At 71.9% G+C, this 57,671-nt stretch carries 45 protein-coding genes and 1 riboswitch (1 of these 46 only partly in view); of the genes, 14 read left to right on the plus strand and 31 right to left on the minus strand.

Annotated features, from left to right (window positions below):
• Positions 1-2: 2 nt before the first annotated feature.
• On the minus strand, positions 3-1,595 hold the full coding sequence (locus PT931_RS14530; RefSeq protein ID WP_456246264.1) for a serine/threonine-protein kinase: 1,593 nt from the start codon (positions 1,593-1,595) through the stop codon (positions 3-5).
• Positions 1,596-1,683: 88 nt separating this feature from the next.
• On the minus strand, positions 1,684-2,424 hold the full coding sequence (locus PT931_RS14535) for a hypothetical protein (RefSeq protein ID WP_456246265.1): 741 nt from the start codon (positions 2,422-2,424) through the stop codon (positions 1,684-1,686).
• A gap of 115 nt (positions 2,425-2,539) precedes the next feature.
• On the opposite strand from PT931_RS14535, the gene PT931_RS14540 reads away from it, so the two are divergent.
• Both PT931_RS14540 and PT931_RS14545 read left to right on the plus strand, forming a co-directional pair.
• Complete coding sequence (locus tag PT931_RS14540) at positions 2,540-5,254, plus strand: LuxR C-terminal-related transcriptional regulator (protein WP_456246266.1); 2,715 nt, start codon at positions 2,540-2,542, stop codon at positions 5,252-5,254.
• A gap of 190 nt (positions 5,255-5,444) precedes the next feature.
• Entirely contained in the window at positions 5,445-6,923 is a 1,479-nt protein-coding gene (locus tag PT931_RS14545; protein ID WP_456246267.1) for an ATP-dependent DNA ligase, read from the plus strand.
• Positions 6,924-7,042: 119 nt separating this feature from the next.
• Here the strand turns inward: PT931_RS14545 and PT931_RS14550 are convergent, their stop codons facing one another.
• Together PT931_RS14550 and PT931_RS14555 are read right to left on the minus strand one after the other, a co-directional pair.
• A complete protein-coding gene (locus PT931_RS14550; RefSeq protein WP_456246268.1) occupies positions 7,043-7,957 on the minus strand; it encodes a transporter substrate-binding domain-containing protein in 915 nt (304 codons plus the stop codon).
• Between the two features lie 37 nt (positions 7,958-7,994).
• Positions 7,995-8,615 carry a hypothetical protein gene (locus PT931_RS14555; RefSeq protein ID WP_456246269.1) on the minus strand — a complete coding sequence of 207 codons (621 nt, stop codon included), beginning with the start codon at positions 8,613-8,615 and terminating at the stop codon, positions 7,995-7,997.
• 245 nt (positions 8,616-8,860) lie between these two features.
• On the opposite strand from PT931_RS14555, the gene PT931_RS14560 reads away from it, so the two are divergent.
• Positions 8,861-9,079 carry a hypothetical protein gene (locus tag PT931_RS14560; RefSeq protein WP_456246270.1) on the plus strand — a complete coding sequence of 73 codons (219 nt, stop codon included), beginning with the start codon at positions 8,861-8,863 and terminating at the stop codon, positions 9,077-9,079.
• 111 nt (positions 9,080-9,190) lie between these two features.
• A complete protein-coding gene (locus tag PT931_RS14565; protein ID WP_456246271.1) occupies positions 9,191-9,571 on the plus strand; it encodes a DUF1304 domain-containing protein in 381 nt (126 codons plus the stop codon).
• Positions 9,572-9,692: 121 nt separating this feature from the next.
• Here PT931_RS14565 and PT931_RS14570 read toward each other — a convergent pair whose 3' ends face one another.
• Both PT931_RS14570 and PT931_RS14575 read right to left on the minus strand, forming a co-directional pair.
• Positions 9,693-9,881 carry a DUF397 domain-containing protein gene (locus PT931_RS14570; protein ID WP_456246272.1) on the minus strand — a complete coding sequence of 63 codons (189 nt, stop codon included), beginning with the start codon at positions 9,879-9,881 and terminating at the stop codon, positions 9,693-9,695.
• Between the two features lie 8 nt (positions 9,882-9,889).
• Complete coding sequence (locus PT931_RS14575; protein ID WP_456246273.1) at positions 9,890-10,783, minus strand: helix-turn-helix domain-containing protein; 894 nt, start codon at positions 10,781-10,783, stop codon at positions 9,890-9,892.
• Positions 10,784-10,958: 175 nt separating this feature from the next.
• Between PT931_RS14575 and PT931_RS14580 the strand changes: the two genes are divergently transcribed.
• The 3 genes from PT931_RS14580 to PT931_RS14590 all read left to right on the plus strand — a co-directional run bounded on the left by PT931_RS14580 (position 10,959) and on the right by PT931_RS14590 (position 11,780).
• A complete protein-coding gene (locus PT931_RS14580) occupies positions 10,959-11,159 on the plus strand; it encodes a hypothetical protein (RefSeq protein WP_456246274.1) in 201 nt (66 codons plus the stop codon).
• 59 nt (positions 11,160-11,218) lie between these two features.
• Positions 11,219-11,380 (plus strand): hypothetical protein, encoded by a 162-nt coding sequence (locus tag PT931_RS14585; RefSeq protein ID WP_363724032.1) that lies wholly within the window; start codon positions 11,219-11,221, stop codon positions 11,378-11,380.
• A gap of 196 nt (positions 11,381-11,576) precedes the next feature.
• On the plus strand, positions 11,577-11,780 hold the full coding sequence (locus PT931_RS14590; RefSeq protein WP_456246275.1) for a hypothetical protein: 204 nt from the start codon (positions 11,577-11,579) through the stop codon (positions 11,778-11,780).
• Between the two features lie 234 nt (positions 11,781-12,014).
• On the opposite strand, the gene PT931_RS14595 is transcribed toward PT931_RS14590, so the two are convergent.
• Together PT931_RS14595 and PT931_RS14600 are read right to left on the minus strand one after the other, a co-directional pair.
• Complete coding sequence (locus PT931_RS14595; protein WP_456246276.1) at positions 12,015-12,617, minus strand: hypothetical protein; 603 nt, start codon at positions 12,615-12,617, stop codon at positions 12,015-12,017.
• Positions 12,614-17,881 carry an RHS repeat-associated core domain-containing protein gene (locus PT931_RS14600; RefSeq protein WP_456246277.1) on the minus strand — a complete coding sequence of 1,756 codons (5,268 nt, stop codon included), beginning with the start codon at positions 17,879-17,881 and terminating at the stop codon, positions 12,614-12,616. Before PT931_RS14600 ends, PT931_RS14595 begins: the two co-directional genes overlap by 4 nt.
• 7 nt (positions 17,882-17,888) lie before the next feature.
• Here PT931_RS14600 and PT931_RS14605 point away from each other — a divergent pair, with 7 nt between their 5' ends.
• Positions 17,889-18,356 carry a hypothetical protein gene (locus PT931_RS14605; RefSeq protein ID WP_456246278.1) on the plus strand — a complete coding sequence of 156 codons (468 nt, stop codon included), beginning with the start codon at positions 17,889-17,891 and terminating at the stop codon, positions 18,354-18,356.
• Between the two features lie 683 nt (positions 18,357-19,039).
• On the opposite strand, the gene PT931_RS14610 is transcribed toward PT931_RS14605, so the two are convergent.
• The 3 genes from PT931_RS14610 to PT931_RS14620 all read right to left on the minus strand — a co-directional run bounded on the left by PT931_RS14610 (position 19,040) and on the right by PT931_RS14620 (position 20,894).
• Positions 19,040-19,468 carry a hypothetical protein gene (locus PT931_RS14610; protein ID WP_456246279.1) on the minus strand — a complete coding sequence of 143 codons (429 nt, stop codon included), beginning with the start codon at positions 19,466-19,468 and terminating at the stop codon, positions 19,040-19,042.
• A complete protein-coding gene (locus PT931_RS14615; protein ID WP_456246280.1) occupies positions 19,446-19,748 on the minus strand; it encodes a hypothetical protein in 303 nt (100 codons plus the stop codon). The genes PT931_RS14610 and PT931_RS14615 overlap by 23 nt, the downstream gene beginning before the upstream one ends.
• Positions 19,749-19,877: 129 nt before the next feature.
• On the minus strand, positions 19,878-20,894 hold the full coding sequence (locus PT931_RS14620; protein WP_456246281.1) for a MarR family transcriptional regulator: 1,017 nt from the start codon (positions 20,892-20,894) through the stop codon (positions 19,878-19,880).
• 135 nt (positions 20,895-21,029) lie between these two features.
• On the opposite strand from PT931_RS14620, the gene mraY reads away from it, so the two are divergent.
• Positions 21,030-22,142: a phospho-N-acetylmuramoyl-pentapeptide-transferase gene (gene mraY / locus PT931_RS14625; protein WP_456246282.1), complete on the plus strand. Its 1,113-nt coding sequence runs from the start codon at positions 21,030-21,032 to the stop codon at positions 22,140-22,142.
• A 201-nt stretch (positions 22,143-22,343) separates the two neighbouring features.
• Here mraY and PT931_RS14630 read toward each other — a convergent pair whose 3' ends face one another.
• Complete coding sequence (locus PT931_RS14630) at positions 22,344-22,874, minus strand: Lrp/AsnC family transcriptional regulator (protein WP_456246283.1); 531 nt, start codon at positions 22,872-22,874, stop codon at positions 22,344-22,346.
• A gap of 119 nt (positions 22,875-22,993) precedes the next feature.
• On the opposite strand from PT931_RS14630, the gene PT931_RS14635 reads away from it, so the two are divergent.
• Positions 22,994-24,127: an asparaginase gene (locus tag PT931_RS14635; protein WP_456246284.1), complete on the plus strand. Its 1,134-nt coding sequence runs from the start codon at positions 22,994-22,996 to the stop codon at positions 24,125-24,127.
• Positions 24,128-24,285: 158 nt separating this feature from the next.
• Positions 24,286-24,741: an HD domain-containing protein gene (locus PT931_RS14640; protein ID WP_456246285.1), complete on the plus strand. Its 456-nt coding sequence runs from the start codon at positions 24,286-24,288 to the stop codon at positions 24,739-24,741.
• A 37-nt stretch (positions 24,742-24,778) separates the two neighbouring features.
• On the opposite strand, the gene PT931_RS14645 is transcribed toward PT931_RS14640, so the two are convergent.
• The 18 genes from PT931_RS14645 to PT931_RS14730 all read right to left on the minus strand — a co-directional run bounded on the left by PT931_RS14645 (position 24,779) and on the right by PT931_RS14730 (position 49,523).
• Positions 24,779-25,036, minus strand: a complete 258-nt coding sequence (locus PT931_RS14645; protein WP_456246286.1) for a hypothetical protein — start codon at positions 25,034-25,036, stop codon at positions 24,779-24,781.
• Between the two features lie 242 nt (positions 25,037-25,278).
• Positions 25,279-26,247: a WxL protein peptidoglycan domain-containing protein gene (locus PT931_RS14650; protein ID WP_456246287.1), complete on the minus strand. Its 969-nt coding sequence runs from the start codon at positions 26,245-26,247 to the stop codon at positions 25,279-25,281.
• A 66-nt stretch (positions 26,248-26,313) separates the two neighbouring features.
• Positions 26,314-27,531, minus strand: coding sequence for an Ig-like domain repeat protein (locus PT931_RS14655; protein WP_456246288.1), 1,218 nt, complete (start codon positions 27,529-27,531; stop codon positions 26,314-26,316).
• Positions 27,532-27,663: 132 nt separating this feature from the next.
• The gene (locus PT931_RS14660; RefSeq protein ID WP_456246289.1) at positions 27,664-28,467 is read right to left on the minus strand and encodes a phosphate ABC transporter ATP-binding protein; all 804 of its coding nucleotides are present in this window, start codon (positions 28,465-28,467) and stop codon (positions 27,664-27,666) included.
• Positions 28,468-28,476: 9 nt separating this feature from the next.
• Positions 28,477-29,322 (minus strand): sortase, encoded by an 846-nt coding sequence (locus PT931_RS14665; RefSeq protein WP_456246290.1) that lies wholly within the window; start codon positions 29,320-29,322, stop codon positions 28,477-28,479.
• Positions 29,319-29,936, minus strand: a complete 618-nt coding sequence (locus PT931_RS14670; protein WP_456246291.1) for a hypothetical protein — start codon at positions 29,934-29,936, stop codon at positions 29,319-29,321. Before PT931_RS14670 ends, PT931_RS14665 begins: the two co-directional genes overlap by 4 nt.
• Positions 29,937-30,004: 68 nt before the next feature.
• A complete protein-coding gene (locus PT931_RS14675; RefSeq protein WP_456246292.1) occupies positions 30,005-31,090 on the minus strand; it encodes a hypothetical protein in 1,086 nt (361 codons plus the stop codon).
• A 91-nt stretch (positions 31,091-31,181) separates the two neighbouring features.
• A complete protein-coding gene (locus tag PT931_RS14680; protein ID WP_456246293.1) occupies positions 31,182-33,620 on the minus strand; it encodes a hypothetical protein in 2,439 nt (812 codons plus the stop codon).
• Positions 33,617-35,188 carry a phosphate ABC transporter substrate-binding protein PstS gene (locus PT931_RS14685; protein ID WP_456246294.1) on the minus strand — a complete coding sequence of 524 codons (1,572 nt, stop codon included), beginning with the start codon at positions 35,186-35,188 and terminating at the stop codon, positions 33,617-33,619. Before PT931_RS14685 ends, PT931_RS14680 begins: the two co-directional genes overlap by 4 nt.
• Positions 35,189-35,198: 10 nt before the next feature.
• On the minus strand, positions 35,199-36,377 hold the full coding sequence (gene pstA / locus PT931_RS14690) for a phosphate ABC transporter permease PstA (protein WP_456246295.1): 1,179 nt from the start codon (positions 36,375-36,377) through the stop codon (positions 35,199-35,201).
• On the minus strand, positions 36,367-37,380 hold the full coding sequence (gene pstC / locus PT931_RS14695; protein WP_456246296.1) for a phosphate ABC transporter permease subunit PstC: 1,014 nt from the start codon (positions 37,378-37,380) through the stop codon (positions 36,367-36,369). Before pstC ends, pstA begins: the two co-directional genes overlap by 11 nt.
• Positions 37,377-37,796, minus strand: a complete 420-nt coding sequence (locus tag PT931_RS14700; RefSeq protein ID WP_456246297.1) for a hypothetical protein — start codon at positions 37,794-37,796, stop codon at positions 37,377-37,379. The genes pstC and PT931_RS14700 overlap by 4 nt, the downstream gene beginning before the upstream one ends.
• A 266-nt stretch (positions 37,797-38,062) precedes the next feature.
• Entirely contained in the window at positions 38,063-41,302 is a 3,240-nt protein-coding gene (locus tag PT931_RS14705; RefSeq protein ID WP_456246329.1) for an error-prone DNA polymerase, read from the minus strand.
• A gap of 157 nt (positions 41,303-41,459) precedes the next feature.
• Entirely contained in the window at positions 41,460-42,986 is a 1,527-nt protein-coding gene (locus tag PT931_RS14710) for a DNA polymerase Y family protein (protein WP_456246298.1), read from the minus strand.
• Positions 42,987-42,995: 9 nt separating this feature from the next.
• Entirely contained in the window at positions 42,996-43,724 is a 729-nt protein-coding gene (locus PT931_RS14715) for a hypothetical protein (protein WP_456246299.1), read from the minus strand.
• 334 nt (positions 43,725-44,058) lie between these two features.
• Positions 44,059-45,750: a SulP family inorganic anion transporter gene (locus PT931_RS14720; protein WP_456246300.1), complete on the minus strand. Its 1,692-nt coding sequence runs from the start codon at positions 45,748-45,750 to the stop codon at positions 44,059-44,061.
• 287 nt (positions 45,751-46,037) lie between these two features.
• Entirely contained in the window at positions 46,038-47,195 is a 1,158-nt protein-coding gene (locus PT931_RS14725; RefSeq protein WP_456246301.1) for an alkaline phosphatase PhoX, read from the minus strand.
• A 180-nt stretch (positions 47,196-47,375) separates the two neighbouring features.
• A complete protein-coding gene (locus PT931_RS14730) occupies positions 47,376-49,523 on the minus strand; it encodes an alpha-L-fucosidase (RefSeq protein WP_456246302.1) in 2,148 nt (715 codons plus the stop codon).
• 383 nt (positions 49,524-49,906) lie between these two features.
• Positions 49,907-50,108: riboswitch (cobalamin riboswitch) on the plus strand.
• Positions 50,109-50,220: 112 nt separating this feature from the next.
• Between PT931_RS14730 and PT931_RS14735 the strand changes: the two genes are divergently transcribed.
• Together PT931_RS14735 and PT931_RS14740 are read left to right on the plus strand one after the other, a co-directional pair.
• A complete protein-coding gene (locus PT931_RS14735) occupies positions 50,221-52,488 on the plus strand; it encodes a ribonucleoside-diphosphate reductase subunit alpha (RefSeq protein ID WP_456246303.1) in 2,268 nt (755 codons plus the stop codon).
• 56 nt (positions 52,489-52,544) lie between these two features.
• On the plus strand, positions 52,545-53,540 hold the full coding sequence (locus PT931_RS14740) for a ribonucleotide-diphosphate reductase subunit beta (RefSeq protein ID WP_456246330.1): 996 nt from the start codon (positions 52,545-52,547) through the stop codon (positions 53,538-53,540).
• Positions 53,541-53,668: 128 nt separating this feature from the next.
• On the opposite strand, the gene PT931_RS14745 is transcribed toward PT931_RS14740, so the two are convergent.
• Entirely contained in the window at positions 53,669-54,583 is a 915-nt protein-coding gene (locus tag PT931_RS14745) for a terpene synthase family protein (RefSeq protein WP_456246304.1), read from the minus strand.
• Positions 54,584-54,775: 192 nt separating this feature from the next.
• Between PT931_RS14745 and PT931_RS14750 the strand changes: the two genes are divergently transcribed.
• Positions 54,776-57,671, plus strand: the 5' portion of a protein-coding gene (locus PT931_RS14750) for a BTAD domain-containing putative transcriptional regulator (protein ID WP_456246305.1). 170 nt of this gene lie beyond the right edge of the window; only the first 2,896 of its 3,066 coding nucleotides appear in the window; its start codon is at positions 54,776-54,778; its stop codon lies off the right edge, out of view.

Here is a 57,671-nt window from a genome sequence, read left to right on the forward strand (position 1 = left end):
GGTCAGCCGATGATGATCGTGCAGTCCTTGGTGAACGGTCCGGCGGTCGCCCCGGTGCTGGTGGAGACCAGGAGTCGCACGTTCGTCTGGGCGTTCGGCCACTTGAACGGCAGGCTCGGCACCCCGATGTCGTACTTGGTGCTGCCGCTGCGGTTCAACGTCGTGCTGCCGGTCGTGGTCCACGACCGACCGTTGAGGACCTGCACCGTGTAGGTGACCGACACCGGCCGGGGGTCCGAGGCCGCCATCGTGCCCCGGATGGTCACGCTCGCCCCGGAGCAGTTCCACACGACGGCCGACACGTTCGGGGTCGTCGTGGTGGGCGGCATGGTGGTCGGGGGCGCGGTCTTCGTCGGCGGCTTGGTCGTCGGGGGCTTGTTCGGGTTCCCGGTCAGGGTCGGCGGGTTCGGCTCGGCCGTCGGGGGCGCCGTCGGGTCGGGGGTCGCCCCGGGCGTGGCCGACACCGAGGGCGTGGCCGACGGGCTCGGGTCGGGGCTCGCGCTCGGGTCGCCCGGCGCGCTCGGCGACGCGCTCACGACGGTCTCGCTGGAGCCGAGCGGCAGGGTGGTGGTCTCCCCCGCCGACAGGGCGTACCCGGTCGCCCCGCCGCCGACCACGATCAGCAGCACGATGGCCCCGGCCGCGAACCAGGCCCGCTTGGGCCCGCCGACGATCGTCTTGCCGAGCACCGTGGTGCCGACGGCGCTGCTGTTGGCCTCGGGGCCGGCGAGCGGGAAGAGCAGGGCGAGCAGGGCCGCGCGTTCGGCGAGCTTGTTGCGCCCCTTCTCCTCCCAGCCGGGCCCGTACCCGGCGGTGGCGATCTGGTCGAGTTCGGCCACGAACGCGGCGGCGTCGGCGGGGCGCTCCAGGGGGTCCTTGGCCATGCCCCGGCGGATCAGTTCGCGGACGGGCTCGGGGGCGTCGTCGGCGGGGATCGGGGCCTGTTCGTGCTGGAGCTGCATGGCGGCCTGGATGTCGGCCACGTACGGCTTGCGGCCCACCACGCACTCGAAGAACGTCGCGGTCGCCGCGTAGATGTCGGTCCGCGGGCTGGCCGGCTTGCCCTTCCACTGCTCGGGGGCCATGTAGGACGGGGTGCCGGCGGCCTGCCCGGTGGTGCCGGTCCGCGCGGAGATGCCGAAGTCGGCGAGCTTGCTGTTGCCGTCGGCGTCGATGAGGACGTTCTCGGGCTTGTAGTCGCGGTGCACGACCCCGGCGGCGTGCGCGGCGGCGAGCCCGAGGAGCGATCCCTTCAGGACGTACAGCGCCGCCTCGGGGCCGGTCGCGCCGTGCTCCTTGAGCAGGGCGCGCAGGGCGATGCCGTCGACGAGCTCCATCACGATCGCGGCGGAGTGGTCGGTCTCGACGTACTCGAACAGCCGGACGACGTTGGGGGCCCGCAGTTCGGCGAGCAGCCGCGCCTCGCCCCGGAACCCGAGCAGGAAGTCCCGCTGCCGGCACAGCTCGGGGGCCAGGTACTTGATGGCCACCCGCACCCCGGACACGTCGTGGGTGGCGAGCACGACCCGGCCCGCCCCGCCGCGGCCCAGTTCACGCACCTCGGTGTACCCCTGCACCGTCCAGGTCTCGGTCATGGCTCGTACTCCGTCCACGGCGGTCGATGGGCAACGGTGGTCGATGGCGTCGGCGGGATTCTTCCTCGAAACCCGGCGGCGCGCAATTTCAGTCCTTCCGGGGCAGGCGGATCAGGCTGGCCGCCCCGCCGCCGATGACGCCGCCGGCCGCGACACCCGCGGCTCCGTACAGGATCCCGGTGGTCAGGCTGTCGTCCGCCGAGGCGGTGGGCAGCAGGCTCTGGGCGCCGCCGGAGACGCCGGCCGACGGTTCGACGGGGACGACCTCGTAGTCGGTGGGCGCGCCCGGGCCCGGCGTGACCACGTCGGCCTGTACCGGTACGTCCGGGTATGTCACGGTCGGCGGGTACGTCGGCGACGGGGTGCCGCCGGCGGCCGGCGGAACCGGCGGATCCACCGGCGGAACTCCGGGATCGGCCGCGAGCGGGAGGTTCGGGTCGACCGGCGGCACGGTCGGGGTCCCGAACGGCAGGTGCGGGTCCAGCGGCGGCGCGGTCGGCGTGCCGAACGGCAGGTGCGGATCGAGGTGCCCCACGGACGGCGGCGTGACCTTGACCAGCGGCTGGTGGACGGAACCCAGCTCGGCGCTCCAGTCCAGGCCGTGCGGGATGAGGGACACCGAGGCGCCGCCGAAGCCGGTCTTGGACAGCCGCGCGCCGAGGGCGGTCGGCCCGGCGTCGGTGCGGGCGTCCACCAGCTTGCGGAGCTTCTCGGTCTCATCCACGCCGAGTCGGTAGATCCGTGCGACCTCGTCAGGGTTCGTCCGGGCATGGACGGCGAATTCGTCGTCGATGGCCATGCGGGCGATCAGGTCCCGGTAGAGCGACATGTGCGGCCTCCTCCTTCTATGCTGAGCGAGCCTAGGGAGCGGACGCGTCCGCCGAACATCCGGTTGAGTACGGATCTTTCCGGGCGACCGCACATCCGTAGCCTGGGGAGGCGCCGTGGAACTCGTGGGTAGGGAGCAGGAGCTCGCCCTGCTGCGTGCCCGGGTCCAGACGGTCAAAGACGGACAATTTTCCTGCGTACTGGTGGGCGGCGACCCCGGCATCGGCAAGACCCGCCTGCTCGCGGAGCTGGACGACGGCATCCGGTACGTACGCGGCGTCTGCGTACCGAGCGCGGACGCCCCGCCGCTGTGGCCCTGGCGGTACGTGCTGACGGTCCTGGGCCGGCCGGTCCCGGAGGGCGAGGGCTTCGCCGTGCTGGTCCGCTACGCCGAGGAGCTCCTCGCGGCCGCCGACGAGCCGCTCCTCGTGGTGGTGGACGACCTCCAGCACGCCGACCCGGCGACGGTGAGCCTGTTCGGCTACCTCGCGGCCCTGTCCCCGGCCCGCCCCCTGGGCGTGATCGGCGCGTACCGGGGCGAGTCCAGCCCCGTGCCGGCGACCGGTCCGGCCGTGGCGCGGATCCGGCTGCGCGGGCTGGACGCGGCGGGCGTGGGCGCGTACCTGGAGAAGTTGCTGGACCGGCCGGTGCCCGCGCCGGTCGTGGCGGAGCTGCGCCGGCGCACCGAGGGCAACCCGCACCTGCTCGCCGAGATCGTGCCGCACCTGACCGCCGCCGAGCTCGACGGCCGGGGGGAACGGTTGCCGATCCGGTGGCCGGCGGAGGCCCGCGCGGCGGCGGCGGCCCGGATCGACGCGCTGGGTCCGGCGACCCGGGCGGTGCTGGCCACGGCGAGCGTGATCGGCCGGGAGTTCGACCTGGCCATCCTGGAACGCGTCGCCCTCGCCCGGGCCGCGCACGGACACCCCCGCCCGGACCGCGCGCCCGGCACGAGGCCAGATCCCGGCGCACCCCCCGGGCCCGGCACTCCCCACGGGGCTGGCGCGCCCACGCCCGACCCCGGCACGGTCCGCCGCCCCGACGCGGCCGGCCAGACGGGCGCGATCTGGGCCGAGCCCGGCACCGTCCGCCGCCCCGACGCCTCGGGCCGCACCGGCGCGATCTGGGCGGACCCCGCGCCACCGACCGGCGCCGCCGGCCCGCCCGACCTGCTCACCGGCCTCGACGAGGGCGTCACCGCCGGCCTGCTCACCGCGCTCCCCGGCCAGGTCTACGCCTTCGACCGCGCCGTCACCCGCGAGGTCCTGTACGAGTCGCTCCCCGCCCGGGACCGGGCCCGCCTGCACGAGGCGACCGCCGACGCCCTGACCGCGTTCAGCGCCGACGTGGGCGAGCGGGGCCCGACCGCGGCGGAGCTGGCCCACCACCTGGTCGCGGCGGCCGTGCTCGGCGGGGACGACCGGCTGGACCGGGCCATCTCGTACGCGGTGGCGGCCGGGACCGCCGAGGACGTCGGGCAGCACGAGGCGGCCGGGCACTTCGCGTCGGCGGTCCGGCTCGCGGTCCGCGCGGACTGGCCGGCCGCCGCGCTCGGCCGGCTGGTCGTGGCCCTGGGCCGGGCCCGGCTCGCGGTGGGCGACCTCGCGGACGGCCGGGCCGTGCTGGCCGCCGCCGCCCGGCACGCCCGCCGGGCCGGCGACCCGGAGCTGCTGGCCCGGATCGCGCTCAGCCACGGCCCGCGCGCCGGCCTGGGCGACACCGCTCCCCCGCCCGACCCGGCCCTGGTGGCGCTGCTCCGCGAGGCCCTCGCCGGCGGGGTGGCCGACCCGGAACCGTTGCGCGCCCGGCTGGCCGTCGAGCTGGTCGGCACCCCGGAGGCGGCCGGCCTGGCGGAGTCGGCCGGGGACGGCCCGGAGGCGCTGCTGGCGCTGTACGCGGTGGACCCGCGCCCCGGGTACGCGGCGGCGGCCCTGCGCGCGGCCGGAGACCCGTTGACGGAGTGCCGGGCCCGGCTGGCCGTGGCGCACCACCAGCTCGAGTTGGGCGCGGTCGCCCCGGCCCGCCGGGAACTGGACGAGGTGACCCGGCTGCGGCTGCGTACCCCGCTGGGTCTGTGGTGGGCGGCCCAGGCCGAGGCGCACGTCGCACTGTTGTCGGGGGACCTGGAGCGGGCGGAGCCGTTGATCGGCGCGGCCCTGGCCGTCGGCCGGGGCGCGGACCCGCACTCGGCCGCGCTGGGCCACCTGGCGCAGCTCACTACGCTGCGCACCCTCCAGGGCCGGCTGCCCGACCTGGCCCCCGCGCTGGCCGACCTGGACCATCCGGCGCCCCGCCCGCCGTGGCTGGCCGCCGCCTCCGCGCTGGTCGCCGCGCACCGGGGCGAGACCGCGATCGCCGAGGCCCTGCTGGAGGCGGCCCTGGGGGACGAACGCGGCAGCCTGTGGACGTCGGTGCTGCTGCTGGAGGTGGCCGCCCTCGTCGGGCACACCGCCGCCGCCGAGCGCCTGACGAGCGCCCTGAGCCCGCACGCGCACCGCTGGATCGTGATCGGCCCGGCGGTCAGTTCGGCCGGGCCGGTGGCCCTGGTGCTGGCCCGGGCGGGGGCGGATCCCCGGCGGACGGCCGGCTGGCTGGAGCTGGCGGGCACGATGGTCGACGGCACGCCGTGGAGGGTGCCGGAGGTGCGCACCCCGGGGCTGACCCGGCGCGAGCAGGAGGTCATGGAGCTGGCGGTGGCGGGCGCGTCGGCGAAGGACATCGCGGAGCGGCTGTTCATCGGGGAGCGCACGGTGGAGACGCACCTGGCGAACATCTACCGCAAACTGGGCGTCCGCTCGCGCATCGAACTCCTGGCCCTGCACAGAACCTGAGACCCTCTTTCCGGGTACCGGGACGCACGGAGCGCCCGCCCGCGCGAGGGCCCCAGTGTCCGCCCCGTCAGCGCGGACCTGCCGCTCCGTCGGCCGGGCCGGCTCCGCCCGGAGCGCGCGCCCCTCGGCGGGCTCCACGCGGACCGCGCAACCCGCTGTGCCGCCGGGAATCCGGTCGTAGGCTGGGCGGATGGAGTTCGCGCAGCTCGCGGGCACGTCCGCCGCCGTGGCCGTCACCGCCGCGCGCAAGCAGAAGATCGCCCTGCTCGCCGACGCGCTGCGCGCCCTGGGCCCGGCGGAGGTGGTGGCGGGGACGGCGTACCTGGCCGGGGAGCTGCGCCAACGCCAGATCGGGGTGGGCTGGGCGAGCCTGCGCGACCTGCCGCCGCCCGCCGAAGTGCCCACGCTGACCGTCGCGGAGGTCGACGCGGCGCTCCAGTCCATCGGTGAGCTGTCCGGCGCCGGTTCCCAAGCGGCGAAACGCGAGTCGCTCGGCGCGCTGTTCGCCCGGGCGACGGCCGACGAGCAGGCGTTCCTGCGCGGCCTGCTGACGGGCGAGGTCCGCCAGGGCGCGCTGACCGGGGTCCTCACCGACGCGCTGGCCCTGGCCGCCGGCCGGCCGGTCGCCGAGATCCGCCGCGCGCTGCTGCTGGCCGGGGACCTGCGCGCGGTGGCCGCCGAGGCCCTGCACGGCGACCTGGGCGCGATCCGGCTCGCGGTGGGCCGCCCGCTGGCCCCGATGCTGGCGAGCCCGGCCACGGACGTCACGGACGCGCTGACCAGGATCAGCCCGGCGGCCGTGGAGCCGAAACTCGACGGGATCCGGATCCAGGTGCACCGGGACGGCGACGAGATCGCGGTGTTCAGCCGGAGCCTGGACGACCTGACCGCCAAGGTGCCGGAGGTGGTGGCCGCCGCGCGCGCCCTGCCGACCCGCGCGGTGATCCTCGACGGCGAGGGCCTGGGGCTGGACGGGTCGGGCCGCCCGCTGCCGTTCCAGGACACGGTGCGCAAGGGCGGCGTGCTCCGGCCGTACTTCTTCGACGTGCTGCACCACGACGGTGCGGACCTGATCGACGAGCCGGCGGCGACCCGGTTCGCGGTACTCGACGCCCTGGTCCCCGCCGCGCACCGGGTCGGCCGCACCGTCGTGGACACCCCGGAGGGGGCGGCGGAGGCGTTCCGCGCGGCCCTCGACGCCGGCCAGGAGGGCGTCGTCGTCAAGGACCTGGCCGCGGGCTACGACGCGGGCCGGCGCGGCGCCTCCTGGCTGAAGGTCAAGCCCCGGCACACCCTCGACCTGGTCGTCCTGGCGGCCGAGTGGGGCCACGGCCGCCGCCAGGGCTGGCTGTCCAACCTGCACCTGGGCGCGCGCGACCCCGACGCGGGCGGTTTCGTGATGCTGGGCAAGACGTTCAAGGGCATGACCGACGAGGTACTGCGCTGGCAGACCGACCGGCTCCGCGCCCTCGCCACGGCCGAGGACGAGTGGGTGGTGCACGTCCGCCCGGAGCTGGTGGTGGAGATCGCGTTCGACGGGGTGCAGCGCAGCACCCGGTACCCGGGCGGCGTCGTCCTGCGGTTCGCCCGGGTCGTGCGCTACCGCGAGGACAAGACCCCGGCCGACGCGGACACGATCGCCACGGTCCAGGCCCTGTCCCCACCGTGACACCCGCACGGCCCCGGAAGCCCGCACCCCCGGCGGGCGAGGCACCCAGGTCTCCGGCACCGGGCCGCTCCCGATGCCGCGTCGGGCACCGTGCGCCCCGGGTACCCGTCGGAGGTCTGTCAGCGGCGTCGGCGGCGCGCCAACGTGGTCAGGGTCGCCACCTGGGTGGTCGCGGACGGCGCCGGCCCCTGGGCGACGGGCCGGGGCTGTTCGCACGGGTCGAGCCCCTGCGAGTTGGGTTTGCTCGCCAGCGGCGCGATCCCGGGCAGTGAGTCCTTGAACTTCTGGTCCCACGCCTCGTCCACGAACTCGGTGAGCTTCGCCTTGAGGAACGCGCAGAGCTTGGGCCGGTTGTTGGGCATCCCGATGCCGTAGCGCTCGGTGCCGACCTGCACCGGGGACACCCGCAGCCGCTTCGGGTCCCGGGCCGCGAACCCGTTCAGCACCGCGACGTCGGAGGTGACGGCCACGACGCTGCCGGCGTAGAGGGCGTCCATGCACTGTTTCAGGGTGCTCTGCGGCAGCGGCAGGACCTTGAAGCCGCCGATCCGGTCCTGGTTGGTCGACCCCGCGCTCACGCAGACCTCCCGGCCCTCGATCTCCCGGAGTTCGTTGACCGGCCTGCTACTCAGGGTCAGGAGCCCCTGGTACGTGGAGAAGTACGGCCCCGCGAAGTCGATCTCCTTGCGCCGGTCGTCGGTCATGGAGAAGTTGGAGATCACGAGCTTGATGGGCGGCGCGGTGACCCCGGGCGCGCTCGCCTCCCGTAGCTTGATCATGCGTTCGTTCGTGGTCATCGGCAGGAACTGCGGCGTGAACCCGACCTTGTGCCCGAGCCAGTTCGCCAACGAGATGTCGAACCCGGACCACACCCCGTTGACGTAGTCGCTCCACCCGGGCAGGTCGGAGTTGGCGCCGATCTGCACGGTGCCCGACAGGTACTTCGCCGGGTCCTCCTCCGGGTCCTTCTCCGTGGAACAGGCGGCCGACAGGAACACGGCGGCCACCGCGAGTACCGCCCACATACGACGCATCGTCGTCTCCCTCATCGAAGGGTCCAGCGTTCCGATTTCAGCGGCTCAGCGTGCCGTCGGTCAGGGTCGCGGTGACCTCGCAGCCCTGGTTGGCCGGGTCGAGATACTCCACGAAGACCTTCACCACCCGGGTACCTTCCGGGATGGGGATCGACACCCGCCCGCCGGTCCGCACGGTGCGCTCGTGGTCCACCAGCCACCGGGCGTCGGCGGACGCCGTGATCCGCAGCATCGCCGGCTGCACGCAGTCCCCGGTCTTGTTGTCGGACGTCATCAGCACCCCGAACTCCAGGTCACCCCGCCAGCGTTCCTCGTCGATGCGGGCGACGAGGGTACGCGTGGAGGTGGCACTGACCAGGAAGGGCCCGCCCAGGTCGACGTCGACGTCCGCCCACCGGTTGTAGCCCCACCAGACGCCGGCCACCAGCACGATGACGCCCAGGGCTCCCGCCGCGCACACGAGCCAGAACCTCAGCGGCGGGCCCTCCGTGTCCGGGTCCCGCCGGTTGAGGTGTTCCAGCAGGGCCACGACGAGTCCGAGGGCCGCGATCGCGAATCCGAGCGCGCCCACCAGGGACGCCGCGTTCTCCCCCAGCACCACGATGACCACGGTGGTGACCGCGATGAGCACCACGACCGGGGCCACCCACCAGCGCACTCTCCTGTTCCGCGAGACGTTCCCCGATTCCATGGACCTTCCCCGATGGCTGTGCGCGACGGCCGCGGTGAGAACCGGCCCCACATAAGGAATAGCCCACAAGTAGCCGGATCACTGTGTCGAGATCCCGACATCCGGGATCCCGCGTTCATTCACGCGGCACGGCCGTCCGGTGACGCGTTTCCACGTCATGAAAGCCGCCGTCCGACGTCACCCCCTCAACCACAAAAACTGAATCGAGAGGCATGACGATGCAGCAGACCCCGGGCGGCCCGGAGCAACGCGCCCTCTGGCTGGGACTGATCCTGTTGACCTCCGCGTTGGTCGGCGTGGCGGCCGGCTGGCTCACGTGGCTGGAACGCCCGAGCGTCCCCGGCGCGGTGCTCGCCGGCGGCGGCGCGCTGGCGGCCGCCATACTTCTCCTACTCTCGCTCCTGCATTTCATGACGCGGAGAGACGAGTAGTTTTCTCGTCGCCCACTCGGGAGCCGGAAGCCTCGCCCACGGGAGGCCGACCGCCGCTCCGGGCTCCCGGATCCGCCCGCGTCGAGGGTGTGGAAGTCGGATAATCAGGGCATGAACGTCGTGACCCAGGTCTTCGCCGTCATCGCCGTGCTGGTGCACATCTGGGCCGGCACCCTGGAGAGCTTCCTCTTCCACCGGCCCGAAGTGCGCAAACTGCTGACGGGGAGTACGAACAACCCGCCCGAGCTGCGGCTGTGGACCTTCTGCCAGGGCTTCTACAACTACGGTGTCGCGGCGGGCCCGGTCGCCGGCCTCCTCCTGTACCACTCGGGCCACGAGGCGGCCGGCAGCGCCATCACCTACTACGTGCTGATCTTCATGGCCATCTCCGGCGGCATCCTGTTCATCGCCGACCGCAGGCTGTGGCGGGGGTCGCTCGGGCAGAGTGTCCCGCCGCTGATCGCCCTGATCGCAGCCCTGTTCACGCTCTGACCGGTGAGCTCCCGACGAGTGCGTCCTTCGCGGACCTGCCGAGACGTGCTTTCGGTGACGGCTGCCAGCCCGGACTGCGGTGCGGGTGCGGATGCGGGTTGCCGGACGGCTGGGGGCTGCGCTACCGGGTGAAGGTGCCGGTCTTCGCGGCGGTGGTGAAGGTGTGCCAGTCGGTGGGGGTGACCAGGAGGGCCGGGCCGGTGGCGTCTTTGCTGTCCCGGACGCCGGTCACGCCGGGGACCTGGGCGACCTCGACACAGTTCCCATCTGGGTTACTCCGAGCGGCCTTGCGCCAAACCGCTTTCGTCATGCTGGTCGTCACAACTGATCGAACTCCTCCGCTACGTTGGCCAGGAACTTTCGTGTGTCCGCCTGGTTGAGGGTCACATTGCGAAGGTCATCGAATGCGATCGCAAAGTTCCTCACCGCCTCTGGCCCATCGAGATACAGCTCTCCGGCATAGTTGCCAACATAGACGGTCGTCGGCTCAGCTTCACTGTCGCCGGAACGTGGAAACTCCAGAATTGTGAAGTCCCGCGCAGGCATACCGAGGTGGTATCCAAATGCGAATGGCACCATCCGGATCGACACGTTGGGAAGGTGCGACAAGCCGTTGATGTGTCGAAGCTGGGCCGCCATCGTCGCGGGACCGCCCACCGGGCACCGCACCACAGCCTCGCTGAACACAATGTCCAACTGCGGCGCCTGAGGAACTGTCCGAGTCAGTACCTTCTGCCTCGCCATGCGCATCTCGACACGGCGCGCCGTCTCTTCCTTCGCCCTACCAGGTGTGGCGCTGATGATCGTCTCGGCATACTCCCGAGTCTGCAGAAGTCCGGGAACGAATGTCGGTTCATACCATTTGAAGTGGGATGCCGTTGCCTCCAGGTCGAAGTACAACCCAAAGCTGTCGCGGATCAAGTCACCGTATGGGTGCCACCAACCCTTGGCCTTCGTCTCTGCCGCCAGCTGCACGAACCCGACCGTGGTGCTCTCGTCCAGCCTGTAGACGCGGCAGAGGGCTTCGATGTGGGAGCGGCCGTACTTGACGCTCGGGTCGCCGTTCTCCATCCGCCACAGGGTCTGGCGGGAGACGTCGATGGTCTCGGCGACCTGGTCGGCGCGCAGCCCGGACTTCTCCCGCAGCGCGCGCAACCGCCTGCCGAGCTGCCTGCGCGGTACCGAACTGCCTGCTCCGTCGGACGTGTTCATCGGTCTGACCGGCTCCTCACTGGGGCTGGCGTCCGCGTTCCAATATAGGCGCGAATGTTGCGGACGACACCGGGCGGCGGGGTACGAAACGCCAGATCCGTACCCCTCGAAACAGTTCCGGATCCTACGCCCTGGAACGTTGAATTCCATGTCGGAGGGTTCTACTTTCGCCCATATGAGCCACTCCACGATCGAGGCGGAACTCGCCGGCTGGCAGCGCGAGGCGACCGCCCTGGCCAACCTCCTGCGCCGCCACCTGGGCGTCGACGGCCTGTGCCCCGTCTGCGTCCACCCCAGCGGCGAGCCCCTCCCCGACCCGTGCCCCACCACCACCGAGTCCCGCGCCGCCCTCCGCACCCTGTGCGGCGAACCGTGACCGCCGGGGACGGTGGCCAGCTCCCGGCCGAGCCGGCGTCACGGGGGCACGAGCCCGTCATGACCTCGCGGGAACACGCGGAGCGCACGCTCGACACACATGTGGAGAACCTGATCGGCTCGTGCGGCAGGTGCTACTCCGACACCGGCTGGGTGACCCCGGCCCCGTGCCCGTCCCGGCGCGCCGCCCGCCGCTACCTCGACACCCCGGACCCGTCATGACCATCCATCCACCACCGACGCGCGCCCCGGGCCGGCTCCTCCGAGAGGGCGTCGTGACCGTCTACTGCAACACGTCGGCGCGGCGCGGCCCCACTGACCCGGACCCACCGACCGACACCCTCGACGACCCGACCCTGATGTCCGACCCGCCGACGGCCTCATCCACGGCGCTGGCCGGCCGGGCCGAAAGGGCGTCATGACCGTCTACTACAGCGCGTGGGCACTACCCGGCCCACCGGAACGCTGCCGGTTCACCGGAATGGGCCTCGCGGTCCTCACCGACACCGAGGCCCTCCACGTACTCCGCCTCGCCGGCGGCCGCCACGGCCACCTGGTCGCGGTGCGCTGCGACCCGTGCCGGGGCTGGCACATCCGTCCCCGCACCGAACGCACCCGATGACCACGCCCCGCCCGCGCCCACCGGAACCCGCACCCGGCGGCCCGAGATGCGCCCACCCGGCGTGCTTCGACCGCGGCACGGAACGCACCCGCTTCACCCGCACCCAGATCGAGTCGTTCACACCGACCCAACTCTCCCGGGTACTCCCCTTCCCCTGCCCAACCTTCCCAGGCCTCTTCCACACCCGAGCCCGCCCAGGCTGGCGCATCTAGCAACGCCGGTCGATGCGTCTAGTCAGCCGAGATGGTCCAGAGCCGACTTCTCTACAAGCTCGACCAATGCGTTGAACTTTGATTCCGACAACGGCGCACTCTCGACGTTCGTGAGCGACAGGCGGAAAACATACTGACCGAGACGCCCAACATACATCCAGGCCCTGCAGTCATTCAATTCCCCCCATTTACACAGCACGATCGCGCTGTCCATTCTATTCATCCTGCTCACGCGAGACTCGCGAGGCTCGCGATTCTCGGAAGGCCGTTCGGGCTCCGACTGGTAGACCTCCCACTTCGCAGCCAGCGGACCACTGAATCGAGCCACACCAAGCCCTAGGAGATTTGCGTCCCGTTCCCAGCTACGGCTGACACTTTCCTCACCATGAAGAACATTGGGAACGTCAGGCATCTTGCTCACCCATGATGAACCCAGCTCTTTGTCGATATCTCCACTGGTCAGCAACAGAGTGGTCGTCGCAATCGTAGGCTTCCCGCCAGCGTTGACTAAGGCGAACCCGCCACCCAAGGTCAGGCACAGAACACAAATCAAAGCCACCACGGCCCAGATGACCCGAGGCTTGCGAGGCGATTGAGATAGCTTCACAGACTTGCCCGAATTCACCATTGGACCTTCCTTAGCACGGCAAACCGATCGGAGCCCTGCGACGCAGCCAGCATCTCCGGCAGACGCTTCTGGATTTCCTGATTCAAGATCTCCGGAGTAATTCCGTTAGGGTGGCTTTTATATAGGTCAATACCGATTTGTACAGTTATGTTATCAATAGGCTGTGAGGCCCCGGACAAGATTGGCACGCGTTGACCATTTTGGAGTTCGGCTTCCCCGAAACCTGCCGCAGCACCCACATACCCATAGTGAATGTTCGACCACATGTCCATGCGCACACTGTAGTCCGAGCCGTCGATATCAAACCAGATGTTCTTGCCATCCGCGAGATTGTACCTATTCCGCAGATAGTCTTTGTGGTCCCACACGGCACCAGGCCTCACGTGAACCGCCCATTCGTACAGCGCCGCCGCACAGGCTGACGGCGTCGCCACACACAGGGAGTTAAGCCATCTCATTTCGTCGGCTTCATCCGAGTTAGCGTTAGCGTTGATCTCATAGGAGAAGAAATCCAACATACGATGATAGGCTACCGAGTTTCCCCTAGCATTGCCGGCCTTGTCCGTCGACTTCGAAGGGGGCGGGGTCCAGCAGGGACCAACAAAGTTGTCCCAGTCACAAGGGTTGCTTGGGCCCTTCTTCGGATTGTTTTGCGGCGCACTTCCATTGGTTGAACCCGTCTTGTCCTTACGGGCATTCGGGCTGCTGATATCTTCCCCATCACCCGTTGTCATGACCAATCCCGTGGGGTCACTACCCGATAGGGGGGCATTGTTGGCGTAGGTGTAGCCGCTCCAACTCTGTGGATCGCTTTCATTGAACACTGGGTCAACCGAGACGAAGCGGGCTGTGGTGGGATTGTAGTCACGGGCGCCGATGTGAATGAGGCCAGTGTCGGGGTCCTTGACGCCGTTGACGAAGCCGCGTTGGGTGGGCCAGGCGACAGCTGTGCCTCGGGGGCCACCGAACGGGTCGGTGCGGCGGCGGGTGACGGTGAGGTCGGTGGCCTTGATGCTGGTCTGGCTGGTGCCGTGGTGGTCACCGAGCATCCAGACGAGTCCGCCGTCGGTGGTGCGTACCGCGCCCGGGTAGGTCCGGGTCACTGTTGGGGACGACACGGGCGTGTTGGCGTGCATCTCGGTGTTGCCGAGGTAGGTGGTGGTGCCGGTGGAGTCCTTGCGCAGGACGCGGTTGCCGTCGGCGTCGTAGACGAAGTCGGTGGTCGCGCCGCCGCTGATGGCGACCTTCGACAGTTTGCCGAGGACGTTCCACGTGTAGGTGGCGTTGTTGTGGGTGGTGGTGTTGCCGGTGCTGTCGTAGGTGAACGTGTCGGTCGTGGTGGCGGCAGCGGCCCCGACCTTGGTGTCGACCTTCGTCAGCGAGTGCGCCTTGGGCTGGCCCGCTCCCGGGGTGGTGTAGGTGCGCAGAGTGTCAGTGCCGAGACCGCCGCCGGGTGCGGCGTGTTTGAGCTCGGTGGTCCGGTTGCCGGCGGTGTCGAAACCGTAGGTGGTCCAGTACGGGTCGGCGCCGCCGAGTACCCCCGTTGAAGGGGTTGACTGGCAGGTGGTGGCCGCGGTGGTCCAGGACTGGGTCATGCGGCGCAGGCCGTCGTACCCGAAGCACTGGTTGGAGATCGTGGTGTTGGCTTTGGTCTCGTTGATGCCCAGGACGTTGCCGGCCAGGTCGTAGGCGTACTTCTCGGTGTACTGCTCTTCCCATCCGCCCGGCGCGGACACCTTCTCGGTGTCGACCTGGGATTCGGCCATGCGTCCGGTCGCGACCTGGCGCGGAGTCGACACCTTGACCCGCTTGTCACCCTTGCCGTGGACGGACTGCAGGACGGCACCGTCGTAGTCGTAGGTGACCTCGGCGAGGTACGTGTCGAGTGGGCTCGTGATCGAGGTCTGCTGGCCCGCCGAGTTGTAGGCGTAGGTCAGCGTCTCCGCCGCCATCGTCCCGGCCGCCGGGTAGGTCATCGTGGCCGGGGCGCCGTTGTCCTTGTAGGTGAAGGTCGTCGTGTAGACGCCCTTCAGCGTGGTGCCCACTGAATCGGGGATCGTGATCGAGGTGCCCAGCGGGCGGTAGCCGCTGTCGTAGGCGGTCACCGCCGTCGTGTACAACTCGGAGCCGACGTGCCGCGAGGAGGAGGTCAGCTGTCCCTTCTCCACGGTGTCGTAGACCCAGGACGCCAGCTGCGTTCCGCCGATGGTGTCCACGTAGATCCCGGTCTTGCGACCCATCCCGTCGTACTTCATCGCGACCTTGCGTGACTCCGCGTCGACGGTGTGTTCGAGCTGCCCGTCCTCGTAGTACTTCATGGTCGTGATGCCGTTGTCCGGGTCGATCTTCCGCTTCACCTGGCCGCGGATGTCGTAATCGGTGGTCCAGGTGCTACCAGCGGTGGTGGCGGTGGTCTGGCGGCCGAGGAGGTCGTACTCGAAAGTCGTGTCCTGGAACGGACCTGACGGGGCGGAGCCCAGGAACTGGCGCTGGATGCTGGGCTTGCCCTTGGCGTTGGTGAACGTGGTCGTGGCCGTGCCGCCCGCCGGCGGGGTCACCGTGACACTGTCGCCGTCGTAGGCCGTCGCGGTCTGCGAGTGCTTGACGCCCGCGCCCCACAACTCGTCCACGGTCTGGCGGCCCAGGTCGTCGTAGGTGAAACGGTGCTGGGTGGCCGCGGTCGTGTCGCTGACCGCCTGGAGCGTCGCCGACGGTGCGCCGGTGACCCCGAGGGACGAGGTCTTGATGACACGTCCGGCGGTGTCGTAGGCCGTGTCGATGACATGGCGGTCGCCGGTCTGGGTGGCCGTCTGGGTCTGGCGGGGGCGGAATCGGGAGTCGAGGATCTCGTAGGACACGATCCGGTCGTTGTCCGGGCCCAGTGCGGATGTCGTGATGACCGGCAGCGCTGTCTTGGAGATGGAGTAGCTGTAGGTGACGCTCGCGGTGTTGATGCCCCTGACCCGGCCTGGTCCCCACACCGAGACAACCCGACCCAGGGAATCGTAGTAGGCCTCTGTCGTCTTCCCGTTCGGGTCCGTCTGTCTGACCGGCAGACCGGTGTGCGGGTTGATCTTCGTCGTGGTCGCGAACCCCACACCGGTGCCCGAGGGCGGCGGAGTGGTCGCCACGACCTGCGTCGGCGCTCCGGCACCGGCCGGCGTGTAGGCGGAGGTCGCCGACCGGCCCACCGCGTCCGTCACCTTCACGACCCGGCCGAGGGTGTCGTACTCGGTCAGGCCGACCGTGGCGTATCCGGGCGCGTTCGCCGACAGGGACTTCGCCCGGGTCGGCTGCCCCTTGGTCGGGGCCGTGGCCAGGCCGGTCACGTCGGCGGCGCCGTCGTAGTAGGTCTGAGAACCACTGAGCGGCTGTGCCCCGTTGGGGATGGTGCCGCCGGGGCAGGCGAACGACTCGGTCTGGGAGATGGTGGACAGGATGTGGGTGGTGAGGTTGCGGTTGTAGGTGTTGACGGTGCACACGTCGTCGTAGGGGATGGACAGGTCACCGCGGTCGATCACCTTGGAGGGGAACAGTTCCGCGTCGTACTCGGTGGTGACCCTGGTGATCCGCGAGACGGGAAGGGCGGTGTGCTGGATCCGGGTCCGGACCTGGGTGCCCACCTCGCGGATGGCCGAGGCGATCCGGGGCTTCTCGCCGGTGGCGGTGTTGGACAGCACCCAGCCCTGCAGGTCGTGGACGGTCACGTGGTCGGCGACACCATTAGTGAGGGAGTACTCCTCCCACAGGTGTCCGCGCAGGTTCTCCCAGTCGGGACCGTTGGTGCCCTCGGAGTTGAACACATTCATGCTGCGGGTACCCCAGCCGGCGTCGGTGCGGTCGCCGTGCAGGCCCCGGTAGTACCGGCGGACTGTGGTCTGAGGCTGTTGACCCGCCACGCCGTGGGTCGTGACGACCTGGGAGTAGCCGTACCAGTCGGACCAGGAGCGTTGCGGCAGCGGGGTCATGAAGCCGTTGTTGTGGCCCCACAGCACGTTCGGCTTGCCTGCGGCGGGCACGGAGTTGTCGTTGCTGTAGGCATAGGACCAGGTCTCCACCGGGCTGACGCTCAAAGAGTCGGTGACGGTGACCTGGGTGGCGACGTACTTCTGCCACCACGCCCACCCCGCCGGGGAACCGACCGGCTTCCAGTACTGCGGGAAGCAGCGTTTCGTGTTCATGTCCGGGTCCGGCATCGGGGAACCGGCCGCGCAGTCCTCGCCCGAATACGTCACGGTCGTCTTCGCACCGGTCTCCGAGGAGATCTCACCGACCCGGTAGTGCACCATCGGCAGCGAACCGGTCGACACGTTGTGGTCAGCGCGGTTGTTCTTCTGGACGCCGTAGAAATGGACCGGCGGGGTCGCCAGGGCAGTGCCGTCGGAGTCGTAGCCGGTGTGGGTGACCGACTCCAGCCACAACGACGGCGAACTGTTGTCGGACACGGTCGGGAACCCTGACGGGAAGTCGTACCGGTCGAGCTTCTTGTAGGTGGAGGAGACCGGGTCATAGACCTTGGTCTCCATCGCCGAGATCTTGTTCAGGATCCAGAACGTCGGCGACTGCACCGACGGGCACGAGGTCCACGAGATGTCGCAGAACTGGTCCCACGGCACGTCCGGGAAGTTCGGCTGGTCGTTCCAGGCACAGCTCGAACCGGGCTTGCACCGCCACAGAGTGGGGAACTCGACCCGGTACGGGGCCGGGCCGGAACCCTCCTGGCCGGCGCGGGTGCCGTACTCGATGTGGTGCAGCAACGCGCCCCGGTGGAACGTCGCCGTGGTCTGGTTGTTCCACATGCCGTACTTCTGCCACTCCTGGGTGTAGAAGTACGACATCGAGTTACCGGCGGGGTCCACGACATAGTCGAGGTTCCACCTGTAGTTCTGCCAGCACGTGGAGGCCTTGATGTCCGGGCTGGTGTAGCACGGTTCCCCCGGGTGGTTGCCGATGACCGGCACGGACTGCTCCGAGCTTGTGCCCGCGTCCCCCTCGAACCGCACCCGCCGCCCGAAGAAGTACTGCGTCCCGTCAGCGGTCGTCACCTTCCACTGACCGCCGTTGAACATCGAACCCGTGTGGTCAGGCAGGTTCTCGACCTTCCAACCCGGATCGCCGTCCATGTGCCACTGGCCAGAGGTCCCGTCCTTGACCAGCGCCCCGGACTTCCCGTCCAACGACATCGAGTAGTACTGGCCGCTGAAACACAGGTCCCCGGTCGCCGTGCCGTCGTCCGCGCACGACACGAACGAGCGCTCCACATGACCGGTGCTCAGATCCCAACCCGCGCCGATCGGCGAACCCTGCGCCGACGTCGCATTCGTCATCCCGTCGATCGCCGCCGACGAGTACGACAAACTCAACGCCGGCTGCGGACCCGCCGGCGCCTGCGGCGTCTTCAACGGATACGACCACGAGAAACCACCACCAGAGTCACCAGCCGTCCACGACGACGACTCCCCCAACGACGACTTCGAGAAGTCCCCCGCAGGCCCACCAGGCGCCGACGCCAACGCATACACCGGAGCGGAGACCCCGACACTGGCAGGAACGGCCATCGAACGCGCCCGCGGCTCGGCCGTGTCCACCGGAGCCGCGTCCACATCCGCCGACACCGTCCTCGACACCGCGTTGTTGGTCGCCCCCAACACCGGGGTCTGCGTCTGGCACTCCCTGCGCTCCGGAGTCACCAGCACACACGCCGGCAACTCGACCAGGACCAGCCGCGAACCGTAGTTCCCGCCGAACGCCTCCGAGAACCCCGAATAGTCCAACTCGACCCGCACCCGACCCGGCGTCGTACCTCCGTCGGCACGCGTCACCCGCAGACCCGTGCCACTCGACACCACCTGCGAGACCTTGCTCCGGTCCACGATCTCCGCCAACACCTGCGACGGCGCCGCGGCCGCGGCCGACCGCAGACCCTTCTCGTCGTCAGCGGGGGCCGCAGCGGCGGACGTCGAGGCCGCCGTCCCGAGGCGCACCGGCAGGGACCCGGCCTTCACTAGAGCGGCGGGCGCGGTCTTCCGCAAGGACGAGGCCGTGCCCAGCTCCACAACCGCCGAACCCGGCGCCGGCCAGGTCACAGGCGTGTCCCCGGTCGCGTACGTCATCGGCGCACCCGGAGCCACAGGCTTCAACGGGAACGGCGACGACGGCGCCAACGACACATCCGGCGCATCCGCACCCGTTCCGGGGGCCGCCAACGCGGGCACCCCCGACAGTAGACTGCCGACCAACACTGTGGACAAGACAGCCACAAGCGACAAACGCCGCACGCCGAACCCCCGTATGTATCGAACCCGCAACACCAGCGGGCTGGACATTACGGAGACCCCGACACCCCGACAAGACCCGTTTCACATCGACCAAGATGACCTGCGACGTAGGTCACAGATGATATGGACATAGATCGTCAACTATGACGTAGTGAACCAAACATGAGATTCTGCCGGCGAGGTGTCCTGTGGCACAGCCCGGATGGCCACCCCGGCACCCTGGGCCGCCGCGCCTGCCGCCTCGCGGGAAGGAAGCGACGCTCCGACAAGACGAACCCCCGAGCCACCCTCGCCCAGGGTGCCCGTGAGGAGAACCTTGGCCGAGTGTGGCGCGTCAACGAGGTCCACGGCTATCTCGTACCTCCACATGCCGGCGACGGTGAGCGGGCCCGCCGACGGCACGTCCTCACCATCGTGACCGACGGCACGAAGCCGCTGCCCACAGACCAGATCCCCCTGCAAGCACCGGACGACGCACATCACCTGCGTCGCGGACAGAACCTCCACACCCAGTACCATCAGGATGATTTTGGCGACCGTCACCGCCTCAGCCCGCGAGATCCCGAACATACGGACCATCCTCAGGGTGCTCGTCGATAGCCTCGATGAGCACCCTGTGCAGTTCGACCGCAGCCGTGCGCTCGACCACCCACGCGGGGTGCCGGAACACAGCGTGCTTCGCCTCCGCTGCGGAGATCAACTTAGTCTCGGTCAGCACAAGCATGCTGTCCGTCATGTCGAGGCCGGCTTCCTTCAGGTACGTGATCGTGTCGTCGACCCGTTCGCCCGAGTTCAGCCGCGTGGTCGTCTCCGCGATCAACTCCAGTTCGCGCTGCGTGTAGGTGGTCATGGGGTCCCTTTCAGACGGTGAGGCATCCGATGCGCCGGGCATTGTCACGACGCAGCACGTGCATGGGGCGGTGGCGCGTCCGGTTCGGGTCAGGGCTCCTGGCAGGCCGATCAGGTCCGGCGACCGCGGTCACTCGGGCGGAACCAGGTCGAGGGCCGCCGGCCCGGGCGGCGCGAGCAACTGTCCACCCAACTCGGTGTGCGTGTACCGCACCTCCCGCCCATACCGGTGCCGACTGAGCAACCCGGCCTGATGCAGAACGGCCAGATGCTGCGACACACTCCCGGGGGTCAACCCGGTCCGGGCGGCCAGCGCGGTCGTGGTCACCGGCGTGGCGGTCAACGCGAGCAACCGCGCCCGATTGGCACCGAGAAGCCGGGCCAGCGACTGCGGCCGACGCTGCCCGGACGACTCCCACAGCGTCCCCACGGCCCGCGCCGGATAGATGGCCGACGGCGGATTCCAGTCCGACTGGGTCAGCATCACCCGGTGGTCGAGGAACAGGCTGGGCCGCAGCGGCAACCCGGAACCGGCGACGGCCACGTCGATCCGGAACGCGTCCTCCACGAGCAGCCGGTCGCCGGCCCAGCTGGTGCTGGGGTGCAGTGTGTCGAACAGCAGCCGGGGCCCACCCTCGGCGAACTGCCGGGACCGGTGCCCGATGTCGGCCTCCAACAATGCCCGCATCCGGGGCCAGTGCGGCAGGATGGCGGCCCGCCACCAGGCGTCGACGGCGTCGGCGATCCGGGGCAGCCAGTGGGCCGGGTCGGTGGCGGCGGCCCGGGCGAGCGGGTGCAGGGGGGCGGCGGGGCGGTGGGTGCTGAGGATGTCGACGGCGACGATCTCGGGTGGGGTGGCGCGGACGGCCGCGAGTTCGTCGGCGAGTTCCACGAGTGGGTCGCCGGGCGGCGGGACGAGGAAGTCGGGCAGGGGGGCCTTGGGGCGGGCGAACGCGGTCAGCAGGTCCACGTGCGGGGCGAGGGAGGGCCGGGCCGCGACGGTGCGTGCCCAGCGGATCCAGGGCAGGTGGCAGGCGTGCCGGGACGGGTCGGCCAGCGCCCAGAGGCTGGTGACCGTCTCCCAGATCGGGGAGACGCAGAACCGGATCTCGGCGAGGTCGGCGACCTCGAACCGTATCTGTGACATGCGACCTCCGGCCGATCAGGATTCGCCTCAGCCTAAAACAATGGGTGTTCGGCGCGCTGTCCCGTTGGCTGGGGACACAACGGGTCCCTGTGTCACGGGGGCACAGGGACCCCTGCCCAGAAACGGAGCCGGCCTGTGCGGGCTGTCATCGCCGCGGCGTTCGTCGCCTTCGTGCTGTCCCTGTTGATCACGCCGTTGGCGGCCCGGCTGCTCCGGGCGTTGCGGGCCGGTCAGCCGATCCGGTCGCTGGGCGCCGCGACCCACACCGGCAAGCAGGGGATGCCGACGATGGGCGGGGTGGTCTTCATCGTGGCGACGGTGGCCGCCTACGCGGTCGGGCACGGGGTGCTGGCCACCATGCCGGCCACGGCCACCCGGAGCGCCGGCGTGACCGTGACCGGGGTGGTGCTGCTGGGGCTGCTGGTCTGCTGTGGCGTGGTCGGGTTCCTCGACGACTGGATCAAGGTCCGGCAGAAGAACCCGAAGGGCCTGAGCAAGAAGGGCAAACTCATCGGCCAGGTACTGGTCGGGGGCGGCCTCGGCTGGGTGGCGCTGGGCTTCCCGCGCACCGTGAACGGGTACACGATGACCGTGGGCAGCGAGTACCTGTCGTTGGTGCGGGACATCGACTGGCTGCGGACCGGGCAGGTGTTCGCGATCGTCGTCTTCGTCTTCGTGATCATGTCGATGAGCAACGCGGTGAACCTGACGGACGGGCTGGACGGCCTGGCCACGGGCGCGTCGATCCTGGTGCTGATGGCGTACACGATGATGGCGTTCTGGCAGTACCGGCACTGGTGCCCCGACTACCCGGCCAGCCAGGCGGGTGCGTACTGCTACTCGACCCGGGACCCGCTGGAGATCGCGATGGTGGGCGCCGCCGCGGCCGGGGCGCTGCTCGGCTTCCTGTGGTGGAACACCTCGCCGGCCCGGATCATCATGGGCGACACCGGCGCGCTGGGCCTGGGCGGCCTGATCGGCGGCATGGCGATGGCCACCCGCACCGTGCTGCTCACCCCGATCCTGGCCGCGCTGTTCGTCATCATCACGATGTCGGTCGTGCTCCAGGTGATCTCGTTCCGGACCACCGGCCGGCGGATCTTCCGGCTGTCGCCGCTGCACCACCACTTCGAGCTGGTGGGGTGGAGCGAGGTGAACATCGTGGTCCGGTTCTGGCTGGTCGCCGGGCTGGGCGTGCTGACCGCGCTGGGCGTGTTCTACGGGGCGTTCCTCCAGGCGTACGGCTGACGGGTCACCCCGGGACGACCCGGGTGCCGGATGCCCGGCTGACGGGCGGGCCGACCCGGGTGCCGGATGTCCGGTGGGGCGGGCCGGGCAGCCCCGCCGGGTTCCCGGGGGACGCCGGCAGGCGGGCCCGCACGCGCCGGCCGGCCCGGCGGACCGATGCGCGCCGGGTCGGGCGCCACCGTAACCCTCTGGTCGTGGTTCTCAGGGTTTGCGGCGGCGGGCCTGGGCGCGCGGGGTGATCAGCGACGGGGTGCGGACCGGGTCCGGCGGGCGGAGGGCGTCCTTGCGGACCTGCTCGTAGACGATCGAGCTGTGCACCGCGACCACCTCCTTGCGGGTCTGCACCTCGTCGAGGACCAGCTGCTGGAGGTGGCGGGTGTCGACGCAGGCCACGTGCACCAGGAAGTCCGCCTCGCCGCTCACGTGGAACAGGGCCCGGACCTCGGGGACGTCGAGGGCGAAGTCCACGAACCGGGCGAACACCTCGCGGGTGTGCGGGCGGACCTGGACCGCGAGGATCGCCTGCACCGCGAGGCCGACCGCCTCCGGCGAGACCTCGGCGTGGTAGCCGACGATGACCTGGCGGTCGCGGAGGCGGCGGACCCGGTCCAGGCAGGTGGAGGGGGCGATGCCGACCTGGGCGGCGAGGTCCTTGTTCTGGATGGTCGCGTCGGACTGGAGGCGTTCGAGGATGGCCCAGTCGATGGCGTCGAGCCTGGTCGCGGAATCCATGACGACGACGATACGGGCGGGGCGGGCGGTTCCGCACCCGATTCGGTGAGCGCCGTCTGATCCGTGCTGGATCCGGGTTGTCTTGTGCCGGGTCGGGGCCGGGCCGGAAACTCGCGCACATGCAGACCTCGCCGCGCCACGCCACGCCGTCCACGGGCACCGAGCACGGCCCGGCCGCGCCGGGGCAGACCGACCACTCGTTCCCCGCCGCCCCCGGGGCCAACGTGCCCACCGGGTCCCTGCTCACCGCCGCACCGGCGACGACCGCCGCTCCGGTGGCCTCCGCCGCGCCGGTGCCCGGGGCGCCGGTCGAGCCGGTGGTGCTCGCCGAGGTCGTGCGGTCCGGGTTCGTCGAGGGCCGGCACCGGGGCTCGCTGGTGATCCTGGCGGCCGACGGCACGGTCGCCGCCGAGTACGGCGACGCGCGCACCCCCATGCTCCCCCGGTCCTGCGCCAAGCTCGCCCAGGCCGCCGCCGTCGCCGCCGCGGGGGTCGACCTGCCCGGCCACCTCACCGCGCTGTCGGCCGCCTCGCACTCCGGCGAGGACTTCCACGTCGCCGGGGTACGGGAGATCCTGGCCAGCGCGGGGCTGTCCGCCGACCTGCTGCGTACCCCCGCCGACCTGCCCTACGAGCGCGAGCACGCGCATCTGCGGGCCGGCGGCGAGGCCAGCCCGCTGCTGATGAACTGCTCCGGCAAGCACGCCGCCATGCTGGTGGCCTGCGCGGTGAACGGCTGGCCCCTGGACAGCTACCTCGCGCCCGACCATCCGCTCCAGGTGCTCGCCCGCGACACCCTCGCCGACGGGGCCGGGGAGCCCGTCGCGTGGACCGCCACCGACGGCTGCGGGGCGCCCGTGCACGCGATCAGCCTGACGGGGCTGGCCCGGCTGTACCGGACGGCGGTGCTGTCCTCCGCCGACTCCCCCGTGCGGCGGGTGGCGGACGCGATGCGGGCCTTCCCGGAGTACGTGGCCGGCGAGGCGCGGCTCGACACCCGGCTGATGCGCGCCGTGCCGGGGCTGCTGACGAAGGTCGGGGCCGAGGCGGTGCAGGTCGGGGCGCTGCCGGACGGGCGGGCGTTCGCGGTCAAGGTCGACGACGGGGCGCAGCGGGCCGTGCGGCCGGTGCTCGGGGCCGTGCTCGCCGGGCTCGGGGTCGGCGGGGACGTGGTCGACGAGATCTGCCGGGTGCGGATCCTGGGTGGGGGGCGCGAGGTCGGGGGGGTACGGGCCGCGGCGTGGCTGGGGTAGCCGGTCACGCGGGCGGGCCCGGAGCGCCGGCCGTCCCCGGGCACGGCGGCCCGGGGGTGACTCCGGACACCCGGGGCGGGACGGCGGGGCACTCCGGCTGTCCCAGCCGGCGGGAAGTGGTAGGCATGAGTCATGCAGCCGGAACTAGGGAGACGTCGATGAGGCAGTGGGAGTCACTGGAGGCCATCGACGCCATGGCCACCACCCTGCACCGACGGCACGTCGACAAGAGCGGGGCGCCGTACATCGAGCACTGTCGGGCGGTGGCCCGGATGACCGCGGAGAACGGCGGGACGCTCGTCCAGCAGATGGCGGCCCTGCTGCACGACTCCGTCGAGGACGTGGACGTCACGCTGGACGAACTCGTCGGGCTCGGCGTGGCTCGTGAGGTGGTGGTGCTGGTGGACGCGATGAGCCGCCGGCCCGAGGAGACCCAGGAGGAGTACCTGGGCCGGCTCGTCACCACCCGGGACGCGATCCTGATCAAGCGGGCGGACATCGCGCACAACTCGAGCCCGGAGCGGCTGAGCCATCTCGACGAGGCGACCCAGGCGCGGCTGCGGTTGAAGTACGCGGCGGCGTCGGCCAGGCTCGACGCGGCCGACCCGCGCTGACCCGGGCCGGCACGGGCCGGTCACGGACCCTGTGGCGTCAGGCGTTGACCGAGGTCAGGGACGCCAGCGCCTCGCACAGCCGCTCCGCCTCGTCCTGCCACGCGTCGAACTCGACCCGGTCGTCGGCGACCGTCACCGTCACCGTGGTGAGCAGCCCCAGCTCCTGCGTCGTCGGGGCGGACATCTCCGCGACGGGCAGCGTGCGTCCACCGAGGACGAGCCGGTCGGCGTGCAGCTCGGCGTCGACGAACTCGCCCGCGACGTAGGCCCGGCAGCGGAACAGTGCGTCGTTCATGTGTCTTTCCCCCAGCGTGATCCCCATGACAGTGTCCGGGGGATCCTGCCACACACTGTCCACTACCGTCAGTGAAAAAACCGACAGTCCTTCTCGGACATCTCCGGGTGATCGTCACTCAGTGCTATCAAAAACACAACGAGTGATCTTTGTCGGGTACCTGACCGCTGTGACCGCCCGTCCGGGGCCACAAGCGCCGGTACTCCCGCCGGTGCGCGGTATTCCCGCCGGTCCGCCGGGGGCTACGCGAGGGCGGCGGCGCGGGTCACCAGGGCGCGACGGCGACGGCGGACCAGCTTGACGGCGAGGACCAGCCCCACGGCGAGGACGAGCCCGCCCAGCGGCAGCCACGGCGGCGCCCACACCGACCCCGACCCGGTGGCCACCGCCAACCGGCCGTCCGCGCTCTTCGGGTTGAACGTCACCAGCGCGGTCAGCCGACCCAGCGGCGCGACCCCGCTGATCTTCCGGGTCACGGCGATCTCCGCCCCGGGCAGCATCTCCGGTACGGCCGCGTCCCCCGTCTCGCCGAGCCCGACGCCCAGCGGCGCGCGGGCCCGGACGTTCGCGGCGCCGGAGACCCGGACGTTGCCGGAGTTGCGCAGCCAGTACGTGACGGTCATGTCGCCGCCCGCGAACGGGTTCCACGGGTTGTCGTACTCCACCTTGACCGAGGTGACCTCCGTGTACGGCCGCACCGGGCCCTCCACGCGGACGTACACCCGGGCGGCGACCCGCTTGTCGACGTTGACCTTCTTGCCGTCCGCGCCGGTCTGCACCTGGCTGACCGAGGCGATGATGCCGCCCGCGTGGTCCCCGGGCGTGACATTGGCCGGGACGGTCAGCCGGAACGGGATGTCGACCCGCTTGCCGACCGCGATCGTGTACTGCCTCGGCGTCAGGTCCGTCCAACTGCCCAGGTCCTGGGCCTTCTGGCTGGCCGGCAGCAGGCCGTACGCGCCGTCGGTGGCGGTGAACGCGTCCGTGGCGTACACGGAGAGGGTCAGGTCCTGGGAGCTGAGGTTGCTGATCCCCACGTAGTCGAGGATCTGGTGCCCCGGCGCGGCCTTGTACTCGAAGGCACCCCGGCCGTTGGGGCCGTTCTCGGTGGAGGGCTGCACCGCCCACCGCAGCTCCTCGGCGGCGTGCGCGGGCGCGGGGACGAACACCGCGAGCAGCGCGAGTACACAAAGAATCAGGAAGCGTTTCATGGCGGCACTCCGGAGAACGAGAGAATGGCGGAGGGGCCCCGAAAGGACCCCTCCGCCCCCAGATCCCTAGGCCAGGGTCAGGGTGAGGGTCGCGCTGTAGCTGCCCGGAGCGGTGGTGTCCGGGATGTTGAGGCTCAGGTTCGCGCCGCACTTGAAGGTGCCGGCGCTGCTGGCCGCGACGGCCTTGCAGAGGGTCTTGGCGGTGCCGAGACCGTTCGGGGAGACGGAACCGGCGACAACCGCGCCCGAGCCGCTCACCTTGGAGGCGGAGGGGGTCCAGCCGAGGTTGTCGGCACCGAAGGTGCCGGCAGCGCCGGTGAAGTCCTCCACCTGGCCGACCAGGTTCCAGCCGGCGTTGGTGCCCCGCAGGTCGACGACCGTCGCCTGGTTCAGCGCGCCGGTGGCGGTGCCACCGACGGTGCCGCCGGCCAGGGTGACGGCGTTGCCGGCCAGCTCCAGGGAGAAGGCGCCCGGCGCGATGTCGGCCGTGATGGTCTGCGGCTTGTTGATGCTGCCGCTCGGGGCGGTGACCTGGTACGTCTGCGCCGAGGAGACCGACGGCTTGAAGGCCGCGGCGTTCGCCGGGACGAACGCGGCGGTCAGGGAGTGGGTGCCGATCGGCAGCGTGTTGGTGGTGAGGGTCGCGACACCGTTGGAGACGGTGCCGGTGCCGACCACGTTCGCGCCCCGACGGAACTCGACGGAACCGGCGGCGGCGGCCGGGGTGACCGTGGCCGTGAAGGTCACGTTCGAGCCCTGGGCGACCGGGCCGGCCGGCGCGATGCCGAACGCGGTGGTGGTGTCCTGGGCCGGAGCCGTGGACTTGACCGCCCAGTTCGCACCGGTGACGGTGATGTCCGTGACGAACAGGTCCGGGTGGTCACCCTGGGTCTCGCTGGTGCACACCAGGACGACCTGGTAGTCACCCGGGGTCGGCGCGACGCCACCGTTGGAGGTGGTGAAGGACCGGTTGGCGCCGATCGTGAACGGAGCCGTGTCGTACCCGCCCGCGGAGCCGACCTTGTTCAGGTTGTTGTACGGACCGCCGACCTTGCCGACCTTGATGGTCGCGTTGGTGCCGTAACCCGTCGGGCAGGCGGTCGACGTGGTAGCCCCCGCGAACATGGGGTTGGTGGCCACGTCGCCGCTCGTCTGCGACAGCGTCAGCGTGCCCAGCGGGGCCGCCTGAGCCGGCGCGGCCAGCGCGAGCGCCGCGGCGCTGGCGAGGACCGTGGCAGCCGCGAGGGCCGCCCCCCGCGCGAACAGGGACTGAGTACCCTTCATCAATCATCTCCTCAGAACGGAACAGATCCGAAACGATCTGTGCCTACGGTCAGGTTCATCACCGGTGGTGGCGGCGCATGCAGGCCAACGTCTACGCCGGACATGCGCCAGGGAAACTCGCGGTGACACCGCCTAGCCAAAACGCCCATGTACGTAGTCATGGGTGCGCGGGTCGACGGGGCTGTCGAACATCGCGGCCGTCGTCCCGTGCTCGACGATCAGCCCGGGGGTGCCCGCCTCGGCGAGGAAGAACGCGCACTGGTCGGACACCCGGGCGGCCTGCTGCATGTTGTGCGTGACGATGACGATGGTGACCTCGGAGCCCAGTTCGGTGATGGTCTCCTCGATCCGGCGGGTCGACGTCGGGTCCAGCGCGGAACAGGGCTCGTCCATCAGGAGCACCCGGGGGCGCACCGCGAGCGCGCGGGCGATGCAGAGCCGCTGCTGCTGGCCGCCGGACAGTCCGCCGCCGGGCTGGCGCAACCGGTCGCGGACCTCCTTCCACAGCCCGGCCTTCGTCAGGCACTCCTCGACGAGCCGGTCCTTCTCGGCCCGCGACACCTTGGCCGCGATCAGTTTCAGGCCCGCCACCACGTTGTCGTAGATGGACATCGCGGGGAACGGGTTGGGCCGCTGGAACACCATGCCGATCTGCCGGCGCGCGTCGGTGATCCGGCGGGACTGGTCGTAGAGGTCCTCGTCGTCGAGGAACACCTCCCCGGCCAGGGACGCGTCGGGCACGAGCTCGTGCATCCGGTTGAGGATGCGCAGGAAGGTGGACTTCCCGCAGCCCGACGGCCCGATCAGGGCGGTGACCTGGCCGGCCGGCATCGTCAACGACACCCGGTCGAGCACCTGGTGGTCGCCGAACCAGGCGGACACGGCGCGCGCCTCCAGCGTGGCGAGCGAGGTGACTGCGTCCATCACAGCGGTCATCGACAGTCCTTAGAGGAGGTTGGGGAGGAGGCGGACCACCTGGTCCGCGACGGTCAGACCGAGCGCGCCGAGGACGGGTACGCCGACGAGCCACGCCTGGCGCCGGCCCCAGCGGATCCGCGCCCAGGACAGGGCGAACGCCGCGATCGTGAGGGCCTGCCCCCACAGCAGCAGCGGGGTCCACGCGCCGGAGTCGACGGCCAGGGCCCGCTCGGCGGCGGGCAGCGCGGCGGCGGTCAGCGGGCGGGCCCCGATCGGCTGCGCCTCGGAGACCAGGTCCGCGTCGACCTGGATCAGGTTGTTCGGCAGGAACGGCTGCCCGTCCGCCGTGACCAGCACGAGGCGGCCCGTGGCGGCCGGGGGCGGTTCCAGGTCGCCGGTGCGGCGGACGCCCAGCACCCGGTAGGTGTGCCGGCCCTGGCCGGTGGTCACGACGATCTCGGCCCCGCTGGCGAGCATGTCCAGGTCGCGGAACGGCGCGCCGTAGCTGGACCGCCGGCCCATCAGGACGCTCGTGCCGGCCTGGCCGGGGTACACGGTGTCCCGCCGGTGGCCGGGGCCGTCCTCCAGCACCCCGGAGGCGGTGCCCTCGAAGACGACCTGGCGCAGGTCGAGCGACGGCACCTCCAGGACCGCGATGGCGGTGCCGGGCTGGTACAGGCGGCCGTGCTGGTCGAGCTGGCCCACCGGGGCGGTCGCGGTGGCCAGGGCGCCCCGGAGGTCGGCGTACGCGGTCTGCTGGGTCCGCTCGTACCGGACGTGCGACAACCCGGCCACCTGCGCGGCGAAGCCGAGGGACACGACGCCGAGCAGGCTCAACGCCGCCCCGGGCAGGGCGATGGCGGCCCTGTTCATGCCGCGCGCCGGCGGCGGACCATCCACACGGCCCCGGCCCCGGCCCCGAGCAGGACGAGACCGGCGGGGAGGAGCGTGCCGAGCGAGACGCCCGTGGTGGGCAGCGGGCCGCCCGCGCGGGTCGGGGTCGCGGCGACGGTGGGCGTCGGTCCGGTGACCTCGGCGTTCACCTGCTGGGAGGGGCCACCCGGCGCGCCGCCGCCGGTGCTCTTCCAGGTGCCGCCGGTCACGGTGATCCCGGCGACGAACAGGTCCGGGTGGTCGCCCTGGGACTCGCTGGTGCACAGCACGACGACCTGGTACTCGCCGTCCTCGCCGGCCTGAGCGGCGCGCAGGGACCGGTTCGCGTCGAGGGTGAACGGCGCCCGGTCGTACCCGCCCGCGGAGCCGACCTTGTGCAGGTTGTTGTACGGCCCGCCCGCCTTCCCCACCTTGATCGCGGCGTTGGTGCCGTACCCGGCCGGGCAGGCCGCGGAGGTGCGCACGCCGGCGAACACCGCGTCGACGGAACCGGTGGCCGGGGTGATGGCCAGAGTGCCGAGAGGCGCGGCCTGGGCAGGACCGGCCGGAGCCAGTACCGCCAGAGCCGCGCCGAGGGTGATCAGGGCTTTCATGCGCGCACGCCTTTCGTCGACAGTGGTGGCGCGACCACGCGGGCCGCGCCACCACCGGTTGCCGTCAACTAGCTGTTGGCCTTGAGCCGGGTGTCGCCGCAGCCCTGGTGGAGCAGGTCCGCGAACGTCGAGCGGTAGCCGAAGCCGAACAGCTCGATGCTCGACTTGGCCTGGCAGACCTTGGAGTTCGCGCCGACGAACGTCGCCGCGATGGTCGGGTCGCCGAGCTTGGCGGTCGGGACGACGTTGTACACGTCGCGGACCAGCTCGGGACGGAAGCCCACGTTGAGCACGCCGCCCGTGACCGGCGCGATGTTGTTGACCCGGCCGAGGATGGCCTGGCCGCGCCGGTCGGCGACGGTGACGCCGGTCTGGGCCGCGATCGCCGAGGAGTTGCCCTGCGCGATGTACTGGCCCACCGAGAACGGCAGCAGATAGTCGTTGTGGCCGTTGACGATCGTGCCGTCGTGCTCCTGGATCGTGTTGTTCAGGGTGTTCAGGCACGGGTAGTCACCGGCGGCGATGTCGGCCTCGGTGACGCCCATCTTCGACAGCCAGAACGAGCGGGTGCCCGAACCCGACTGCATGAGCAGCGGGGTGACCGGGGTACCGCCCACGTTGGTGGTCAGGCAGCGGTAGATGCGCTGGAGCTGCACGTAGGTGAGGCTGGACGGCAGGTCGCTGTCCGCGTTGATCGCGTAGGTGACCGCGTCGACGCCGAAGGAGATGTAGCTGTACGCGCCGGTCTCGGTCGGGGTCGCGCCGCCGTAGCTCGACGAGCGGGCGAAGTCGACGCAGCCCGCGACGTTGACACCCTGGTAGACGCCGCCGCTCTCGCCGTTGGAGGCGCGCAGCGCGGTCCGGCCGGCACCCGAGCCGTCGGGGCGCTTGAACTCGCAGCCCGTCGCCCTGGTCTTGATGGTGGTGTTCAGCGGGCGCGCGTCGTAGGACGCGATGACCTTGTTGTTGGAGCCGTCCTTGACCACCTCGCCCAGGCCGTTGAGCGCGTCCTGGGTGGTGTCGGAGCCGACGCCGGCCAGCTGGCGGTAGTCGCCCACCGGGTTCGGCTCGGCGGCGGCCGGGCTGGCCACGACGGCGAGGGCCAGAGCGGCCGCACCGAGGCTGACGCCCAGCACCCTTCCAATGATCTTCACAGGTACTCCTCGTTCACAGGGGCAAGAGCCGCGATCATCGTTTCCCCGACCGGTGGTCGGGCCGCTTCGCCAACATGTAGGCCGAATGAATTCACTGGCCCCTCCGTCGACGGTTTTCCCAGCGCAACAGGGTCGGACCGGACAACGCGCCGAACAGACCGACCCCGAGCACCGCGAACCAGACGAACCGCAGGACCCCCACGGGCACGCCCTTGGTGACCGACGCGGCGGGTACCGGGGTCTTCGCGCCCAGCGACGGGGCGGGCACCACGGCCGCGGGCGGGGTGGCGCCCCGGTTCGGGGTGCCGCCGCCCGCGGTGGACCCGCCCGGCGTCCCCTGCGGGGTCTCCCCCGGCGCGGCGGGTTCGCCCGCGTTCACCCACTTCTCCAGCTTGTCGGCCATCTCCAGGGCCTGCTTGCGCAGCGGCTCGGGCAGAGGCACGTAACCGGCCGGGAGCTGGCCGCGGGTCCGCCCGGCGACCTGGCCGGGGCCGGCGGCGTAGCGGACCAGGGCCGCGTAGTCCTTGCGCGCCGCGGCGTCCTCGGTGGTGTCGGCGGCGGCATAGGTCAACATCGTCAGCGGGTACGCGCCGGCGGCCTTGCGCTGCGGGTCCACGGCCAGCACGCCGGCCACCGGGCTGGGCACCATCGCCCCGTAGCCGGCGAGCATCGCCTCCGACGTCGGGGGCACGAACTCGCCGTTGCGGTTGCGCAGGCTCGCCGGGTACAGGCCGAACCGGGAGGCCGACGCGGAGTCCGTGATCGACATCGCGAACCGGACGCCGGGCGACTGCGGCGGGTTGGCCTTGAACGCGGGCGGGATCTTGTTCGGGTCCCACTCGCCGTTCTTGGCCTTGGCGTCGGCGCGCAGGGTCTGGGTGGCCGTCTGGTGCATGCTGCCCAGGTAGGGCCGGTAGTCCTGCATGCAGAAGCCGGGGACCGGCACGTCCGGGGTGGCCCGGTAGCAGGACGGGTCCGGGTTGGGGTAGTTCTCCGGGGCGCCGCCCTTGAGCTCGTTGGCGAAGTACTTGTTGACGACCATCCTCGTGGCGTCCGGCTGCCCGTCGAGCCACGCCCTGGCCTCCGGGTCGGCGAGGATCCACCGCCACACCTCGCGGGCCGCCGCCGCGTCGCCGAGGGCCACCATCAGCCCGTCGGGGGCGGCCTTGCGCACGAACGGCGCGAACTTCGGGTTCAGCTCCAGGAACTCGGGGTCCTGGCGCAGGTTCACCTGGTTGTCCTTGACGTGCGTGATCGGCACCTCCGGGGTGCCGCCCTGGCTGCCCCCGGGCACGTCCCGCTTGTAGGAGTGGGTCAGCAGCTTCGCCACCAGCCGGGGTGTCAGCTTCAGTTCGCGCAGGGCGGTGCCCTGTTCGGGGGTGGCGATGTCGAGCTGGGTGTCGATGTTGAACGCGATGACCACACTGGACAGTGCGACGGGCGCGTGCAGGATCGGCGGGGCGTCCTCCGCCGGCAGCACCGGGTCGGCCGTGAACGCCAGCCCCGGCGCGCCCGGCCCGGTCAGCTGCACCTGGCGGCGGGCGTCGGAGTCGCCGGTCTGGGAGTACCCGTAGACCGCGCCGCCGCCCTGGCACAGCGCCGGCTGCCAGGACGTGATCGCGTCGCTGACCATCTCGGTGCCGACGGTGCGCCGTTCGGACCGGCCGATCGGGCACAGGCCCGACACGGGGGCGAAGTCGAGGCGGATCACGATCGCGTCGGCGAAGAAGGTGGCCGACAGCGGGCTGCCGTCCACCTTGGCGCCGGAGCCGTCCTGGTACGCGCCGTCCGCGTCGTGCTCCCCGCGCGGGACGACGACGAGCCAGCACGGTTCCACGGGCCCGCCGGTCGTGCGCGGTTTGCCGCAGCCGAGGTGCGGGGCCTGCACGGCGGTCTGGGTCTCGAAGATGACCCGGCCGGTGCCGTCGCCGGAGGTGAGCGCGTAGGGCACCTCGTTGGAGCTGTACAGGTCGAAGTACGGCGCGACCAGGTCGGTGGAGTCGACCGGGATGTTCGTGCCGGGCCGGTTCGGGAACGGGTGCGCGGCGCCGCCGTCGGGGGTGACCTCGCCGGTGAGCTGGGACCGGAACGGCACGGCCCTGGCGTCGGTGCGTTCCAGCGGGTCGATCCCGGTCACCAGGTCGCGGTGCGCCGTGGCCGCGCCGGGCTGGTTGCCGGCGGCGGTCTTGCCCGCGCCGAACTGGCAGGTCTGCCGGAAGTCGGCCGCGGTCGGGTCCGGCCCCCAGCACTGCATCAGCTGGAGGTAGTTGGCGCCGAACCCGTCCGGGGAGGTCGGCTTGCCGCCCTTCCACGTGACCGACAGGCCCTGGTTGGTCAGGCCCCGGGTCTGCGCGACCGTGACCTCCAGGGCCGTGTAGTCGTCGTGCGCGCCCTTGCGGCCGTGCGCGACGACGGCCGAGTCGGTGAGCTGGTCGAAGTCCCAGGTCGGCGGGGACTGCGCCTCGGCCGGCGGGCCGGTGAACACGAGGCCGAGGACGACGGCCATGGCGATCCACCTGCGGCGGCTCACGACGAGCCGTCCTGGATCCGGCGGGCCAGCAGCGGGGGTCCGACGATGACCATGAGGAGGAGCACCCCGGCGAGCACCATCATGGTGTGCCGCAGCCGCCAGCCGCCGTCGGCCTCCAGGGACACCGGGATGGCGTTGACGTCCCCGGCGGAGCCGGCCACGTTCGTGTCGCCGCCCCCGCCCGCGCCGCCCGCCCCGTCGGCGGCGCCCGGTGCGCCGGAGCCGCCCGGCGCGCCGGGTGCCGCCGACCCGGTGCCGCCCGCCGTGCCGCCGCCCCGGGTGACCGGCGTCGGGGCCTTCGCGCCGCCGGTGCCGGTCGCGCACTGGACCGTGCCGACGTGGTCGCACTCGGGCGGGTTCGGGGCGTTCTTGGCCAGGGTGTTCGTACCGTCCGGCGAGAAGGTCGGGTTGTTGCACTTGGACAGCACGATGTCGTTGCGCGCCGCGCCCGGCACCTGGGTCACCTGTTCCAGCCCTGCCTTGACCAGGTTGATCGGCAGCGGCGAGTAGCCCAGGGAGTCGGCCTGTTGCTGGCCCTCGCAGAGGAAGTAGTAGCTGAACGCCGCGATCGTGTAGCCCTTGTTCTCCGTGATGCCGTACTCCAGCCTCGTCGGCAGGATCATGTAGGAGTACGAGGACAGCGGGTACGTGCGTTTGTCGTCGTTGCGGTAGACCTCGTCGAGCTGCTGGGTCAGGTAGTTCGGCCCCGGGGTCTTGTCGATGCCGGCGTATGTGAGCGCGACGGCGACGGCCTTGGCGGTGGGCTCGACGTAGTAGCCGCCCTTGTTGAGCACCTTGGCGACGGGGAAGTTGTTGTTGACCGCGTAGGAGTACTCGACGTAGGTGATCGCGCCCTCCGACGAGCTCTGCTTCACGAAGCTGGCCACGCCGGTCGAGTTGGCCTTACCGACGCCGAAGTTGGCCGGGGCCGGGTAGGAGGAGGTGAGCCCGCACGGGGTGTTGCGGCCGGAGCGGCGGCAGTAGTCGTTCCACAGTGCCGGGTACTCCTTGCTCATCCACAGCGTGAACTGGGCCGTGGTGCCGGAGCCGTCGGACCGGTACACCGGAACGATCTTGCGGGCGGGCAGGGCGAGCTGCGGGTTGTCCACCCTGATGGCCTTGTCGTCCCAGGAGGTGATCACCCCGGTGAAGATCTTGACCACGTTCTCGCCCGACAACCGCAGGTTCGTCACCCGGTTGTTGCCGATCTTCAGGTTGTACATGAACGACGTGCCGCCGGCGACGATCGGCATGTACGCGAACCCGCGCGGCGGCGGCGGGTCGGCGCTGCCGGTGCCCGCGTCGTTGAGCCCGTACGGGATCTCCGACACGCCGAAGTCGGCCTTGCCGAGCCGGAACTGGTTGCGGCCCTCGGTGGAGCCGGGGTCCTCGTAGTTGATCGTCATGCCGTACTGGTCGACGTTGCGGCGCCACTGGTGGATCGCGTTGGCGCTCCACGAGGAGCCGACGCCGGTGACCGGCACGAACACGGGGGCGGCGTCGGCCGGGGTGGCCCCGGTCAACGCGGCCGAGGCGAGCAGCAGGACGACGAGCAGGCGCCTGAACATAACCATTTCCTCACGGTCCAGAGGGTGCGCGGGAACCCGGCACCACGGCGATCGTCTGGTGGCGACCGTTGAAGCGGATGACGTCGCGCGCCGAGGCCCGGGCCCGGCGGCGTTGCTGGCCCCGGGTCAGCCGGCCGGCGGGCCGCCCACCGACGATCCGGGCCACGATGAAGAGCACGACGACCAGGAACATCAGCACGGCGGCCGTGCCGAAGCCGCGGGCGATCATGTCGGGCATCGGCGACTTGACGGCGGAGAAGGTCTGCAACGGCAGGGACACCTGCGGCCCGTCGAACGGGTTGGCGTTGACGGCGAACGCCATCCCGGCGGTGAGCAGCACCGGGGAGGTCTCCCCGACGCCGCGCGCCGTGCCGAGGATGACGGAGGTGGTCAGCCCCGACCGGGCGGTCGGCAGCACCACGTGCCACACGGTGCGCCACTGCGACGCGCCGAGGGCCAGGGACGCCTCGCGCAGGGTGCCCGGCACGAGCCGGAGCACCACGTCGGCGGCCCGGATGATGATCGGCAGCATCATGACGCTCAGCGCCACCGAGGCGGCGAACCCGGACTTGTGCAGGCCGAGGCCGATGATGAGCATCGCGTACACGAAGAGGCCGGCGACGATCGAGGGCAGTGCCGTCATCGCCTCGGTCAGGGTGCGGACCAGTTTCGCGAACCGGCCCCGGGTCTCGCCGAGGAACACCGCGCAGCCCAGGCCGAGCGGCACGGTCAGCGCCAGGGCGATGCCGATCTGTTCGAGGGTGCCGATCGCGGCGTGCGAGATCCCGCCGACGGTCAGCGGGTCCAGCGGCCCGGCCTTGGCCATGTCGGTGGTGAAGAAGTTGAGGTGCAGGTACGCCCGGTGCCCCTCCCACAGGATGAAGGCGACCACGAGGAACAGGGCCAGGAACAGCAGGTACCCGAGGCTGCGCACGACCACGGCGGCGAGCCGGTCCCGGACGGCGGGGCCGTTCTCCTCGAGGGAGACCAGCAGGCCGTAGAACACCAGGAAGGCCACGTAGGCGATCACGACGAAGCCGAGGGCCCCGTCGAAGGGGGTGAACTGGGTGTAGAGCAGGGCGGTGAGGCCGAGCGCCGCGGCACCGGCCCCCAGGAGGGCGTACAGGTCGGTGCGCCGCGCCCCGCCCAGGACCCGGCGCTGCTGTGGGGTCGTCGGCTCAGGCGTCACTGCTGGCTCCGGAACGGCTGCGGGTGATGATCGAGGAGGCGACGAAGTTGATGACCAGCGTCATCAGGAACAGGGTGAGCCCGGCCGCCATCAGCGCCGAGGTGCCCAGCGGGCTCGCCTCTCCGTAGCGCAGGGCGATCAGGGAGGACACGGAGTTGGCCCCGCTGCGCAGGATGTGCGGCTGGATGGCGAACACCGGGGAGATGATGAGGAACACGGCGATCGTCTCGCCCAGGGCGCGGCCGAGGCCGAGCATCGTGCCGCCGATGATGCCGCCCCGGCCGTACGGCAGGACGACCGTGCGGATCATGCCCCACCGGGTCGCGCCGAGGGCGTAGGCGCCCTCCCGCTCCCCCACCGGGGCCTGGTTGAACACCTCGCGCATGATCGAGCACATCACCGGCGCGATCATCAGGGCCACGACGATCCCGGCGACGAACGTGGACGAGGTGTACACGGTCGCCGTCGACAGCGGGTCCGTCGGGTCGGCCCCGGGCACGTCGAACAGCGGGATCCAGCCGAAGTAGGTGGAGATCCACCGGGCCAGTCCGATGACGTGCGGCTGGAGCATGAAGAAGCCCCACAGGCCGTAGGCGACGCTGGGTACGGCGGCCATCAGGTCCACGAGGGTGATCAGGGTCCGCCGGATCCAGGGCGCCGAGTACTCGGAGATGTACAGGGCCGTGCCCACGGCCAGTGGCAGCGCCACGATGATCGCCACCGCGGCGATGAGCACCGTGCCGACCAGCACGGCCGCGATCCCGAACCGGCCCGCGTCGGGTTCCCAGGTCTCGGTGGTCAGGAACCGCCAGCCGGCACTGCGCAGCGCCTCGCTCGCCCGGTAGGACAGGAAGATCCCGACCAGGGCCATGATGACCAGTACCGTGGCCCCGGTGCCCCGCAGCAACGCCCGGAACACCCGGTCGGACGCCGCCGGGCGCTCGCTGATCTTCCGGGGCGCGTCGGGTGCGACGTCCGCCGCCGGCATCTCGACCGTGGTCACCGCGTCGACTTCCTCGCCTCGTCGTCGGCCCGCCACCGGCCGCCCCGGACGCTGCGCGCGCCCTCGACGACCCGGGCGACGGGGGTGGCCGTGAGAAAACACTCCAGGTTGTAGCCGCACTCGCGGATCCGCAGGTACGAACGGGTCGAACCCGCCACCGGGGATCCGTCGAGGTCGATCCGCCAGGCCCAGTGGCCGTGGGTGTCGGCGACGGCGGCGTGCGAGCGGATCCGGTCGTACCCGACCCGCAGTTCGGACACCGCGGCACTGCACGCGGCGTACGTGTCGTACAACCGCCAACTGCGGCCCAGCGGCCGGTTGTTCGGGGAGATCAGCATCCACGCGACCCCGTCGGGTGTGGGCTCTTCCCCCCGGTCGCCGGGCATCGCCAGGAACACGAAGCGCGACAAGCTCACCCCACACCCCCCTGATTCATCGGTACGGGTACAGGCTGTGCACGGGCGGTGGCCGCCGCTGCCGATCGGGGCGCACGCCAGACATGCGGCGGGTGAACTCGACGTCGCAAGCGCGCAAAGTTTCCGATGCGGGCTTTGCGGATGTCCCCTATCCGAGGCCACATCCCGGCCGAACGGCACCCTGTCAAACCTTCGAACTGGTGTACGATTTAAGGGTGGTAGCAGCGGGGGAAATCCAGGACGGCGTATGGCTCAGGGCAGTCGGATCAGCGAAAATCCCGGGACCGGGGCGCGGTCGGGACATTCAGAACGGTGAGTTGATCGGCGGCCAGGCCGAGTGACCCGTCGACGTTCTGCAACCGGCCCCGGACGAGCAGGGCCGGCGCGGTGCGCGCGATCCGGGCGTAGCGCCGCAGCAGTCCCGGCGTACAGATCACGTTCGCCTGGCCGGTCTCGTCCTCCAGGTTGACGAACACGATCCCCCCGGCGGTCTCCGGGGCCTGCCGGTGGGTCACGATCCCGCCGACCAGGACGCGCTGACCGTCGGGGATCCGCCCCAGCGCGCTGACCGGCACCGCGCCCCGGGCCCGCAACCACTCCCGGAGGAACTCCACCGGGTGGCTGTCCGGCGAGCTGCCGGTGGCCCACAGGTCCGCGGCGGCCAACTCGGCCTCGCTCATCCCGGGCAGGGTCGGCGCGTGGGTGCCCAGCACCGTGCCGGGCAGCCGGTCGGGGGTGTCGCGGGCCGCCGCGCCGGCCGTCCACAGTGCCCGGCGCCGGTCCAGCCCCAGGCCCGCGAACGCCCCGGCCGTCGCCAGGTTGCCGAGCTGCTGTTCGGTGAGCCCCGCCCGCCGGGCCAGATCCGCCATCCCCGCGTACGGCTGCCCGGCCGCGATCCGCTCCGCCACCCCGGCCCCGATCCCCCGGACCTGGTCCAGCCCGAGGCGCACCGCCGGCCCGCCGGCCCCCCAGGTCCGGGGCGGGGCGGCCACCGGCGCGCGGCCGCCCGTCCCCTCCAGCCCCGTGACCGCCGCGCTGGCGTTGACGTCCACGCCGAGGATCGGCACCCCGTGCCGGCGGGCGTCGCCGATCAGGCTGTTCGTCGAGTAGAAGCCCATCGGCTGGGACCGGATCAGGGCCGCCGTGAACGCGGCCGGGTACCAGCGCTTGAGGTGCGCGGACGCGTACACGATGAAGGCGAAGCTCAGGGAGTGCGACTCGGGGAAGCCGTAGCCGGCGAACGCCTCCAGCCGCCGGTACAGGTCGTCGGCCATGTCCCCGGTGATGCCGTTCTCCGCCAGGCCCGCGTAGAGCCGGGCGCGGAGTTCGCGCATCCGGGCGTGCGAGCGCTTGGAGCCCATGGCCTGGCGGAGCTGGTCGGCCTCGGAGGCGGTGAAGTTCGCGCAGTCCACGGCGAGCTGCATCATCTGCTCCTGGAAGAGGGGCACGCCCAGGGTGCGGGTCAGGGCCTTCTCCATCAGCGGATGCGGGTAGGTGACCGCCTCCTGCTTGTTGGCCCGGCGGATGTAGGGGTGCACGGCCCCGCCCTGGATCGGGCCCGGCCGGACCAGGGCGATCTGCACCACCAGGTCGTAGAACACCTTCGGCTTCAGCCGGGGGGCGAGCTGGATCTGCGCGCGGCTCTCCACCTGGAACAGGCCGATCGAGTCGCCGGCCCGGATCATCGCGTAGATCTCCTGGTCGTCCGGCGGGAGCGCCGCCAGGTCCACGGTCGCGCCGCCGTGGTGGTCGCGGACCAGGTCCACGGCGTGGTGCAGGGCGGTGAGCATGCCGAGCCCCAGCAGGTCGAACTTCACCAGCCCCGTCGCCGCGCAGTCGTCCTTGTCCCACTGGAGCACCGTGCGGTTCTCCATCCGGGCCCATTCGACGGGTACGACCTCGATGACCGGCCGGTCGCAGATCACCATCCCGCCGGAGTGGATGCCCAGGTGCCGGGGCGCGCCGAGCAGCTGTCCGGCGTGCGTGGCCACCTCGGCGGGCAGGTCCTCCGGCAGCGGACCGCCCCGGTGGCCCTGGCCGGCCGTCCACGCGTCGGCCTGGCCGGGCGAGTAGCCCAGCGCGCGGGCGGCGTCCCGGATCGCCGAGCGCCGCCGGTAGGTGATGACGTTGGCGACCTGCGCGGTGTGCGTCCGGCCGTGCTTGTCGAAGAGGTACTGGATGACCTCCTCGCGCCGGCCGTTCTCGATGTCGAGGTCGATGTCGGGCGGCCCGACCCGCACGTCGCTGAGGAAGCGCTCGAACAGCAGCCCGTACCCGATCGGGTCGGCCTTGGTGATGCCCAGGGTGTAGCAGACCACCGAGTTGGCCGCCGAGCCCCGGCCCTGCACCAGGATGTTCTTCCGCTCGCAGAACCGCACGATGTCCCAGACGATGAGGAAGTACCCCGGATAGCCCAGCTCCTCGATGATGCCGAGTTCGTAGTCGAGCTGGTCGCGGGCCGCCTCGTCGTCGGGACGGTAGCGGCGGGCCAGGCCCTCCAGCGCCAGCTCGCGGAGGTGGGAGTTCTCGGTCTCCCCCGCCGGCACCGGGAACGGCGGCAGGTCCGGGGCGACCAGTTTCAGGTCGAAGGCCAGCTCGGCGGCGATCGGCGCGGTCCGGGTCACCGCGTCCGGCCAGGCCGCGAACCGGGCGCGCATCTCCGCCGCCGACCGCAGGTGCGCGGTGGGCGCGGGCGGCAGCCAGCCGTCCATCTCGTCCAGCGAACGCCGGGCCCGGACCGCCGCGACCAGCTGGGCCAGCCGGTGCCCCGAGGGCCGGGCGTAGTGCACGGCGTTGGTGGCCACCAGCCCCAGGCCCAGCTCCCGGGCCAGGCCGGCGAGGGCGTCGTTGCGGTCGGAGTCCTCCAGGTAGCCGTGGTCGGTCAGCTCCACCTCGACACTGTCGTGACCGAAGAGGCGGACGAGCGTCTCCAGTTCCCCGCGCGCCGCCTCCGCCCCGCCCGCCTCCAGTGCCCGGCGGACCGCGCCCTTCCGGCAGCCGGTGAGTACCAGCACGTGGCCGCGCACGTCGGCGGCCAGTTCCTCCAGGTCGTAGACGGGCCGGCCCTTCTCCCCGCCCCGGAGCTGGGCCGTGCCGATCGCCGCCGACAGCCGGGCGTAGCCCTCGGTGCCCCGGGCCAGCAGGAGCAGGTGGCTGCCGCCCGGGTCGGGTACCCCGGCCACGGTCGCGGGCAGGTCCAGGGAGAGTTCCGCGCCGAACACCGTGGGCAGGCCGGCGGCCCGGGCGGCCTCGTTGAACCGGACGACGCCGTACATGCCGTCGTGGTCGGTGAGGGCCAGGGCGGACAGGCCCAGGCGGAGGGCCTCGGCGACCAGGTCCTCCGGGGAGGAGGCGCCGTCGAGGAAGGAGAAGTGGGAGTGCGCGTGCAGCTCGGCGTAGTCACCGGGTCCGGCGGGTTCCGGCGCGGGGGCGGTCGGGGCCGGGCGGAGGGGCCGGGCCGGGCCGGGGGCCGGTGTCCCGGGGCCGGTGCTCAGTGGGGCGGCCATCAGGTCGCGCAGCTCGCTCCAGGTGTGCGGGGCCCGACCGCCCCAGCGCTGGTCGGTCAGCCGCTCGCCGGGCGCGGCGGGCTTCCCCGGGGCTGGTCCCCGGCCGGCCCGACGCCCCGGACCAGCCGGGCTTGACGCGTCCGTTGTGTCTGACGGGTCAGTCATAGTCGGCCTCCAGGCGCCAGGTGCCCGCCGAGCAGGACACCAGCACCGCCCGGTCGGCGGCGAGCAGCAGCTGCAGCCTCGCGTGCCGGCGCGCGACGTCGGAGCCGCCCCACCACCGGTCGTCGGCCGGCAGCGGCCCGGCCCAGGCGAGCACCCCGGCCGCCGCCCCGCCCTCGAACACGATCCGGGCCGGGGGCGCGCTCAGCTCGGCCCGGCCGGTGACGGTCACCGGCCGGCCCGCGTCGTCGAACAGCCGGACGGCCGGCGGCGAGGGGTACACGGTGGAGGGGTAGGGGGCCGGCAGCGCCCCGGGCCAGGGCCGGTCCGTGGGCCGTACGGAGCCGCGCTCGTCCCCCCACGGGACCAGCCGGACCCGCTCGCCCGGGTCGCGTCCGCCGTCGAGGACGGGGGCCACCACCGCCTCGGGGCCGAGCAGCCCCTGGAGCCGGGCGGCGGCCCGGTACGCGCGCTCCCGGTCGTCGCCCTCCCCGCCCCACAGCCCCGGTTGCAGGGCCCCGGCGGTGACGATCCCCTCGGGGACCAGGCGCAGCCGCGCGATGCCGGAGGGCTCCCCGCCGCGCCGGGCGGTGTGGGTCAGCCAGCCGTCGAGCTGCCAGCGCAGCCGGTCGGACACGTCGGCGGCCCGGAGCAGGGCGTCGTGCCGCCACACCCGGCGCAGGTCGACCCCGGAGGTGGTGGTGGCCTCGATGACGAGGCGGGTGCAGGCCAGGCCGTACCCGGTGAGGAGGTCCTGAAGGTTCTCCGCGAGGGCCCGGGCGGCGAACGCGGCGGCGTCGACCCGCTCCAACGGCTCGTCGAAGACCTGCCCGACCTCCAACCCCAGCGGCGGGGTACGCGGCGCGAGCAGCCGTTCGTCGCGCCCCGAGGCCAGGGCGTGCGCGAGGGCCCCGTCGGCGCCGAACCGCGCGCCCACGTCCCCGGCCGGCAGGTCCGCGAACGCCCCCAGGGTCGTGATGCCCAGCCGGCGGAGCAGCCCGACCAGCTCGGGCCGGCCGAGCAGCCCGACGTCGAGGCCGGTGAGGAACCGGGCGCTGTCGCCGGGCGGCACGATCGCGCCGGTCAGGGCCGCCAGGGCCGCCGCGTGCACCCCGTCGGCGATCCCGACCTGGGCCTCCACGTCGCAGGCGAGCGCGAGCTTGTCGACGATGGTCTCGCCGGCCCGCTCCTCGCCCCCGTACCAGCCTGCGGGCCCCCGGGCGGCCAGCGCGCACGACCCGGGCCGCAGCACCTCCACCCCGGCGGCGAGGTCCTCCAGCGCGGCGACGACCGGCTCGAACGCGATCGCGTCGCGGGCCGGGTCCTGCTCGAAGAGCACCATGTCCGGGCACAGCGCCTGGGCGTCGCGTTTGCGCTGCCCGGGGCGCACGCCGGCCGCCCGGGCGGCCGGGGTGCAGTGCACGATCCGGTTGAGGCGGAGGACCGCGACCGGGGAGTGCACGTCGGTGTCGGTGGCCCGGCAGGCGGCGGTGACCGGCCAGTCGGGGCACCACACCACCATGGCCCGCACCTAGCCCACCGCCCTGAGGCCGGGGCCGCCCGGCTCCCGCCCGGCGCCCGGGCCGGTCCAGGGCACCGGGCGGACAGCGGTCGGGCGCGCGCCGGTACCCGTCGGATCGGTTTTCTGGCCCAGCCGCAGGGTCGCCCGCACCGGACGCCCGGGGCCCCGCGCCGTGACGGTCAGTTCCCGGTACCGCAGCCGCCCCCGACCGGGCCGCAGCCCGTGCCACGCGGACCCCTCCGGTTCCAGGACCAGGTCGGCCCCCGGCCACGGGGTCGCCCCGTAGCCGATCAGCACCCCGCCGCGCTGCCGGGCCCGGGCCGCCAGCCGGCCGGCCAGCCGCGCCGGCACCGCCCCGCCCGGGGCCGCCACCACCACGTCGAACCCGTCGAGCAGCGCGGAGACGGCCTCGGGCCAGCTCGCGCCCGGCCGGGGCACCAGGGCGAGGCGGTCGAGGACCACCCCGGCGTCGGCGGCGGCGAGGGCGCTGAGGCCGGGGAGGCCGATCACCGCGCACCAGGCGCCGGCCGCCGACGCCCCGGCGAGGAGTTCGATCAGGAGACCGGTCGAGCCGGTGACCGACACGGTGCTCCCCCGGCGCAGGCCGCCGGGCAGCAGGGCCGCGCACCGGGCCGTCACCGGGAGTGTCCGCGCGCCGGACCCGCCGTCCGCGTCGGGGGCCGTGGTCGCGGTCCGCACCGCGCCGGCCAGGGCCGGTGAACGCAACAATTCGGTCACCACCGCACGTCGGGGGTCGGCGCCGGGACCGTCCCCCCGGGGCACTGCGACGGCTCCGCCCACCCTGCACACCCCCAACAACAAACACCCAGCTCACCGGGGGTACGAAGTTCTCCGCTCCCCTCGACTATCGCACACTAGTACGAAACTTGTGGGCTCAGGTGAGGTAAAAGATCACAGGGGTTCGGCCGCCAAGAGAGCGCCCACGGGACACTCCCGACCAGCGCGGCCCACGGGGGTGCCGGGCCGACATTCCGGCCCCGGCACGCGCGCCGGACGAGGGGCCCGCGATCGGACAGCATCCACGTCCGACGATGTCATGGCGGGCCCGGGGTCAGGCGGCGTCGAGGTCGAGCATCCCCGCCCGGTGCAGATACCCCCGCGCCGCCGCCACCGCCTCGGGGGTCGTGTCGAACACCCGCCCCGCCACCCGCAACCGGGCCAGCACCCCCGTCGACTCCAGCGCCCGGGAGTGCGCGGCGTCGATGCCGGACACGTACACGGCGATCCCGAGGCGTTCGAGGCGCTCGACGGCGTCGCGGAGTACCCGGGCGCCGGTGCCGTCCACCGTCGTGACCCGCGACAGTTGGAGGATCAGCACCCGGACGTCGGGCACCTCGGACAGTTCCGTCAGGCACCGGTGCGCGGCGGCGAAGAACAGCGGGCCGTCGAGCCGGTACGTGACGATGTGTTCGGCGAGCAGTTCGCGGTCCCGGTCGGACAGGTCGAGGGGCACCTGTTCGACCCGGACGGCGCGGGCGATGGCGCTGATCGCGAGCAGGCAGGCGACGACGAGGCCGATCCCGACGGCGGAGACGAGGTCGAGCGCGAGGGTGGCCACGGCGGTCAGGGCCATGATCAGGGCGTCGGCCTTGGTGGACCGGGCCAGGACGGCCAGCGAGCCGACCTCGACCATCCGGATCGCGGTGGCCAGCAGGACCCCGGCGAGGGCGGCGAGGGGGATGTGCGCGACGAGCGGGGCGGCGGCCAGCATGATCAGGGCGAGCGCGGCGGCGTGGGTGACGGCGGCCAGCCGGGAGCGGGCCCCGAACCGGACGTTGAGCGCGGTCCGGGCGATGACCCCGCTGTTGGGCAGGCCGCCGAAGAGCGGGGTGACGAGGTTCGCGACGCCCTGGCCGAAGAGTTCGCGGTCCGGGTCGTGCCGGGAGCCGACCGTCATCCCGTCGGCCACGGTCGCCGACAACAGGCTCTCCAGCGCGGCGAGGGCGGCGACGGCCCCGGCGGCGGTCAGCAGCGCCGGTACCGCCGAGGGGTCGAAGAAGGCCAGCGACGGCGCGGGCAGCGTCGACGGCAGCGCCCCGATCCGGGCCACGTCGGTCCCGGCGACCTGGACGTAGAGGGTGGCCGCGCCGACCGCGAGCAGCGAGAACGGCACCCCGGGCCGCCACCGGCCCCCGACGAGCATCACGACCACGACGAACGCCGCGATCCCCAGGGTCGGCCAGTGTGGCCGGTCGAGGAAGGCCTGTAGCGCGTGCCACGCCCCTACGGCCACGGTCTCCTGGTGCGAGGCGCGGACCCCGAGCGCGGCGGGCACCTGCTGCAGGAAGATCACGGCGGCGATCCCGACCGTGAAGCCCTCGACGACGGGGGCGGGCACGTAGCGCGCGAACCGGCCGGCGCGGGCCAGGGCCAGCCCGACCAGCGCGAGCCCGGCGAGCACCCCGACGGTGAGCACCCCGCCGGGGCCGAACTGGTGCACGATCGGGACGAGGACCACGGTCATCGCGCCGGTCGGCCCGGAGACCTGCAGGTGCGAGCCGCCGAACAGGGCGGCGAGGATCCCGGCGACGATCGCGGTGGCCAGGCCCGCGGCCGCGCCGAGCCCCGAGGACACCCCGAAGCCCAGCGCGAGGGGCAGGGCCACGACGGCGACGGTCAGGCCGGCGAGCACGTCCCGGCGCGGTTGGCGGCGCATCGCGGCGAGGTCGGCGCGGGCCGGCAGCAGCGCGCGCACCCGCGCCCAGCCGGCCGCGCCGAAGGCAGCCCCCCGCGTTCCCGCCACCGACTCTCCCCCGTCACTCGGCGTAGTCGATGCCCCACATTGCCCCGGAGGCATCTTACCTAGAGTAATGGTGAGCCTACCCTGAGTGGAGCCATTCACGACTCGCCGGGGTCTTTCCCCCAACACGCCGAGTACCCATCCCGGGAAAGGCTCTTGATCTGCGGCTCTTGATCTAAGGCGCAGTGGCCCGCTGAGGGTGAATCTGGCAAGCATCGCGGGGAGCTGCTAGGGCAGCGCCCTGCGGCTCCCCGCGATGCGCCGTCCAGATTCGTCCTCAGCGGGTCCCATCAGGTGCGGAACGGACCCGTGATCTCATACGTGATGCCCCCGGAGCTGGAGCCGCTCGTGCCGCGCTGCGAGGAGAAGTACATCCGGTTGCCCGCCGGCGTGAACGCCGGACCGGTGAGCTCCGACGAGCTCTGCCCGTTGACCCGCAGGAACACCGACACCGTGTCGTCCGGCGTGATCACGCAGATCTCCAGGTTCCCGCCGTCCTCGGCCACGTACAGGTCGCCGAACGTCGAGCCGGTGACGTTGTCGACCCCGGTCAGCGGGGCGGGCCCGGGGTTGACCAGGCCGTCGTCGTAGGCCAGCTCGTAGGTGCCCGACAGCAGGTTGAGCTGCCACACCCGGTTGTCGCCCTTGGTGGTGAACCAGACCTGGTCGTTGGCGTAGTGGCAGCCCTCGCCGCCGTTGAACTTCTTCGCGCCGGAGACCTGGCTGCGGGTGGCGGTCGGCGAGCCGTCCGGGTCGGGGATGTTCGCCCAGGTGAAGGTGCCGGACGTCGCGGTGCCGGCGACCAGGACCTGGAGCGTGCCCGAGGCCAGGTTGCCCCAGCTGTTCGGCAGGAACCGGTACAGGCAGCCGTTGGTCTCGTCCTCGGTCAGGTAGATGGCCTGCCGGACCGGGTCGGCCGCCGCGGCCTCGTGCTTGAACCTGCCGAGCGCCGGCCGCTGCACCGCCGCGCCGCCCCACGGGTCGGTCTCGTACACGAAGCCGAGGCTGACCTCCTCACACGACAGCCACTTGTTCCACGGCATCTTGCCGCCGGCACAGTTCTGCCGGGTGCCGGACAGCACCGAGTAGGCGCCGGTGATCGTCGCGCTGGAGTTGAACCTGAGGGCCGACGCGCCGCCGCCCGGGTTGATCTCCGAGTTGGACACGTAGATCCACCCCGTGCCGTCGGCGAAGACCGCGCCGCCGTCGGGGGCGTTGTGCCAGGTGTAGGACGTGCCGGACACCGTCTGGCCCGAGCGGGCCACGACCCGGCTGGTGAAGCCGGCGGGCAGCTGGATGCCGTTGGCGTCGGCGGCCCCGAGCGCGCCGTAGGGGCCGGGGGCGTTCTGCGCGGGCGCGGCGTGCGCGGCGGAGCTCCACAGGGCTCCGGAGAAGGCGACAGCGCCGCCGCCGACGACGGCGGTGCGGAGGAGAGTGCGACGTTCCACGATGGACCTCCCGGTATGGGCGAGCATGGGGGTGGCGTGCATCACGCTAGGTAGGTGCCACCGTCCATCGCGAGAACAAATACATGAACACCAAGTGCATCATTTTTTACGCTGCGTTACTGGCTTTTGGGGGTCGGCACCAGGAGGGGCAGGTCCGAGGCCCGCCCCTCCCGCGCCGGGTCAGCCGAAGACGTCGATCCGGTCAACCAGCATGTACGTGCCCGAGCGTTTCACCGCCCGGAGCGTATGGGCGCCCGGGGCCAGGTTCCGCCGGGAGTACACGACCTGTTGGGACAGCCGGGTCGGGTTCGTGGTGTCCACGGTGGCCGCGAGCACCCCGTCGAGGTAGAAGTCGACCAGCCCCTGGTCGCCGTACTTCTCGGTGCGGAAGTCCACCCCGGTCCCCGTGAACGTGTACGACACCGCGTCGCCGTTGGTGGTCGTGTAGTGCACGTCGGCCTGGTAGTCGGCGGCGTACGTGCGCCCCGAGCTGACACTCCACCCGCCGGTGTACGCCACGCCGGGCGCGTTGTCGTTGAGCACCGTCGGCCCCGTACCCGTCGGATGGAGCTGGCTCGCCGGCACGATCTGCTGCGGCGTGTTCGGGCTGGACCACAGCAGTTTCGCGGTCGCCTCGCCGCCGTTCTCCGTGTGCTCCATCGTGATCGCGTACCGCTGCCCGGCCGTGAGCGTGATACTCCCCTTGTCCACGGTCGCCCCGTGCGGGGTGGTGTTGTTCACGAGCAGCTGCCCGTCGACCCACAGCTTCACCGTGTCGTCGGACAACGTGGCGAAGGTGTACTTCTCGCTGAACCGGGGCTCGACGAACCCGGTCCACCGGCCGGAGAAGGTGTCCGTGGGGATGCCGGGCGCCGGGGAGCCGTCCTCGCGCCAGTTGTAGTTGACGCCCCTGTCGACCCGGGTCACGGCCGGCGTACCGCTGAAGGTGCTGTTCGCCCAGAACTGCGCGGTGAGCCCGGTGCCCGTGCCGACCGGCGCGGCGGCCTGCGGGGTGATGTCCAGCTCGATCACCGTGGCGATCGGGTCCGGGGCCGCCCCGGTGGGCCGCAGGTCGAAGCCGTCCCCGGCGGCGGTCACCGGCACGGCCGCCCCGGTTCTGCGGATCTTCGCGCCGGTCACCCCGAACGGGGCCAGGGCGCTCAGGTGCAGCGCCGCGCCGCCGGTCGGCCAGGTGTACACCGAGGCGTAGAGCTTGTCGCCGTTGCGGCTGACGACGCCCCAGGAGGGCTTGGAGACCAGGCCGGTGTAGCTCGCGCCGTACACGGCCGGGCCGTTGGCGGCGAGCCAGTCGCCCATGCCCCTGAGCCGGTCGACCGAGGTCTGCGGGATGACGCCCCGCTCGTCCGGGCCGACGTTGAGCAGGTAGTTCCCGCTGCTCGCCGCGATGCCGACCAGGTTGCGGGTCAGCTGGGTGGTGGACTTGAAGTTCGTGTCCCAGGCAGCGAACCCCCAGGTGCCGTTGATCGTCATGCACGACTCCCAGAGCTGGGCGTCGGTCGGGGTCGCCGGGATCTCCTGCTCGGGGGTGCCGAAGTCGCCGTCGTTGACCCGGCGGGTACCGACCCGGTTGTTGACGATCGTGTTCGGCGACAGCCCCCGGACGTACTCCTCCAGCTTCGTGCCCTCCGCGGCGGTCCACGGGGCCTCCCACTCGCCGTCGAACCACAGCTCCGCAATGTCGCCGTAGTTGGTGAGGAGTTCCCGCAGCTGGGCCTTCATCCGGGTCAGGTAGGCCTGGTAGTTGGCGCTGCCCGGCTGGGCGTCGGGGTCGTGCCAGTCCCAGATCGAGTAGTAGAACCCGAGCTTGACGCCCTGGGCGCGGGCGGCCGTGGCCAGCTCGGCCAGGATGTCGCGCTGGAACGGGCTGCGGTCGTGGATGTTCCAGGTGTTGACGGCGGTGGGCCACATCGCGAAGCCGTCGTGGTGCTTGGCCGTGATCACGATGTACTTCTGCCCGCCGTTCTTCGCCGCGCCGACCACCGCGTTCGCGTCGAACCCGGTCGGGTTGAACGTGGCGGCCTTCGCCTCGTACTCGTTCCACGGGATCGCGCAGGTGCGCCTGATCCACTCGGCGTCGCGACACACCGTGCCATTCGACCGGGTGTACTCGCCCCGGTACGCGCTGTACAGGCCGAAGTGGATGAACATCCCGAAGTGGTCCGTCCGCCACCACTGGGTGCGGGCGGAGCTGAACGGGTCGTCGGGGGCGTGGTTGTCGCCGGGCGCGGCGTGCGCGGGGGCGGCGGCGAGCAGGACGAGGGTGAGGGAGAGGGCGCTCAGGAGCGCCAGGACCGATCTGAACCGCATGACGGCCTCCGGGGAGAGATCCGATGACCACGCTATAGTGGCGATGATAACCGTCGATGTCAACGGGAGGTTACCGGGAGATTTCGGCCTCAGTGGACAATGCCGGGTCGAAGAGATCCGATGTCAAGGGTGCCCATCGCAGGACGGCGCTCTGGCGGCCCGGCACGCCCGGAGGAGGTCCGCGGGCGCCGGCCGGCTCGGGCCTCAGCCCCGACCGGAGGAGTCCCGCGGCCCGGCCCGCGCCGTCACCCGGCGCCGCGCGCGACCGCCCGGCGGGACGCGCCCGGCCTGCGCGTGTCGACACGCCGTCCGACCTCGCCCTGGCACCATGCGACACGACACCCCAACACTCTGTGTCTTTGCATGGCGCGTTCCACTAGATGTAGTGTCATGCCGTTGTTGGTGCACAACCCCGCCAGGGGACGTGCGGCAAGAGGGAACCCGGTGCGACTCCGGGACTGCCCCGCAGCGGTAAGTGGGAACGACCGCCGTCATCGAGCACTGGAGCGATCCGGGAAGCGACGGCCAGTAGGCGCGAGGACCATGCCCACGAGTCCGAAGACCTGCCAATGACGCGCGCACGGGAGCCGTGCGCGCATGTCCCGGGCCTCGTGGGCGGGCCCCGGCGGACAGCGGCCCCGTGCGTGCCGCCGTCGCCGCCTGCCCCGGAGTCCTCGTCTTTTCGGGTGGGAGAGCGATGACCGCAGTGCTGAACACGCCGGCCGAGGCAGTTTCCAGGGCCGCCGAGGGCCTCGCAGGGGTCGACCCCGGCCGGGTGGTACCCAACCCGTGGCCGGGCGCGACGGAGGCAGAGCTGCGGATCCGGGCCATCGAGATGGCCGCCGCCCTGGTCGCCGAGGAGCCGGCGTACTCGCGGCTCGCCGCCCGGCTGCTCGCCACGCACATCGCCGCCGAGGCCGCCACCGAGGGCGTGACCTCCTTCTCCGGGTCGGTGGCCGCCAGCCACGCCGCCGGCCTGCTCGCCAACACGATCGCCGGGTTCGTCGAGCGGCACGCCGACGAGCTCGACGCCGTGATCGACCCGGCGGCCGACGACCGGTTCGAGTACTTCGGCCTGCGGACCGTCTACGACCGGTACCTGCTCCGGCACCCCGAGACCCGCCGGGTCCTGGAGACCCCGCAGCACTTCTTCCTCCGGGTCGCGTGCGGGCTGGCCGAGTCCGTGGCCGAGGCCCGGGAGCTCTACGCGCTGATGAGCACCCTGTCCTACCTGCCCAGCTCCCCCACCCTGTTCAACTCCGGCTCGCGCCGCCCCCAGCTGTCCAGCTGCTTCCTGCTCGACTCGCCCCGCGACGAGCTCGAATCCATCTACGACCGGTACGCGCAGGTCGCGCGCCTGTCGAAGTACGCGGGCGGGATCGGCATCTCCTGGTCGCGGGTCCGCTCGCGCGGCTCCCTGATCCGGGGCACCAACGGGCACTCCAACGGCATCGTGCCCTGGCTGCGCACCTTCGACTCGTCCGTGGCGGCCGTCAACCAGGGCGGCCGGCGCAAGGGTGCCGCCTGCGTGTACCTGGAGACCTGGCACGCCGACGTCGAGGAGTTCCTGGAGCTGCGCGACTCGACCGGCGACGAGGCCCGGCGTACCCACAACCTGCATCTCGCCAACTGGGTGCCGGACGAGTTCATGCGCCGGGTCGAGGCCGACGCCCCGTGGTCGCTGTTCGACCCGAAGGAGGTGCCGACGCTGACCGACCTGTGGGGCGACGCCTTCGACACCGCCTACCGGGCCGCCGAGGAGGCCGGGCTGGCCGTCCGGCAGATCAGCGCCCGCGACCTCTACGGCCGGATGATGCGCACCCTCGCCCAGACCGGCAACGGCTGGATGACGTTCAAGGACCAGGCCAACCGGACCTGCAACCAGACCGCGAAGCCCGAGAACGTGGTGCACCTGTCCAACCTGTGCACCGAGATCCTCGAGGTCACCAGCGACGGCGAGACGGCCGTGTGCAACCTCGGCTCGATCAACCTGGCCGCGCACTGCGGCCCGGACGGCATGGACTGGGCCGCCCTGGACCGCACGGCCCGCACCGCCGTGACGTTCCTCGACCGCACCATCGACCTCACGTACTACCCCACCCCCGAGGCCGCCGAGACCAACCGGAAATGGCGGCCGATCGGCCTGGGCGTCATGGGCCTGGCCGACGTGTTCTTCCAGCTCAAGCTGCCGTTCGACTCGGCGGAGGCACTCGCGCTGTCCACCCGGATCGCCGAGCGGATCGCCCTCGCCGCCTACGACACGTCCGCCGCGCTCGCCGAGAAGCACGGCGCGCACCCGACCTACGCCGACACCCGGGCCGCCGCCGGGGTGCTGCACCCCGACCACTGGAACGCGGCCACGTCCGCCGACTGGGACGCCGTCCGGACCCGGGTCGCCCGCAGCGGGCTGCGCAACTCGCTGATGGTCGCCATCGCGCCCACCGCCACCATCGCGTCGATCGCCGGCTGCGCCGAGTGCATCGAGCCGCCGGTGTCCAACGTGTACAAGCGCGAGACGTTGTCCGGGGAGTTCCTCCAGGTCAACAAGTACCTGATCAGGGATCTGATGGGCCGTGGGCTGTGGACCCCCGCCCTGCGCGAGGCGATCCTGCGGGCCGAGGGCTCCGTGCAGGACCTGGACCTGCCGGTCGACGTCAAGGAGCTGTACCGCACGGCGTGGGAGGTGCCGCAGAAGGCCCTGATCGACCTGGCCGCCGCGCGCACCCCCTTCATCGACCAGTCCCAGTCGCTGAACCTGTTCATGGCCACCCCGACCATCGGAAAACTCTCCTCGATGTACGCCTACGCGTGGCGCGCCGGGCTGAAGACCACCTACTACCTGCGGTCGCGGCCGGCCACCCGGATCGCGCAGACGACGGTGAGCAGCGTGCCGACCATCGGGCCCGACGCGGACGCCGTGGCCTGCTCCCTGGAGAACCCCGAGATCTGCGAGGCGTGCCAGTGACCGCCACCGCCACCTCCGGCCAGCCGGCCGCTCCCACCTCGGACAAGGACCACCGCATGCTGCTCAACCCGGGTCTGGACCTGACCCTGCGCCCGATGCGCTACCCCGACTTCTACGAGCGCTACCGGGGCGGCATCCGCAACACCTGGACCGTCGAGGAGGTCGACCTCACCGGCGACCTGCCCGACCTCGCCTCGCTGTCCGCCGGGGAGCGGCACCTCGTCAACCGGCTCGTCGCGTTCTTCGCCACCGGGGACACGATCGTGTCGAACAACCTGGTCCTCAACCTGTACAGGCACATCAACGCCCCCGAGGCCCGGCTGTACCTGTCCCGGCAGCTGTTCGAGGAGGCCGTGCACGTCCAGTTCTACCTGACGCTGCTGGACACGTACCTGCCCGACGACAAGGACCGGGAGGAGGCGTTCTCGGCCGTCGAGCACATCCCCTCGATCCGGGAGAAGGCGCAGTTCTGCTTCCGGTGGATCGACTCCCTGCACGATCTCCAGGAGCTGCGGACGAAGGACGACCGGCGCAAGTTCCTCCTCAACCTGATCTGCTTCGCCGCCTGCATCGAGGGCCTGTTCTTCTACGGCGCCTTCGCCTACGTCTACTGGCTGCGCTCCCGCGGCCTCCTCGACGGCCTGGCCACCGGCACGAACTGGGTGTTCCGGGACGAGTCCATGCACATGGACTTCGCGTTCTCCGTCGTGGACGTGGTCCGCGCCGAGGAGCCCGACCTGTTCGACGACGACCTCGGCAAGCAGGTCGTCCTCATGCTGGAGGAGGCGGTGGAGGCCGAGCTGGCGTTCGCCGAGGACCTGTGCGGGGACGGGCTGGCCGGAATGACGGCCACCGACATGCGGTCCTATCTGGAGTACGTGGCCGACCAGCGGCTCGCCAGGCTGGGGCTGCCGGCGCGCTACGGGTCGGCGAACCCGTTCCCGTTCATGGCGTTGCAGGACGTGCAGGAACTGGCGAACTTCTTCGAGCGCCGGGTGACCGCGTACCAGACGGCGGTCGGCGGCACGGTCAGCCTGGACGAGGACTTCTGAGCCGCCGGCGCCTCTCACGCCGGTGAGGGGCACCGATCTCCGCGCGGGGGCGTCGGCCTCCGCGCGGAGACGCCCGGCTCCAGGTCGGGCGCCCAACTCCGGGACGGGGCCAGCTCCGGGCGGGGCGCCTAGCGCAGCTGGCCCAGGCGGTACATCCCGACGGAGACCCGCAGACTGTTCACCAGGGCCGCGCCCGCCCCGGTGTCGGCCAGCTCCCCCACCAGCCCGTCGTGGACCCGGACCTGCTCGTCCACCCGCGCGTCGACCGCCTCGCGCGTGACCGGCGCGCCGCCGGGGTCCGCCAGCAGCAGCGCGTTCAGCGTGCCCTCCCGCCGGTGCCGCTCGACGGACCGCAGGTCGTTGGCCAGCCGGATCGCCCGGCACGCCGCCCCCAGCGCCGGACCGAGGCGGTCGAGGGTGTCCGCCGACCGGCCGCCCAGGAGCAGCAGCAGCGCGAGTGCGAAGCTGCGGTAGTTGATGCTCCGGCTCGCGAACTCCAGGTACTCCGGCACCGTCGGCCGGGGCTCCGCGCCGGCCGCGACCCGCCGGCTCAGCAGCGCGTGCGCCAGGCTGCCGGCCGCGTCGTCGCGCAGCGCGGCGGACAGCCGGGGCAGGACGACACCGCCGCGGTCGTGTTCCCGCAGGTCGGCGACCAGGTCCGCCAACGTCTCCACGAGAACGTCCCCGTCGTGGCGGACGGGGACGTCCGGACCGTGGAGCGCCCGGTCAGGGCCGGATACCGCCAGCGCCCGGCCCACGCTCGCCTCCACCGCCCGGAGCGCGTCGACATCCGCCGCCGGATCGTCCATCCGGTTGTCGAACAGGAACGTCCACAGGCTGAACCGGACCAGGAGCTCGAGCCGTTCCACCCCGAGGCCGGGGGCGATGGCCGCCACCGTGAGGGCGAGGTTGTCGCACAGCTTCGGCCCGGAGACCCCGATCCGGGCGAGAGCCCACTCCCGGTTGTCCGCCGCGACCCGGGCCGCGTCGGCCTCGACCACGGGCCTTTCCCCGACGGGTACCAGCGACAGGACGGGGTTCATCGCGCACTTCCTTCCTGGGGGCGTGTCCCTCACGCAGCGGAACGGCCCGGCGGGCACCTGTCCGGTCACATCGTCGCTCATCCGGGGTCCCCGCGCCGACCGGCGTGGACGATCCTTGCCCCACCCGTACCCCCATGGTCGCGCACTTGATCGTGGGGCGTCGGATCCGTCCCGGCCGGTAGGGTGTGCGCCATGGAGTTCCGGCTGCTGGGTGCCATCGAGGCCCGGCGGTCCGGCCAACCGGTCCACATCGGACAGCGCCGCGAACGCCAGCTCCTCGCCGCCCTCCTGCTGCACCCCGGCCCGGTGCCCACCGACCGCCTCGTCGCCCTCCTCTGGCCGGACACCCCGCCCCGCGACCCCCGCTCCGCCCTGCACGCGCACGTCTCCCGGCTCCGCGGCGCCCTGGCCACCGGCGGGGTCCCGCTCACCCTCGACCCGCGCGGCTACCGGGTCGAGGCCACCGACGTCGACGTCCACCGACTCCGGGCCCTGCACGACCACGCGGTCGGCGTCCCCGACCCGACCGAACGGTCCCGGCTGCTCCGCCAGGCCCTCGCCCTGGACCGGGGCCCGCTGTGCGGCGCCGACGCCACCACCAGGCTCCGGGCACTCCTGCCGGGCCTCGACGACCTGCTGCTGTCGGCCCTCGAGGCCCGGATCGAGGCGGACCTCGCCTGCGGCCGGCACCGCGACCTCGGCCCCGAACTCGCCGCCCTCACCGCCCGGCACCCGCTCCGCGAACGCGCCGCCGAACTACGGATCCGCGCCGCCCACCGCACCGGCGACCGCGCGGGCGCCCTCGCCGGCTACGAACGGATCCGGTCGGCCCTCGCCGAGACCCTGGGCCTGGACCCCGGCCCCGAACTCCGCCGCACCCACGCCGCCGTCCTCCGCGAGACCCCCGCCGACTGGCCCACCCCCGCCCAGCTCCCGCCCCGGATCACCGACTTCACCGGCCGCACCGCCCAGCTCGCCACCCTCGACACCCTGGTCGCCTCCCCCGGGCCGGACACGCCCGCCGACGCGCTGGTCGGCTCCGGCCGGGCCGTCGTCCTGCACACCATCGCCGGCGTCGGCGGGGTGGGAAAAACAGCCCTCGCCGTGTACTGGGCCCACCGCGTCCGCGCCCACTTCCCCGACGGCCAACTGCACATCAACCTGCACGGCTACTCCGCCGCCTCCCCGGTCACCCCGCTCGACGCGCTGTCCCGGTTCCTCCGCGCGCTCGGCGTCGCCCCCGAGAACGTCCCCACCGACGTCGAGGAGGCCACGTCGCTGTACCACAGCCGCCTGGCCGGCCGCCGGGTCCTGATCCTCCTCGACAACGCCGGCCACCCCGACCAGGTCCGCCCCCTGCTGCCCGCCGACCCCGGCAGCCTCGCCCTGATCACCAGCCGGGACCGGCTCGCCGGCCTCACCGCCCGCAACGGGGCCCGCCGGCTCAACCTGTCCGTCCTGGAACCGGAGGAGTCCGTCCGGCTGCTCGGCGCGATCCTCGGGCCGGACCGGGTGGCCGCCGAACCCACCGCCGCGGCCCGGATCGCCGAGCTGTGCGGACACCTGCCCCTCGCGCTGCGGATCACCGCCGCGCACGTGGCCGACATGCCGGGAGCGTCGCTCGCGGAGCACGCGGGGCGGCTCGGGAGCGGGGTGCGGATCGACGCGCTGGAACTCGCGGACGATCCGTCGGTGTCGGTGCGGGTGGCGTTCGGGCACTCGTACGCGGCCCTGGATCCGGAGAGCGCCCGGGTGTTCCGGCTGCTGGGGCTCGTGCCCGGGCCGGACTTCACGCCGGAGGCTGTCGCCGCGTTGACGGGGACGTCGGTGTTCGCCGCCCGGCGGAGCCTGGACCGGTTGGCGTCGGCGCACCTGGTGGAGGCGCATCCGGCGCACCGGTACGCGTTCCACGACCTGATGCGGGAGTACGCGGCGGGCCACGGGGCGGCCGACCCCGACGCCACCCGGTCGGTCGAGCGACTGTTCGACTGGTACCTGCACAGCGCGGCGGCCGCCGACGAGCACATGGCCCAGACTGCCGGGCGGATGGTGCCGCTGCCCCCACCACCGGCATCCGTGACCTGTCCGGTCTTCTCCGATCGGACAGCGGCACTCGCCTGGCTGGACGCCGAGCAGGCCAATCTCCTGTCGGTCGTGCACGATGCGTGTTCCCGTGGTGCCGGTCTCACCGCACTCGTCCTCTTTGACTGCATCAGCGGGTTCCTGCACCTCAGGCGCGCGTGCAACGAAAGCCTCACGGCGAGTCTCGCGGTGCTGTCCGCGACCGCCGGTAGCGGGGAACCAGGTGTTCGGGCGTCGGCGCACGAGGCGGTCGGGGTGGGCTACCGGATGATCGGCTCGCACCAGGAGTCTGTTCCCCACCTGGCTGAAGCGCTCTTCTGGCTGGACAGGACAGACGACCTCCCCAACCGGACCCGCGTTCTCTACAACCTCGGACGGTCCCTGCGCCTGACCGGGCGGATGGAGGAAGCTCTCGCCCGCTACCAGGAGGCCTTGACAATCTGCCAGGAAGGCGGCATCCGTGACTTCCGGATATTCACGGTGACCAGCCTGATCAGCGAGGTACTCCGCCTGCTGGGCCGGCAGGACGAGGCGTTGGTCCGGGGAGTCGACGCGCTGTCGCTCGCGCAGGAACACGCGGCCGGCCACGCGTGCTACACCCACGAGATCCTCGCCACGATCCACCAGGATTCGGGCCGCTACGAAGAGGCACTGGAACATGCGCGCAGCGCGTTCGCCTCTGGGCGGACCCATCAGGAACAGCTGATCGAGCCACACGCGCTGAACGCGATGGGTACGGCCCTCGCCGCTCTGAGCCGCTTCGACGAGGCCCATCAGGCATTCGACGCCGCATGGCAGTTGACGCACACGGCACACAGCCCGGAAGCCGAGGTGGAAACCCTGTGCGGACTCGCGGGCCTCGACACCCGGGCGGCCGCGTTCCCACGGGCCACGGAGCGGGCCCGGCGCGCGGTGGACATCGCCCACCGCTGCGTGAACGTCGTCGGCGAGGGCCGGGCCCGCGCGACCCTCGCCGAGGTGCACCTGTCAGCCGGTGACCTCGACC

This window comes from Longispora urticae (assembly GCF_053902585.1).

What these genes read in the sequence shown, in the direction of transcription:
- PT931_RS14655 (WP_456246288.1), bottom strand. Translation starts at nt 27,531, where the DNA reads ATGAAGGGTACTCAGTCCCTGTTCGCGCGGGGGGCGGCCCTCGCGGCT.
- PT931_RS14685 (WP_456246294.1), bottom strand. Translation starts at nt 35,188, where the DNA reads ATGTTCAGGCGCCTGCTCGTCGTCCTGCTGCTCGCCTCGGCCGCGTTG.
- PT931_RS14590 (WP_456246275.1), top strand. Translation starts at nt 11,577, where the DNA reads ATGACCGTCTACTACAGCGCGTGGGCACTACCCGGCCCACCGGAACGC.
- PT931_RS14565 (WP_456246271.1), top strand. Translation starts at nt 9,191, where the DNA reads ATGAACGTCGTGACCCAGGTCTTCGCCGTCATCGCCGTGCTGGTGCAC.
- PT931_RS14620 (WP_456246281.1), bottom strand. Translation starts at nt 20,894, where the DNA reads ATGTCACAGATACGGTTCGAGGTCGCCGACCTCGCCGAGATCCGGTTC.
- PT931_RS14740 (WP_456246330.1), top strand. Translation starts at nt 52,545, where the DNA reads ATGCTGCTCAACCCGGGTCTGGACCTGACCCTGCGCCCGATGCGCTAC.
- PT931_RS14650 (WP_456246287.1), bottom strand. Translation starts at nt 26,247, where the DNA reads ATGAAACGCTTCCTGATTCTTTGTGTACTCGCGCTGCTCGCGGTGTTC.
- PT931_RS14635 (WP_456246284.1), top strand. Translation starts at nt 22,994, where the DNA reads ATGCAGACCTCGCCGCGCCACGCCACGCCGTCCACGGGCACCGAGCAC.
- PT931_RS14535 (WP_456246265.1), bottom strand. Translation starts at nt 2,424, where the DNA reads ATGTCGCTCTACCGGGACCTGATCGCCCGCATGGCCATCGACGACGAA.
- PT931_RS14705 (WP_456246329.1), bottom strand. Translation starts at nt 41,302, where the DNA reads ATGGCCGCCCCACTGAGCACCGGCCCCGGGACACCGGCCCCCGGCCCG.
- PT931_RS14665 (WP_456246290.1), bottom strand. Translation starts at nt 29,322, where the DNA reads ATGAACAGGGCCGCCATCGCCCTGCCCGGGGCGGCGTTGAGCCTGCTC.
- PT931_RS14570 (WP_456246272.1), bottom strand. Translation starts at nt 9,881, where the DNA reads ATGACGAAAGCGGTTTGGCGCAAGGCCGCTCGGAGTAACCCAGATGGG.
- PT931_RS14610 (WP_456246279.1), bottom strand. Translation starts at nt 19,468, where the DNA reads ATGTTCGGGATCTCGCGGGCTGAGGCGGTGACGGTCGCCAAAATCATC.
- PT931_RS14615 (WP_456246280.1), bottom strand. Translation starts at nt 19,748, where the DNA reads ATGACCACCTACACGCAGCGCGAACTGGAGTTGATCGCGGAGACGACC.
- PT931_RS14630 (WP_456246283.1), bottom strand. Translation starts at nt 22,874, where the DNA reads ATGGATTCCGCGACCAGGCTCGACGCCATCGACTGGGCCATCCTCGAA.
- PT931_RS14580 (WP_456246274.1), top strand. Translation starts at nt 10,959, where the DNA reads ATGAGCCACTCCACGATCGAGGCGGAACTCGCCGGCTGGCAGCGCGAG.
- PT931_RS14585 (WP_363724032.1), top strand. Translation starts at nt 11,219, where the DNA reads ATGACCTCGCGGGAACACGCGGAGCGCACGCTCGACACACATGTGGAG.
- PT931_RS14545 (WP_456246267.1), top strand. Translation starts at nt 5,445, where the DNA reads ATGGAGTTCGCGCAGCTCGCGGGCACGTCCGCCGCCGTGGCCGTCACC.
- PT931_RS14710 (WP_456246298.1), bottom strand. Translation starts at nt 42,986, where the DNA reads ATGGTGGTGTGGTGCCCCGACTGGCCGGTCACCGCCGCCTGCCGGGCC.
- PT931_RS14575 (WP_456246273.1), bottom strand. Translation starts at nt 10,783, where the DNA reads ATGAACACGTCCGACGGAGCAGGCAGTTCGGTACCGCGCAGGCAGCTC.
- PT931_RS14660 (WP_456246289.1), bottom strand. Translation starts at nt 28,467, where the DNA reads ATGACCGCTGTGATGGACGCAGTCACCTCGCTCGCCACGCTGGAGGCG.
- PT931_RS14560 (WP_456246270.1), top strand. Translation starts at nt 8,861, where the DNA reads ATGACGATGCAGCAGACCCCGGGCGGCCCGGAGCAACGCGCCCTCTGG.
- PT931_RS14745 (WP_456246304.1), bottom strand. Translation starts at nt 54,583, where the DNA reads ATGAACCCCGTCCTGTCGCTGGTACCCGTCGGGGAAAGGCCCGTGGTC.
- PT931_RS14670 (WP_456246291.1), bottom strand. Translation starts at nt 29,936, where the DNA reads ATGAAAGCCCTGATCACCCTCGGCGCGGCTCTGGCGGTACTGGCTCCG.
- PT931_RS14645 (WP_456246286.1), bottom strand. Translation starts at nt 25,036, where the DNA reads ATGAACGACGCACTGTTCCGCTGCCGGGCCTACGTCGCGGGCGAGTTC.
- PT931_RS14550 (WP_456246268.1), bottom strand. Translation starts at nt 7,957, where the DNA reads ATGCGTCGTATGTGGGCGGTACTCGCGGTGGCCGCCGTGTTCCTGTCG.
- PT931_RS14735 (WP_456246303.1), top strand. Translation starts at nt 50,221, where the DNA reads ATGACCGCAGTGCTGAACACGCCGGCCGAGGCAGTTTCCAGGGCCGCC.
- PT931_RS14730 (WP_456246302.1), bottom strand. Translation starts at nt 49,523, where the DNA reads ATGCGGTTCAGATCGGTCCTGGCGCTCCTGAGCGCCCTCTCCCTCACC.
- PT931_RS14530 (WP_456246264.1), bottom strand. Translation starts at nt 1,595, where the DNA reads ATGACCGAGACCTGGACGGTGCAGGGGTACACCGAGGTGCGTGAACTG.
- PT931_RS14640 (WP_456246285.1), top strand. Translation starts at nt 24,286, where the DNA reads ATGAGGCAGTGGGAGTCACTGGAGGCCATCGACGCCATGGCCACCACC.